General features: G+C 58.3%; 59 protein-coding genes and 1 pseudogene (1 of these 60 cut by a window edge). 24 read left to right on the top strand and 36 right to left on the bottom strand.

Features of this window, described 5'->3' with window-relative positions; translation table 11 throughout:
• The 6 genes from NKI69_RS26925 to NKI69_RS26900 form a co-directional block, all read right to left on the bottom strand.
• Positions 1-1446, bottom strand: the 5' portion of a protein-coding gene (locus tag NKI69_RS26925; RefSeq protein WP_023809633.1) for a hybrid sensor histidine kinase/response regulator. It extends 828 nt beyond the left edge of the window; the window shows 1446 of its 2274 coding nt (coding positions 1-1446); it begins with the start codon at positions 1444-1446; the stop codon falls past the left edge of the window.
• Positions 1443-2147: a chemotaxis protein CheW gene (locus NKI69_RS26920; protein WP_127297588.1), complete on the bottom strand. Its 705-nt coding sequence runs from the start codon at positions 2145-2147 to the stop codon at positions 1443-1445. The genes NKI69_RS26925 and NKI69_RS26920 overlap by 4 nt, the downstream gene beginning before the upstream one ends.
• Positions 2147-3385, bottom strand: coding sequence for a CheR family methyltransferase (locus NKI69_RS26915; RefSeq protein ID WP_023809631.1), 1239 nt, complete (start codon positions 3383-3385; stop codon positions 2147-2149). Before NKI69_RS26915 ends, NKI69_RS26920 begins: the two co-directional genes overlap by 1 nt.
• Complete coding sequence (locus NKI69_RS26910) at positions 3382-3849, bottom strand: chemotaxis protein CheW (protein WP_023809630.1); 468 nt, start codon at positions 3847-3849, stop codon at positions 3382-3384. Before NKI69_RS26910 ends, NKI69_RS26915 begins: the two co-directional genes overlap by 4 nt.
• A gap of 23 nt (positions 3850-3872) precedes the next feature.
• Positions 3873-5510, bottom strand: a complete 1638-nt coding sequence (locus tag NKI69_RS26905; protein ID WP_352722852.1) for a methyl-accepting chemotaxis protein — start codon at positions 5508-5510, stop codon at positions 3873-3875.
• 914 nt (positions 5511-6424) lie between these two features.
• Entirely contained in the window at positions 6425-7594 is a 1170-nt protein-coding gene (locus NKI69_RS26900) for a fasciclin domain-containing protein (RefSeq protein WP_352443095.1), read from the bottom strand.
• A 551-nt stretch (positions 7595-8145) separates the two neighbouring features.
• On the opposite strand from NKI69_RS26900, the gene xth reads away from it, so the two are divergent.
• Entirely contained in the window at positions 8146-8943 is a 798-nt protein-coding gene (xth, locus tag NKI69_RS26895; RefSeq protein ID WP_023809627.1) for an exodeoxyribonuclease III, read from the top strand.
• A 50-nt stretch (positions 8944-8993) separates the two neighbouring features.
• Here xth and ligD read toward each other — a convergent pair whose 3' ends face one another.
• Together ligD and NKI69_RS26885 are read right to left on the bottom strand one after the other, a co-directional pair.
• Positions 8994-10766 (bottom strand): DNA ligase D, encoded by a 1773-nt coding sequence (gene ligD, locus NKI69_RS26890; protein ID WP_023809626.1) that lies wholly within the window; start codon positions 10764-10766, stop codon positions 8994-8996.
• A 424-nt stretch (positions 10767-11190) separates the two neighbouring features.
• On the bottom strand, positions 11191-11565 hold the full coding sequence (locus NKI69_RS26885; protein WP_031212655.1) for a hypothetical protein: 375 nt from the start codon (positions 11563-11565) through the stop codon (positions 11191-11193).
• Between the two features lie 192 nt (positions 11566-11757).
• Between NKI69_RS26885 and NKI69_RS26880 the strand changes: the two genes are divergently transcribed.
• Positions 11758-13200, top strand: a complete 1443-nt coding sequence (locus NKI69_RS26880; RefSeq protein WP_031212654.1) for a LuxR C-terminal-related transcriptional regulator — start codon at positions 11758-11760, stop codon at positions 13198-13200.
• A 561-nt stretch (positions 13201-13761) separates the two neighbouring features.
• Positions 13762-14484: a Crp/Fnr family transcriptional regulator gene (locus NKI69_RS26875; RefSeq protein WP_352722851.1), complete on the top strand. Its 723-nt coding sequence runs from the start codon at positions 13762-13764 to the stop codon at positions 14482-14484.
• 322 nt (positions 14485-14806) lie between these two features.
• Here NKI69_RS26875 and NKI69_RS26870 read toward each other — a convergent pair whose 3' ends face one another.
• Positions 14807-15094 (bottom strand): hypothetical protein, encoded by a 288-nt coding sequence (locus tag NKI69_RS26870; protein ID WP_023809622.1) that lies wholly within the window; start codon positions 15092-15094, stop codon positions 14807-14809.
• Positions 15091-15276 carry a hypothetical protein gene (locus tag NKI69_RS26865; protein ID WP_245273113.1) on the bottom strand — a complete coding sequence of 62 codons (186 nt, stop codon included), beginning with the start codon at positions 15274-15276 and terminating at the stop codon, positions 15091-15093. Before NKI69_RS26865 ends, NKI69_RS26870 begins: the two co-directional genes overlap by 4 nt.
• Before the next feature lie 167 nt (positions 15277-15443).
• On the opposite strand from NKI69_RS26865, the gene NKI69_RS26860 reads away from it, so the two are divergent.
• The gene (locus tag NKI69_RS26860; RefSeq protein WP_023809620.1) at positions 15444-15632 is read left to right on the top strand and encodes a hypothetical protein; all 189 of its coding nucleotides are present in this window, start codon (positions 15444-15446) and stop codon (positions 15630-15632) included.
• On the opposite strand, the gene NKI69_RS26855 is transcribed toward NKI69_RS26860, so the two are convergent.
• On the bottom strand, positions 15629-16348 hold the full coding sequence (locus NKI69_RS26855; RefSeq protein ID WP_127291943.1) for an SOS response-associated peptidase: 720 nt from the start codon (positions 16346-16348) through the stop codon (positions 15629-15631). The two genes, NKI69_RS26860 and NKI69_RS26855, sit on opposite strands and share 4 nt — an antisense overlap.
• A gap of 80 nt (positions 16349-16428) precedes the next feature.
• Between NKI69_RS26855 and NKI69_RS26850 the strand changes: the two genes are divergently transcribed.
• Complete coding sequence (locus NKI69_RS26850) at positions 16429-16662, top strand: hypothetical protein (protein WP_023809618.1); 234 nt, start codon at positions 16429-16431, stop codon at positions 16660-16662.
• Positions 16663-16673: 11 nt separating this feature from the next.
• The gene (locus NKI69_RS26845; RefSeq protein WP_023809617.1) at positions 16674-16919 is read left to right on the top strand and encodes a hypothetical protein; all 246 of its coding nucleotides are present in this window, start codon (positions 16674-16676) and stop codon (positions 16917-16919) included.
• Here NKI69_RS26845 and NKI69_RS26840 read toward each other — a convergent pair.
• Entirely contained in the window at positions 16916-17143 is a 228-nt protein-coding gene (locus NKI69_RS26840) for a hypothetical protein (RefSeq protein WP_023809616.1), read from the bottom strand. The two genes, NKI69_RS26845 and NKI69_RS26840, sit on opposite strands and share 4 nt — an antisense overlap.
• Complete coding sequence (locus NKI69_RS26835) at positions 17143-18006, bottom strand: ATP-dependent DNA ligase (protein ID WP_352722850.1); 864 nt, start codon at positions 18004-18006, stop codon at positions 17143-17145. Before NKI69_RS26835 ends, NKI69_RS26840 begins: the two co-directional genes overlap by 1 nt.
• Positions 18007-18117: 111 nt before the next feature.
• Between NKI69_RS26835 and NKI69_RS26830 the strand changes: the two genes are divergently transcribed.
• Positions 18118-18306, top strand: a complete 189-nt coding sequence (locus tag NKI69_RS26830) for a DUF3606 domain-containing protein (protein ID WP_023809615.1) — start codon at positions 18118-18120, stop codon at positions 18304-18306.
• Positions 18307-18795: 489 nt separating this feature from the next.
• Here NKI69_RS26830 and NKI69_RS26825 read toward each other — a convergent pair whose 3' ends face one another.
• Both NKI69_RS26825 and NKI69_RS26820 read right to left on the bottom strand, forming a co-directional pair.
• Positions 18796-18969: a hypothetical protein gene (locus NKI69_RS26825; RefSeq protein ID WP_023809614.1), complete on the bottom strand. Its 174-nt coding sequence runs from the start codon at positions 18967-18969 to the stop codon at positions 18796-18798.
• A 407-nt stretch (positions 18970-19376) separates the two neighbouring features.
• Positions 19377-19676, bottom strand: coding sequence for a hypothetical protein (locus NKI69_RS26820; protein WP_127291957.1), 300 nt, complete (start codon positions 19674-19676; stop codon positions 19377-19379).
• 1457 nt (positions 19677-21133) lie between these two features.
• Here NKI69_RS26820 and NKI69_RS26815 point away from each other — a divergent pair.
• Entirely contained in the window at positions 21134-21364 is a 231-nt protein-coding gene (locus tag NKI69_RS26815) for a hypothetical protein (protein ID WP_023809610.1), read from the top strand.
• The gene (locus NKI69_RS26810) at positions 21364-21606 is read left to right on the top strand and encodes a DUF982 domain-containing protein (RefSeq protein ID WP_023809609.1); all 243 of its coding nucleotides are present in this window, start codon (positions 21364-21366) and stop codon (positions 21604-21606) included. Before NKI69_RS26815 ends, NKI69_RS26810 begins: the two co-directional genes overlap by 1 nt.
• A gap of 460 nt (positions 21607-22066) precedes the next feature.
• Here NKI69_RS26810 and NKI69_RS26805 read toward each other — a convergent pair whose 3' ends face one another.
• Entirely contained in the window at positions 22067-22813 is a 747-nt protein-coding gene (locus NKI69_RS26805; protein WP_023809607.1) for a Crp/Fnr family transcriptional regulator, read from the bottom strand.
• A 488-nt stretch (positions 22814-23301) separates the two neighbouring features.
• On the opposite strand from NKI69_RS26805, the gene NKI69_RS26800 reads away from it, so the two are divergent.
• Positions 23302-23652: a response regulator gene (locus NKI69_RS26800; protein ID WP_245273111.1), complete on the top strand. Its 351-nt coding sequence runs from the start codon at positions 23302-23304 to the stop codon at positions 23650-23652.
• 95 nt (positions 23653-23747) lie between these two features.
• Here NKI69_RS26800 and NKI69_RS26795 read toward each other — a convergent pair whose 3' ends face one another.
• The 6 genes from NKI69_RS26795 to NKI69_RS26770 all read right to left on the bottom strand — a co-directional run bounded on the left by NKI69_RS26795 (position 23748) and on the right by NKI69_RS26770 (position 29372).
• Entirely contained in the window at positions 23748-24047 is a 300-nt protein-coding gene (locus NKI69_RS26795; RefSeq protein ID WP_127291960.1) for a hypothetical protein, read from the bottom strand.
• Positions 24048-24499: 452 nt separating this feature from the next.
• Complete coding sequence (terL, locus tag NKI69_RS26790) at positions 24500-25954, bottom strand: phage terminase large subunit (protein ID WP_127291963.1); 1455 nt, start codon at positions 25952-25954, stop codon at positions 24500-24502.
• A complete protein-coding gene (locus NKI69_RS26785; RefSeq protein ID WP_352722849.1) occupies positions 25951-26397 on the bottom strand; it encodes a DUF5681 domain-containing protein in 447 nt (148 codons plus the stop codon). Before NKI69_RS26785 ends, terL begins: the two co-directional genes overlap by 4 nt.
• Positions 26394-27773 (bottom strand): site-specific DNA-methyltransferase, encoded by a 1380-nt coding sequence (locus tag NKI69_RS26780; protein ID WP_352442492.1) that lies wholly within the window; start codon positions 27771-27773, stop codon positions 26394-26396. Before NKI69_RS26780 ends, NKI69_RS26785 begins: the two co-directional genes overlap by 4 nt.
• Positions 27774-28074: 301 nt before the next feature.
• Entirely contained in the window at positions 28075-28452 is a 378-nt protein-coding gene (locus NKI69_RS26775) for a hypothetical protein (RefSeq protein ID WP_127291969.1), read from the bottom strand.
• On the bottom strand, positions 28449-29372 hold the full coding sequence (locus tag NKI69_RS26770) for a hypothetical protein (RefSeq protein ID WP_127291972.1): 924 nt from the start codon (positions 29370-29372) through the stop codon (positions 28449-28451). The genes NKI69_RS26775 and NKI69_RS26770 overlap by 4 nt, the downstream gene beginning before the upstream one ends.
• Before the next feature lie 438 nt (positions 29373-29810).
• Between NKI69_RS26770 and NKI69_RS26765 the strand changes: the two genes are divergently transcribed.
• Entirely contained in the window at positions 29811-30158 is a 348-nt protein-coding gene (locus NKI69_RS26765; RefSeq protein WP_352722848.1) for a helix-turn-helix domain-containing protein, read from the top strand.
• 550 nt (positions 30159-30708) lie between these two features.
• Here the strand turns inward: NKI69_RS26765 and NKI69_RS26760 are convergent.
• The 8 genes from NKI69_RS26760 to NKI69_RS26725 all read right to left on the bottom strand — a co-directional run bounded on the left by NKI69_RS26760 (position 30709) and on the right by NKI69_RS26725 (position 37327).
• Positions 30709-31401: an amino acid ABC transporter permease gene (locus tag NKI69_RS26760; protein ID WP_023809599.1), complete on the bottom strand. Its 693-nt coding sequence runs from the start codon at positions 31399-31401 to the stop codon at positions 30709-30711.
• A 17-nt stretch (positions 31402-31418) separates the two neighbouring features.
• Complete coding sequence (locus NKI69_RS26755) at positions 31419-32135, bottom strand: amino acid ABC transporter permease (protein ID WP_023809598.1); 717 nt, start codon at positions 32133-32135, stop codon at positions 31419-31421.
• Between the two features lie 66 nt (positions 32136-32201).
• Positions 32202-33029 carry a transporter substrate-binding domain-containing protein gene (locus tag NKI69_RS26750; RefSeq protein WP_352722847.1) on the bottom strand — a complete coding sequence of 276 codons (828 nt, stop codon included), beginning with the start codon at positions 33027-33029 and terminating at the stop codon, positions 32202-32204.
• A gap of 24 nt (positions 33030-33053) precedes the next feature.
• The gene (locus NKI69_RS26745; protein ID WP_023809596.1) at positions 33054-33794 is read right to left on the bottom strand and encodes an amino acid ABC transporter ATP-binding protein; all 741 of its coding nucleotides are present in this window, start codon (positions 33792-33794) and stop codon (positions 33054-33056) included.
• Positions 33795-33850: 56 nt separating this feature from the next.
• On the bottom strand, positions 33851-34414 hold the full coding sequence (locus tag NKI69_RS26740; RefSeq protein ID WP_023809595.1) for a peroxidase-related enzyme: 564 nt from the start codon (positions 34412-34414) through the stop codon (positions 33851-33853).
• On the bottom strand, positions 34411-34881 hold the full coding sequence (locus NKI69_RS26735; protein WP_206535270.1) for a CMD domain-containing protein: 471 nt from the start codon (positions 34879-34881) through the stop codon (positions 34411-34413). The genes NKI69_RS26740 and NKI69_RS26735 overlap by 4 nt, the downstream gene beginning before the upstream one ends.
• A gap of 8 nt (positions 34882-34889) precedes the next feature.
• Complete coding sequence (locus NKI69_RS26730) at positions 34890-36359, bottom strand: NAD(P)-binding domain-containing protein (RefSeq protein WP_352722846.1); 1470 nt, start codon at positions 36357-36359, stop codon at positions 34890-34892.
• Positions 36356-37327 (bottom strand): LysR family transcriptional regulator, encoded by a 972-nt coding sequence (locus NKI69_RS26725; protein WP_127291977.1) that lies wholly within the window; start codon positions 37325-37327, stop codon positions 36356-36358. The genes NKI69_RS26730 and NKI69_RS26725 overlap by 4 nt, the downstream gene beginning before the upstream one ends.
• Positions 37328-37559: 232 nt before the next feature.
• Here NKI69_RS26725 and NKI69_RS26720 point away from each other — a divergent pair, with 232 nt between their 5' ends.
• Positions 37560-38630 (top strand): NAD/NADP octopine/nopaline dehydrogenase family protein, encoded by a 1071-nt coding sequence (locus NKI69_RS26720; protein ID WP_352722845.1) that lies wholly within the window; start codon positions 37560-37562, stop codon positions 38628-38630.
• 138 nt (positions 38631-38768) lie between these two features.
• Here the strand turns inward: NKI69_RS26720 and NKI69_RS26715 are convergent, their stop codons facing one another.
• Together NKI69_RS26715 and NKI69_RS26710 are read right to left on the bottom strand one after the other, a co-directional pair.
• Positions 38769-39461: a flavin reductase family protein gene (locus NKI69_RS26715; protein ID WP_127291983.1), complete on the bottom strand. Its 693-nt coding sequence runs from the start codon at positions 39459-39461 to the stop codon at positions 38769-38771.
• A 39-nt stretch (positions 39462-39500) separates the two neighbouring features.
• Entirely contained in the window at positions 39501-40181 is a 681-nt protein-coding gene (locus NKI69_RS26710; RefSeq protein ID WP_352442495.1) for a GntR family transcriptional regulator, read from the bottom strand.
• Between the two features lie 172 nt (positions 40182-40353).
• Between NKI69_RS26710 and NKI69_RS26705 the strand changes: the two genes are divergently transcribed.
• The 6 genes from NKI69_RS26705 to NKI69_RS26680 all read left to right on the top strand — a co-directional run bounded on the left by NKI69_RS26705 (position 40354) and on the right by NKI69_RS26680 (position 47122).
• Positions 40354-41574, top strand: coding sequence for an amidohydrolase family protein (locus NKI69_RS26705; RefSeq protein WP_023809588.1), 1221 nt, complete (start codon positions 40354-40356; stop codon positions 41572-41574).
• 122 nt (positions 41575-41696) lie between these two features.
• Positions 41697-43274: a nickel ABC transporter substrate-binding protein gene (locus NKI69_RS26700; RefSeq protein ID WP_352679033.1), complete on the top strand. Its 1578-nt coding sequence runs from the start codon at positions 41697-41699 to the stop codon at positions 43272-43274.
• Positions 43275-43286: 12 nt separating this feature from the next.
• A complete protein-coding gene (locus NKI69_RS26695; RefSeq protein ID WP_352722844.1) occupies positions 43287-44222 on the top strand; it encodes an ABC transporter permease in 936 nt (311 codons plus the stop codon).
• Positions 44213-45121 carry an ABC transporter permease gene (locus tag NKI69_RS26690; RefSeq protein WP_352722843.1) on the top strand — a complete coding sequence of 303 codons (909 nt, stop codon included), beginning with the start codon at positions 44213-44215 and terminating at the stop codon, positions 45119-45121. The genes NKI69_RS26695 and NKI69_RS26690 overlap by 10 nt, the downstream gene beginning before the upstream one ends.
• The gene (locus NKI69_RS26685; protein WP_352445366.1) at positions 45114-46109 is read left to right on the top strand and encodes an ABC transporter ATP-binding protein; all 996 of its coding nucleotides are present in this window, start codon (positions 45114-45116) and stop codon (positions 46107-46109) included. Before NKI69_RS26690 ends, NKI69_RS26685 begins: the two co-directional genes overlap by 8 nt.
• Positions 46106-47122 carry an ABC transporter ATP-binding protein gene (locus NKI69_RS26680; protein WP_352722842.1) on the top strand — a complete coding sequence of 339 codons (1017 nt, stop codon included), beginning with the start codon at positions 46106-46108 and terminating at the stop codon, positions 47120-47122. Before NKI69_RS26685 ends, NKI69_RS26680 begins: the two co-directional genes overlap by 4 nt.
• A gap of 157 nt (positions 47123-47279) precedes the next feature.
• Here NKI69_RS26680 and NKI69_RS26675 read toward each other — a convergent pair whose 3' ends face one another.
• From NKI69_RS26675 to NKI69_RS26665, 3 genes are read right to left on the bottom strand one after another with little or no spacing between them, the layout of a single operon-like run.
• A complete protein-coding gene (locus tag NKI69_RS26675) occupies positions 47280-47927 on the bottom strand; it encodes a hypothetical protein (protein ID WP_023708301.1) in 648 nt (215 codons plus the stop codon).
• A 37-nt stretch (positions 47928-47964) separates the two neighbouring features.
• Positions 47965-48699 carry a HupE/UreJ family protein gene (locus tag NKI69_RS26670; protein WP_352679045.1) on the bottom strand — a complete coding sequence of 245 codons (735 nt, stop codon included), beginning with the start codon at positions 48697-48699 and terminating at the stop codon, positions 47965-47967.
• A 48-nt stretch (positions 48700-48747) separates the two neighbouring features.
• The gene (locus tag NKI69_RS26665; RefSeq protein ID WP_352679048.1) at positions 48748-49137 is read right to left on the bottom strand and encodes a hypothetical protein; all 390 of its coding nucleotides are present in this window, start codon (positions 49135-49137) and stop codon (positions 48748-48750) included.
• 103 nt (positions 49138-49240) lie between these two features.
• On the opposite strand from NKI69_RS26665, the gene NKI69_RS26660 reads away from it, so the two are divergent.
• The 6 genes and pseudogenes from NKI69_RS26660 to NKI69_RS26635 all read left to right on the top strand — a co-directional run.
• Positions 49241-49522 carry a metal-sensing transcriptional repressor gene (locus NKI69_RS26660; protein WP_023669876.1) on the top strand — a complete coding sequence of 94 codons (282 nt, stop codon included), beginning with the start codon at positions 49241-49243 and terminating at the stop codon, positions 49520-49522.
• Between the two features lie 11 nt (positions 49523-49533).
• Positions 49534-50871 (top strand): cation diffusion facilitator family transporter, encoded by a 1338-nt coding sequence (locus tag NKI69_RS26655; RefSeq protein WP_502900201.1) that lies wholly within the window; start codon positions 49534-49536, stop codon positions 50869-50871.
• 23 nt (positions 50872-50894) lie between these two features.
• Complete coding sequence (locus NKI69_RS26650; RefSeq protein WP_127292005.1) at positions 50895-51329, top strand: YqaA family protein; 435 nt, start codon at positions 50895-50897, stop codon at positions 51327-51329.
• 93 nt (positions 51330-51422) lie between these two features.
• Complete coding sequence (locus NKI69_RS26645; RefSeq protein WP_502895378.1) at positions 51423-52067, top strand: DUF1007 family protein; 645 nt, start codon at positions 51423-51425, stop codon at positions 52065-52067.
• Between the two features lie 21 nt (positions 52068-52088).
• Positions 52089-52802: a HoxN/HupN/NixA family nickel/cobalt transporter gene (locus NKI69_RS26640; protein ID WP_023809575.1), complete on the top strand. Its 714-nt coding sequence runs from the start codon at positions 52089-52091 to the stop codon at positions 52800-52802.
• 129 nt (positions 52803-52931) lie between these two features.
• A pseudogene (locus NKI69_RS26635) lies at positions 52932-53667 on the top strand (hemolysin family protein); the annotation flags it as partial.
• Positions 53668-54499: 832 nt separating this feature from the next.
• Here NKI69_RS26635 and NKI69_RS26630 read toward each other — a convergent pair.
• A complete protein-coding gene (locus NKI69_RS26630; protein ID WP_352722841.1) occupies positions 54500-54979 on the bottom strand; it encodes a tyrosine-type recombinase/integrase in 480 nt (159 codons plus the stop codon).
• Positions 54980-55032: the final 53 nt, after the last annotated feature.

Below are 55032 nucleotides of genomic sequence, written 5' to 3'. Positions count from 1 at the left end.
GACGAGCAGCGTGCGCAGGACCGACAACGTCAGCGGCAATTGCAGTTGAAATCGGGTTCCGTGCCCAAATTCTGAGGAGACGCTTGCGACTCCCCGGACTTCCTTCGTCATGGCTTGCACTGCATCAAGCCCCACACCGCGACCGGAGACGTCGGTAAGGCCCGCTTTCATCGAAAAGCCTGGCAGAAACAGGAATGCGAGCAATTCGGTTTCGCTGAGTGTGTCAGCACTTTCCCTGGTTGCAAGTTGCCGGGCGACGACGGTCTCGCGCAGCTTCGAGAGCTCGACCCCCCTGCCGTCGTCCACCACGGCTATCTGCAGCAGCCCGGCATTATGCCTCGCTTCGAGCCTGATGAGCCCCTCTTCGGGTTTCCCCATCGCGATGCGCTCCTCAGGCGGTTCAAGCCCATGGTCTACAGCGTTGCGCAGGAGATGCCCCAAAGGGGCATCAAGCTGCTCGAGAATATCGCGGTCGATGCCGGTCGAGCCGCCTACAATCTCCAGTCGCACCCGCTTGCCAAGGGTACGACCGAGGTCGCGGATCGTTCTCGCATAGTGTCGCACGCCGTCCTCAAAAGGCCGCATCCGGCTCGCCAACGTTTCGTCGTACAACCTGTTGGCAAGATCGGTCGCTTTCCGATCAACTGAATCCAATTCATCGAGACGCTCCGCCAGGAACGCTTGGTTTAACCGAAGCTTTCGCTGCGCCTCAGCCAGCGCCTCCATCACCGCCGCATGGTTTAAAACCGGCGGCAGCACTGCATGAAGATTGTCGAACGCACTTGCGAGGTCCGATTGAAGTCGCTTCAGCCGTAGCAGCCCATCAGCGAATGGCCTGAGCCGCCGAGCTTCCATCAGCGACTCGCCAGCCAACCCGAGCAATCGGTTCAGGCTGTCTGCCGTCACCCGGACCATTCTATCAGAGCCGATGCTGCCGTGCGCTTGCGGTACCGCCGCAACTAGGACGTTCGCTGAAGAGGTCGTCGCCAGTTGCTCCTGGGCATGGTCTGGAGTTGCGAAATCAGCTGCAGAATCTTGGGTCCCGGGCTTTGCCTCGGGGAGGGACAATTCCTCGAACTTCGCGAGAAAGCTTTCTACTTCTGAGTTGGCACTCTCGCTCGATGATCCCGATGCGATCAATTTCAAAAGGTCAGAGCCCTGCAGAAGCGCATCTATATGCTCCCGTCGCACCCTCAGATGCCCACGTTGCGCTGCGACCAGACAGTCTTCCATCGCATTTGCAACTTTGACCGCAGGCATCAAGTCGATGATGCGGGCAGCTCCTTTCAGGGAATGCGCGGCACGCATGCATGCTTCCAGGGCGTCGGGGGCGATAGGATCGCGTTCGAGTGCCAGAAGCCCAGAGGTTAGAGCCTGTGACTGCGTCTCCAGTTCGGCCTGGAAGAGGGTGAGCATCGAAACCTGGCTGAAGTCTCCATCTGTCATGCGATGCTCCGGTCAAGCATCGTGAGCAGTTGTCGTGGATCGAGACAGCCAACGGCTCGTCCCTGCCACGGCAGCACGGCAACTGTAGCGGCCGACACTGCCTTGCCAATCGTGGCCGGAACATCGAGAGTGTCGCGTTCTTGGTACCGATGTAAGCCGTGGATCTCGTCAACCGTAAAAGCAACCCGCTTGTCGTGCTCGCCTACCACGACTAGGCGGCGAAATACCTTGGTGCGTGTGCCTTGTTCCCCCTCCTTGCGCTCGTCTATCCCGAGCAATTCGGCCAGGGACAGGCAAATGAGCAATTCACCACGGACATTCGCAATACCGAGCAGTGCACTGTTCCTGCGGTGTGGAAGTGAATGAACGCGACGAGATTCAGCCACTTCATGAAAAATACCGACCGGCAGTGCAAGCCATTCGTCCCCCAAACGGAAGAGAACGGCCGTCTGCAGCGCGTCGCTGTCTGTTGAATGGATCCCTGCACGATCAGCGTTATCATGCCATTCGTCGCGGTATGCCGAGGGCGCTGCACGGTCAAGAAGGCGTCGTGCAATCTTCTTGTAGGTCGGGCAATTCCGGCAGTGGAGATGCTGCTCCAGTAGCGGACATGACTTGTCGCCCCGTACGCCTATTTGCCGCCAGCAGTCGTCGATTGCAATCTCCTCCACCGGCTGAGCGATCTTTGTCGAAGCCGCCATCAGCCGCCGCTCCTTTTCTGGACCCGACCCAGCCGGCCGGCCAGCGCCTCGGCGCCGTTATGGTCGCCTTGCTTGCTAAGCAGCAAGGCCAGATGGACGAGAGCTTCTCGATGATTTGGTGCGAGATAGAGCGCCTTGCGATAACTTCGCGCGGCTTCGGGTGCAGAACCATCCGCATCTTGGACGAGGCCCAGCAGGTAGAAGATTTCCGCGGAAGGACCGAATTCCTTGAGATGCGCCAGGGCGACCTCCTGTGCCTCCTTTACCCGTCCTGCATTGGCGATCCGTTCAACCGCGATGAGGCTTTCCGAGGCCTGTGCAAGCGGCTTGGTCGGAGCCTGCCTACGGCCTTCATTGCCAATTGTCGGTCGGAACGGAAGAAGAGGCTCGCTCTTGTTGACCTTCGGGCTTGGCGCCCGCACCGGGACGGCGGCCGGAACTTTCGGCGCCGTGGTCTTGACGGCCTCCGATTTCAGAAAGGCAAAGGCCAATGGCCATTCAGCGGAAATAAAGCCATGCAACCTTGGAAGAGCTGCTTCCGCCGGACCGACCAGAAGAAGTCCGTCCTTGGCCAGCAGGTCCTTCAGGCAGCTCAATGCGCGATCCTGCAGCTCTCGATTGAAGTAGATCAGCAAATTGCGGCAAAGCAGGATGTCATACACCTCTTGCCCGAAAGCGCGAGAGCCGAACAGGTTTCCTACCCTGAACCGAACCTGTTTCAGCACCCCAGCAATAGGCCGCAACCCGCCCTCAGCCGCTTCGAAATAGCGATCTTTAAATTCGAGATGGCTCCCGCGAAACGAATTGCGCCCATAGATGGCGCGTTCAGCCGTGGCGATATTGCGACTGCTGACGTCCACGCCATCGATCTTGAACTCGTGCGCCTCAAAGCCGGCATCGAACATCGCCATGGCGACCGAATAAGCCTCTTCGCCGGTTGAACATGGCAGGCTCAGGACTCTTATCGGCTGAGCAGGCTTGTGCACGCGCGCATGCCGCGCCAGCATCGTGAACGCTTCTCGGTCGCGAAAGAACCAGGTCTCTGGGATCACCACCGCATTGATCAGCTCCTGCAGCTCCTGCGAGGAAACGGTCAAGTGTTCCCTATAGGCCTGAGGGTTGGTTATCCGGCATGCTTCCATCCGGTCTCTGACCGCCTGACGAACCACTGTCGGACCAACACTGGCACTGTCCAGTCCGATGGTTTCCATCAGGAGCTTTTCTATTGCGCCGGTCATTGATCACCTATTGCGGCCTGGCGGAGCAAAGCGGTACGAATCTCTTCCGAAAGCAGCGCTTCCACTTTGACCGACTGAATGATCTCCGAACCATCGGAAGCCACCGGCCCAAGATAGGGCGGGGTTCCTTGTTCAAGTCCGAACGGCGCGAAATCGGCAGGGTGTCGCTCGAGCGTATCCGTCACCCGTTCCGCGATCAGCCCCAGCAGGCGTTGCTCGCCATCATGCGCCGGATAGCGCGTCACAACGATCCGGGTGCTCAATAGGCGCTCCGATGGCCGGCCAAGCGCAAGATGGGTAACATCGATCAGAGGGATGGGTATTCCGTTATAGCTGACCAAACCCACCACACCAGTTGGCGCACCCGGAAGAACTTTCACATCGAAATAGGGCAGCACCTCTTCAATTTGGTGGACATCGATCAAGTAGCGATCCGGACCCATGCTGAAGGCGAGGAATAGCATTGTCACCTCCTACTGCCGACTCGCTATGCTCGCAGCTTGAACCTCGAAATGCTACTTCGCATGCCGCCTGAGACTTGATTGAGCTCGTCGATCGCGAGCGTCGATTGCTGAAGGGATTCGACTGTTTGCTGAGCTGCCTCGCTTAGCTGGGTTAGCGTGTCGCTGATCTGCCCCGCGCCGGTCGCCTGTGCTTGCATGCCTTCATTGGCGACTTCGAAACGTGGCACCAGCCCCTGAACCTGCTGAATGATATCGAAGAGTTGCCCGCCGACCTGCTGGATTTCCTGCATACCCCGGCGGACCTGCTCGGAAAACTTGTCCATGCCCATCACCCCGGCCGCGACTGCCGACTGGATGTCCTTGACCATCTGCTCAATATCGTAGGTGGAGACAGCCGTCTGGTCCGCGAGCCTTCGGATTTCCGTCGCTACAACTGCAAAACCCCGGCCATATTGGCCTGCCTTCTCAGCCTCGATGGAAGCGTTGAGCGACAACAGATTCGTCTGATCGGCGACTTTTGTGATGGTCGTCACCACCTGATTGATGCTGCCGGCTTTCTCACTCAAGATCGCGAGTTTGGAATTGATCGCGCCGGCCGCTTCCATGACTTGCTGCATGGTTTCTTCCATGCGGGTCAGCCCGGCTTGACCTCCGCCGGCGACGGCAGCCGTTTGTTCGGCAACTGTGGAGACCTCGTTCATCGTGCGGACCAGCTCGTTTGATGTGGCGGAGATTTCCTTGGCTGTCGCGCGGATTTCTGTTGTGGTCGCTGCGATTTCAGTCGCAGTTGCCTGCTGTTGCTTGGAGGTGGCGGCGATCTCAGTTATCGACGTGCCGACCTGTATGCTGGACCTTTGAACCTGACCAATGAGGGTTGTGAGATCGTCCGCCATTGCGTTGAAGCCGTCGGCAAGCACACTGAATTCGTCTCGGCGCATCAGATCGAGGCGTTCGCTGAAGTCGCCTTGCCGCATCAATTGAACCGCGTTGACCAAACGGGTGAGCGGACCTGTAATGGCGCGAAACAGCTGGTAACCCAAAAGAAGGGCTAGCCCGAGGGCTACCAACAAGCCAACACTCAAACCGACTTCGGCCGTTCTAACGATCGAGCTGATCCGCTGGGTCGCACTGTTTGCCTCGCCTCTATGATCCTCAACCATGGCCTGCAGAGCGGACTGCAATTTTACAAAAATCGGCTCTACGGTGTTCTTGAGGGCCGGGCTTTCATTGGGAGTTTCACCTTTCGACAAGGCAGCCCGGCTTGTGTCCAGCACAGCAGTTTCAGCCAGACGGAATTGGTTGGCGAGTTCTTTGACGAGTGCATAATTCTGCTTGTCGAGGTCGGAGACGATTGTTGCCTCATAGTCGTCCATCGATCGCTGCACTTGGTCGCGATTGGTCGTGATCGCGCTTTCAAGCGTGCTTCTGTCCGACGGGTTTTCCTGAAGGGCAAATTCCTGAAGCAGACTATGGGCCGCCATCTGGCCCGTCATGATCTCGGTGCTGTGATAAAGGTCCGGTAGGATGCCCTTCTCGACCTCAGTCGCCTCCTGGCCCGCCTGAAGAAACCAGGCGTACGCCATGACGGCTATCACGGACATGACCACCAGAACGGCAGCGAAACTGACGAGGATGCGGTGGCGTATTGTCAGACTCTTCATGGAACCGGTTCACCAATGGGGGCATCGTGGGCTGCGCGACAAGCGCTCGTTCCGACGTATTCGAAAAGGTGCGTCGAAAAGCGGCAGTCTGATGCTGAATGGTTTCTTTTCCGTTCCATCGCAAATGATGGAGAGGCGGCTCGCCAATCGGCGGCGCCAGAAGCGGTGGTCAAGGACGTCCTGCCGTCCACGCACATCAGCCCGACATCGGCTAGGGTGGCACGCCGCGTCAAGAGGAGCGTGTATGAGCTACTTGTGGCCATGAGTTGAATGACTGCTTAGGTCAGCTCGATGCCCGAAAGCCGACCTCCCGCTTGCGGCCCAGAGTCGCCAGTCTGCAATGCGCCTCATTTCGGCCAGAAGGTCGACATTTGCCGCGTCCAAAAGCGTACATCGTGATGATCGGCGTTCTGACGGTCTGTCTGCGCCAGCGACCGTCAGAACGCTGCTTGAGAAGAGGTACAGAATCACATCAAATATCCGTGCCTTCAGTCCGATCTCCCGGCTCTGCTGGATCAGCAAATGCCCTGCAGATCGCTCTGGGCGGCCTCGAATATTCCCGCGCTTTGCCTCCAGACAGGCCGCCGGAGGTAATGATCCTCGGCCCCGCGCTTTTGGCTAGTATTTGATAACGAAAAACCCGCTTCGGCGGCTTTTTTATTCAATATCTTTTTTTTAGTCCAGCGCGTTTCGTGTACTCAGCAAATTTCACTGTTTCGTTTCGGGTGGCGTCTTAGCTGGTCTAAATGAGCGGTAAATCGCGCCGAAAATAATCCCCACTGCTATCCCAACAAAAATGATTAGCAACGCTCCACCAGTGGTGTTTGGCGCAATGATCGTCATCGCAATGAGCCCAAGCACCAATCCCACCACTCCGGACACACCGAACCCGGCTATGAAATCTAGGAAGGGCGTCACTTTACACCGACGACTGAAAAGATCAGGGACCCGTAGTGATCCGCCCACTCGCGAGCTGTTGCGATCAAGCTTCTATCGAACGTTCCCGATCTCCAAAGCTCGGGCCTGTTTTCAATTTCCACTACCCACCGGTGCATGATGTCACTTGCCATCTTGTATTCGGTCACTGTTGAAAGGTCGGCTTTAAGAACCACAGCACCAGGCTTTCCGATTTGCGTCGGCGGTGCCCACGCAATCAGAAAAGGCCCGTCGCCGTCGACAGCAACGCCGCTTGCAACTGCATCGCGGACTGCCTTTTGCGAAACAGCCAGTCCATAATCCTGAAGGGCTTCGTCGCAGGTCCTGGTTATGTTCGCCTTGGTTGCGGCCTTTGCATGCTCGGCGCTGTCCATCGGCCATACCGTTACCATTTGGGCCGCTGTAGGGACGACGAGCGACGACGACGGCAGGACGGCATTCACAAACGCCTCGCACAGCATCTTTTGCCGTTCCTGGTCGTAGATGGTAACTTTCGATTTGAATGCCAGAATCCCATAAGCCGCGAAATTAGTGGGTGGATATTCGTTCGGTCCGGCAAAGATCCTAGAGGCGTGAATTTCGTGAGAGGTGTCTGGAGCGCCGGGCGAAAGTACTTTGTCGACCGCGTAGACCAAGCCGTTCGTCTGTTTCACGTCGCTGGCAACGAGACTGGCAATGTCGCCAAATTGGTCCGTTACAGAAATATTGCTTCCTGCCGCCCGAAAAGTGAGAGAGCATCCCCCGATTGTGTCGACCGAGTAGGCTCCGTTGTTCGCGGCTATCTCAGCGAGGATCGCGTCGGTACTCAGATCTCCGGAAATCACATGACACTTTAGGATTTTGGAGAGTTCGTTTTTAGCTTCGGGCGCAAGAAGAACCTGCACTGCACCTTGCTGCAATCTTGCAAATGCGGCGTCTGTCGGCGCGAGAACAGTGAACGGGCCTTTACCCTCCAACGTCTCAACCAGCCCGGCCGCTTTCACAGCTGCTATAAGGGTGGTGTAGTCCTTGGAAAGAGCGGCATTCTGGATGATATTGTTGTCGGAAGTCGTCTGGGCGCGTGCTACCGCCGTCTCAACCGTCTGGGCGTTTCCGACCGCCACCTGACTTATCAGGATGCACACTGCAAAAATCAGTCGACGCTTCATGCCAAACTCCGCCCAGAGAGAGCGAATTTATCATAACCATCAGTTTTGATAAGTGACCTTGGCTATTTGCCCAAGGCGCAGTTCTTTGGACGTTTGGCCTTACGATTGCGCCACCAATGAAACTGCGGGAGGCGGTGACATCACTACTGCAATGGCGCGCCAAGGATTTTCAACGCGAGTTTAGGGGCCGCGAACGGCCCCGTCTGAGGATCATCATACCGTAAGCTGCCTGTTCGCTCTCTGCCAGACAGGACGTTCGGCACGCCGACTCTTGATGTCGGCTTCGAGGCGCATTTCAGACATTCAGTCAGTCGAGGGCCGCATCGCACCTGCCTGAGAGTTTCGCTCGAGTTCGGCCGGACTCATCCTATCGCTGTCATCTTGAACTTTCCCCACGCTCGGCGGTTAAAAGGAGCCGAGAGGATCAACGATGTCGAAATCTGATGGCAGAGGGTCCGACGGCATGCGGTCTTCCTGTGCAGCGTAGTGAGGGATCAACTGCTGAGCCATTCACCTTGATACCGCGTGAAGAGTTTTGGAGAGAGCTCCTGATGACCCGCATCGCAACATTCAACGTCAACGGTGTGAACGGCCGCCTGCCTGTGCTCATCAAGTGGCTGGGTCAGACCGACTATGACGTCGTGTGCCTTCAGGAATTGAAGACCTCGGATGAGAAATTCCCCGCCGAAGCCATCAGGGACGCCGGCTACGGCGCAATCTGGCACGGGCAAAAGTCCTACAACGGCGTAGCCATACTCGCTCGTGGAAAAGAGCCGTTGGAGCGCCGTCGTGGGCTCCCGGGCGATCCTGACGACACGCACAGCCGATATATTGAGGCTGAGGTGGATGGGATCGTCGTCGGCTGCCTCTACCTGCCCAACGGCAATCCCGCTCCTGGCCCGAAATTCGAGTATAAGCTGCGCTGGTTCGACCGCCTGATCAGCTACGGCAAGCTGCTGCTCAGGGAAGGCGTCCCAAGCATTCTCTGCGGCGACTACAATGTCGTGCCCACCCCGATCGATGCCGTGGTGCCGCAACGTTGGTTAGGCGATGCAGTCTACTTTCCGGAGAGCCGGCAAGCCTATGCCGAAATGCTTGATGGCGGCTGGACCGATGGCGTCCGCCGCATCCACCCGGAGAAAGGCGTCTACACCTATTGGAACTTCTCCTACCAGGGTCGCTATGATCGAAGTTCCGGCCTGAGGATGGATCATCTTCTGGTCAGCCCATCCCTTTCGGACAGGTTGTGTGACGCCGGCGTTGACGCTGACGTGCGCGGTTGGGAAAAGCCGAGTGATCATGCGCCAGCCTGGATAGAACTCGGCCGGTCCGGCAAAGACACGACGTGATCTCATTCGGGATGTCTCCGGCGAGCACTCTTCATTTCCGGCGTTTGCGCTCACGCAGCTTTTCTGAGGGCCGCCCTGAACGGACGGTCGATCGTGAAGGCATCTGGACGGATGGCTGCCTCAACCTGGCTCCAGGTCACCGGATGGGCGATTGGAAAACCGCGGCGCGCCCGTGGCGAGAAGGCGCCCACCGCAGTGCTGCCCCGACCATTGCGGAGGTAATCAATGAAGATGCGGCCTGTTCGAGCCGACGGCGAGGCCGAAAGTAGATAGCGGTCCGGATGCGCTTCAGCGAGCCGATTGGCGAAGGACCTGGCCAAGAGGCGGCCGCTGTCGTGCGTGATCTTGCTCTCCAGCGGGACCATCAGGTGAATGCCTTTGCCGCCAGTAACCTTCGGCCAGCTCTCCAGCCCTTCCGCTTCCAGGATGTCGCGGAGCGCCAGTGCGGCCTCGATGACTTGCTCCCACTCCACGCCCTCGCCGGGGTCAAGGTCCAGAACAATACGGTCGGCATGTTCGATATCGTCGACGGTGGCGTTCCAGGGATGCAGCTCTACCGCATCCATCTCGACCAGTCCCAGCAAACCGGCAAGGTCGTCCACCCACACGCGCACACCTTCGCCACCCTCGCGCTTCTGCAGCCGCAATTGATGCACTGCCGCCGGGATCTGCGGCAGTGCGCCTTTGTGATAGAAGGTCGCGCCATGAGCATGGCGGACCAGCTTCAGCGGTCTGTGGCCGAGATGAACCAGGGCATGATCCGCAACCCTCTCCCAGTAACGCGCAAGCTCATCCTTGGAGGGCGAGACAGCGTCTGGCAGCAGTTGCAGGATGTTTTCACTGGGAACGCCATGTTTCCGGGTTGGCCCGCGTCGCTTTGATGGCGCTTGAGGCTTGGCCGGGATTGGCACGAGGTCTTCGCGCAAACCCTTAAACACTGCCTCGCGCAGCACCCCGCGATCGGTGACGCCGCTGAACTGGACCTCGGCCAGCACGTGTGGTTTCACCCAAGTCGCTTTCGGCTTCACAATCGGCTCTGACAAAGGCGACTTGCTGATGATCAGCGGGTCAAGCCGCTCTCGCACAAGTTTCGCAGCGCTCAAGGTGTACCCGCTGCGAGCCTTCCCGGCATAGAGCAGTCGGTTGCCCTCGCGGCGCCCGATATAAAGCGATGCAATGCGGCGCGGGTGAGCACCGAGTTTCTCTACGAAAGCCACGATAGGGAAGGTGTCGCTCTTGATGCACTTTACCTTCAACCAACTGGTCTGAACCCCCGAGCCGTAGGTCGCATCGACGCGCTTGGATACGATCCCCTCCAACCCCATCCGGCAGGCATGTTGAAACACATCCTTGCCGCTTACCTCCAGATGTTCGGCATAGGTCAGTGTCGGCGCGGTGTTCTCCAGTAGCCTCTCCAGGGCTGCCTTGCGCTTCACCAATGGCAGTTGCCGAAGATCGCGCCCGTTAAGGTGCAGCAGGTCGAACGCATAAAAGATGAGTCTCGCGGAATCTGGATTGCCCAACTCTCTTTCCAGGGCTTGGTAATCCGGAAGGCCGGTGTCGCCGAGAACGACAGCCTCCCCATCGATGATCGCGGTCCTCACCGGCAAGCCCGCCGCTGCTTCAACTATCCGGCGGTATCGATGCGACCAGTCGTAGCCACGGCGCGTGAAGGCCCGTGCTTTGCCACGCTGCATGATCAGCTCAGTGCGGTAGCCATCGTACTTGATCTCGTGAATCCATTCGCTGCCCTCGGGCGCCGTTGCGACCAGAGTCGGCGACTGAAACTCGACGAAAGAGAGCCCGTTTGCTGCCTTACTCATGCACCCTCCGAACCGCGACTCAAGGCTCAGTGCACCAATAGGTTCCAGGTTTTAGCGAAATAGTATGTTCGACTGCTTGCACCGGCAATCCTGGGCCAGCCGGCTGCAAGGGAGATCAACGACAGGAGAAATCGCACTTTCTTCGTCGGTCAGCGGGCCTAGCGGGTCTTCGTTGCAGGAAAATTGGGCTATCACTCGCCTACTAAGGGCCAACTGAGGCTAGCTCGGCTTTTGGGCCGGGAGCGGATCGGCAGCTTGCGGAGCCACGCAGCCGAAGAGCGGTCATTCCATGAAGTTGTTTACAGCCCCAGGAGGAGTGTCACTCCTCCCGGAATAACAACCTGCCATTCGTCAACGCCATCCTTCCAACCTGGGGAGAACCGCCGGAAATCAGGCTATCAGATTGCACACCGTCGCGTTGGAGTCATTCATCGCGCCAGTATGGGTGGGAACAGCTGAATTGGCGCGAGCCAACCAGACGGCGTTTGGTCCTCGATATCGTTCTTTGGACCTGCGGATCATTCGCGGTCATGTCGGGTACGACAGTGTAACCCTGATCGACAAGCTGCAGTTTCAGCTCCGCCAGGTGGCGCCTGAATCCGTTTTCAATGTAGCTGCGCGGATACCGCCATCCGTTCCTGCATGCTCGCACGAGAATGTCGGAATACAGTTCAGCGCTGGCAGCTTTCACCGTTTCTTCCGAAGTCAGTTTGCTGTCGGTTTGGGTACCTTCGGACAAGCATGGCCCCGCCGACACCAAAAGCACCAGTAGTACGGTCAAGACAGGCAACTTTGTCATGGAGCCCTCCGTGTTCTAAATCGACCAGGCCTGCCAAGCAACCTAACCTGCCCACCTGCAGAGACTAGGATGCTGACCCGTCGCATGGAATCGTGCAAATGCAGTGTTTTCGATATCGCATCTGTAGTATTTTCATCCTGATGTAAGGCCATCGGGTTCTGGCCACAGGTCGGCAGCAAGGAAAATGGAACGATGCTTCGCCCCGTAGGCAATCCTCTCGCCGGCTTATCGGATCGGGAGTTGATGGTCGCGGCAAAGTTTGCGGAGGGAATGACTTATCGCGAAATTGGCGAAACACTCTTCATAGCGCCTACCACCGTTCGGACCCATCTTTCGGCCATTTATCGGAAGCTCGATGTTCGCAGTAAAGTGGCGCTTGCTGGGTTACTTGCCGATCACCGCCAGCAGGACCGCAGCCATGCACCACCCGGAAGTCTTTCGACCGACGAGCCGGGTCCGCCGGTCCTCGCAGTTCTCCCGTTCGACAATCTAAGCGGAGAAGAACGCTGGACTCGTATCGCTGATGGTTTGTCGGCGGACCTCATAGTTGATCTCTCTCGCTACCGGGACCTTGCGGTGATCGCCCGCCAAACAATGCTTTCCTACAAGGGACGGCGTGTTGACGTGCGAGCTCTCGGACGAGAGTTGAATGCCGACTATGTGATCGAGGGAAGTTTTCAAGTGGACGGGCAGCGGGTGCGCATCCGCGTCCAACTCGTCGACGCCCACACAGGGGTCGATGTCTGGACGATGCGTTACGATCGTTCCGCGAACAACCTGTTTGCGATGCTGGACAGCGTGACCGAAAACGTCATCAATGTCCTTGCAACTTGCCACGGTCAGCTCGCCAATCTGCGACGCGATGCTGCTCGTCGGAAGGCTCCAGCAAGTTTGCAGGCCTATGACTGCTATCTGCTTGGGCTTGAGCAGAAGCACCTTTTCACCCGTGAGTCGAACAAGGAGGCGATACGGCTACTGGCGCGTGCGATCGAACTCGACCCGGGTCTAGCAAGAGCTTGGACCGCGCTGGCACTTGCGCATGCTGTGGAAGCCATCAACGGGTTTACCGACAACCTTTCCGGCTCGATCGAGAGCTGGAGCAAATGTGTCAAGCAAGCGCTGGCGCTCGATCCGGCCGACATTTACGCCCGCATAATGCTTGCCGATCTTCGGGCATTGCAGGGCGATGTCGAAGCTGCTGTCGAAGAACATGACCGAGTGTCGGTGGCTGCTCCAAATGACGCGGACTCACTTGCCTTTCTTGCGGGTAGCCTTGCTCTTGTTGGTAGCGACCCGAAGCGTGGCTACGAACTGGCCAAGCGAGCGGTCCGGCTAAATCCTTATGTTCCTTGGTATTATGGAATGCTTGCGCGATGCAGCTACGTTCTAGGCTTTTACCGTGAATCCCTGGTCGCGCTACGTCAATCTGCGCCAGATTCGCCCGCCACACTTCTGTTTGTGGCAATGGCTCATGCGATGCTCAATGAAACGCCTCAGGTCGCCAGGATCAATTCGCGACTGAAGGACGAGTTCCCGAATTTCACGGCTGAGGTGTTCATCAGAACCTATCCGGTTACCAATCCTGTCGCCACTGCTGCAATCAGAGAAGGCGCCCGTCGTGCGGGTTTGGCATAGCTTCTTCACTCCTGGTCACCTCAGAGGCGCATTGCTCCTCGGCAGCATTGGGGCCGGAAGCTGAATGGCAGCTTCAGCTCTGCAACTCCAAACAGCCGACGCTCAACGATGATCTACATCAGCTTGTAAGAGCCAAGCAACTCACCACTTGACGCGCAAGCCGAGCGAGCCGGTCAGTACATGACTGTCACCGAAGTCTTTGAGGCCCGTCCGGGCGATGGCTTCGCCGAAAGCCGAGAACCTGTCGTCGGCCCAGTTGATCGTGCCGCCAAAACCGAGGCCGCCCCAGAGTTGCTTCCTTCCCGGTGCACATCAAGCCGGCTCGTTGGCCGCTATCGCAAATTGTTGGATTCGTACGAAGCAGAGTTCTGTACGATTCCAACCCTTTAAATTTGTACACCCTGTTTTGTAATTCCGCGGCTGAGGGGACGCCGTGCATCAGTTTGCATTTCACTGTCAATCGCGCGCCAGAGGGCGTAAGTTCGCCAAATCGTCTGCACGTGTTTACGGGCGCGGACGGCAAGGAGATTGGAAAGCTCTTGCCCCAAGTGGGATTGAGCTATGACCAATCCACAGAACGATTCCTATAAAAACGAAGTGCTGCGTCGGCTTAACCCTGGTGACCTGGCGCTTTTGCAGCCACATCTTGAGCCGTGTGCCCTCAAGCTGAAGATGACCTTAGAGAAAGCCGATTCAGAGATCGAGACGGTTTACTTCCTGGAGGACGGCATCGCTTCTGTGGTCGCGACGGCTTCAGGCAAGGAGGCCGAGGTTGGACTTGTCGGTTTTGAGGGAATGACCGGTGCCGCGCTCGTGATGGGCGCTGACTATGCCCCGCATGAATGTTACGTTCAGTCGCCCGGTAGCGCTTTCCGGATCGGAACCGAGCCCTTCAAGGATGCTCTTGCGAACAGCCCAACATTGCGCCTGTTCCTGTTACGCTATGTCCACTACTTCCACATTCAGACCAGCTATACGGCCCTGATCAACGCCAAATCAAACCTTGAAGAGCGTTTGGCGCGTTGGCTTCTGATGTGTGACGATCGGATCCACGGCGAACGCCTTGCGATCACCCATGAGTTTCTCGCCGTCATGCTTGGAGCAAGACGGCCAGGAGTTACCGTTGGGCTTCAAATGCTGGAAGGACGCGGGCTCATCTATTCTCGGCGGGGCGAAGTGCGTATTAGGGACCGCAGCGGCCTTGCGGCCTGCTCAAATGGCACCTACGGCAAGCCAGAGGCCGAATACGTACTGCTCGTTAAGACCATCGCATGCCGGACGTAAACCACTAAATAGCCCTGACGAAGCTATCCGACCAGCACAGCGGCTAGCCTGCCGACGAGTCGCCGTAACACGCCTTATCCTCGAAGCCTCACGTAAGCTCTTGGAGAAAATTGCCAAGCACAATGACTCTACCCAACCGTAGGGAATGGCCGACGGACGCACACACAGGCCTTGGCTTCCGGGACCACACCTTAACTGCGCCTGGAAGAATGGCCATGTGTGTGTTAGGCGGCGGACCTGATGTCTGCTTGGCCAGCGCCGCACAGCCCAACAACTCCACATGCTGCCGGTACGCTCCCATGCCCTGCCGCGCGGCTACCTGTTACTCACCATCGAAAGTCGGCTCCCATTCGCGATTGCGCTTCCGTTGCTGACCCTCGTAATCGGGAATACATGTGAAGAACACCGGTCGATGGTCGCGACCCGCAGCCTTGCAATCCGAGCAGCCAAAAAGCCCGACCAGGTCCCAGTGCATCGATCCGTGATCTGGCCCGAGGCGATCTATCAGCGCATGGATGTCCAGCTTGATGGACTTGCAGCACATAGCATGCCCGCAATTTACATAGAGGCATTCGCGCGCGGCCAACGTATCGGCGAGGGTCTTCGTCATCCTTTGAAGCGCTCGGTATGCCAGGTGATCTTGCCGTCGATCTTCATCGGTTTGTGGATCAGCAGACGCTTCGGCAAGTGCTCTGGATGCACCTCCAGCAGCGTGATCTTGATCTGAGGTTGGCACCGGCTGCAATTGAACTTCAGCGTCTGCGGATCGACGCCGCCGCCGTAGACCATCATCAGGTCGGCCGATCGGCAGTAGCGGACATTGCCGCAGCTGCATTCCGCTTTCACAAGCATGTTGTGCCGGGTCGCTTTGCCCAGCGTGTCGATCGGTTCGTGTGCCATGAGAACAGAAAAGGAACATTTTCCTTGCCCGTCAAGTCTGACTGTGGAATCTTTCTGCCATGAGCGACGAACCAGCGAGACTAGCCGAAGGCATGACGCCGGCACAGCGCGACCACGTGAAGGTGCTTGGCCACACATGTGAGCGTAACGGTTGTGGCAAGGTCGCCGGCTGGGGCTTTGCCCGGCCGCGCAGGGAGTCACATTGGTTCTGCTATGAGCACCGCGGCGACGGCGATCAGTATCTCTAGACGTCGAACAAATCGGTCGGCCCCAAACCGATCTCGTCGATGATGTCGGGCGTGTTGTTGCTTGGTTTCCCGACCTTGCTGTCGATCGGCCACATCTTCATGAGGTCGGATGGATAGGGCTTCATGAGGTCGCGAGGATCTGTTTCCGGCCCGAGCCAGCGCATGTAATCGGCCGGCGCCAGAATAACCGGCATGCGATCATGGATCGTCGCCATCAACGTATTTGGCTCGCAGGTGGCGACAGCGAAGGTCCGGATCAACTCGCCGGTCGCCTTGTCGGCATATTCTTCCCAGATTCCAGCCATGGCAAAAGGATCGTCATCCTTCATGGCGATAGCGTAAGCCTGTTTTTTCTTGCCCGAAGGGTCGAGCTTTTGCCATTCGAAATAGCCGTCGACAGGCACCAGGCAGCGGCGCGCGGCATATGCCTTTCGGAACATGCCATTGCTGGCAATGGTCTCGTAGCGCGCATTGACAGGCGGCGGACGGCCGCCGCCATCGCGCGCCCAGCCGGGAACAAGTCCCCACTTCGCAGAAACGAAACCGGCCATGCTCGTGGAAAGCTCTTCGCGGATAATGATTGGATAGGTCAGGCTGGGCGCACCGTTCCAGATCGGGAACCCGTTGCCCAAGCGCTCGATGTCGCCGGGGTGCGCGAACTCGAAGCGCCGCACCATGTCCGGGATTGTCGATTTTACGAAAACGCGTCCACACATTTTAGGGTCGTCTCATTGACAAGGATCGAGGCCTGCCCAAAATGGGAACAGAGTGAGAACGAGTCAAGGCTGTCGTAGTGATGCCTAAGAAGCAAAAGGACGTGATGCTGCCAGGGGTATCGGGCGTCACAATCGATATCGACGACCGCGACAATCCCAAGGTCTGCCTGGTCGGGCTGTTGACTGATGAGGGGAAGCGATCCTTCACATTAAACGAAAACGGTGCGCGGATGATGGTGAAGGCGATGCACTCGTTTCTCGATCTTCTCGACGGAACTACGTCCGAGACGATGCCCAAAGGCCCCGCCAACTGAGAATGCAGCGCATGATCAATCCACCCAGGAGACAGGACGAATATCAGGACCGGGCAATTGACTGCCAGGAGGCAATGGAGCCCGGATTTCAGGCGATTGTCGATTGCATGATAGAGGCGGGATGGACGCGGGGCGAGATATTGCGGGCATTGAAACGGCTCATCGCCGCCGACAACATGACGCAGAAAGAGAACGCCAGGACGGAAACGCAGCTCGCGATTGCGCGGGCCATGATGCGCGCCGGCAAGCCGCTCTAATGCTCGCTGACGCCGGCCTCATCGACTTCCGCTTCCATCTGCTCACTGACAGGCTTGACCTTGCCGGCGTCGGCCAAAGGATGGTCATCAAAACCCTGCAGCCAAGCGTCGGCCTGTTCTTCCCAATACTCCGGCACTGAGCGCTCCTTACCGTCCTTGCGCGCTTGGGAGCCATACATCCAGGCATAGGTGATGCGCTCCTGATCTTTCTTGGCGACCGCCATTATTCCTCCTCCCGGTAATCGAGCAGCTTCGCGTGGCGTAGTTGCTCCTCACCTTTCAGGAACTTCACGCGGCCGACAAGACCCGGCTTCAGCCATTCCGCCTTGTCTCTCTTCAGGCCTTTCGGCACAGGGCCGCCCACCTTGCCCTGCACGCGGTCCCAGAGGCGCTTGCGTTTGTCGAATTTGAAATTGACGTTGGCGGTGCCGAGAGAGCGGCCGTTGTCAGCCATAAGAACCCTTGCCGCCTGGCCCGGATCACGCTGAACGCCGATGATGTCCATCTCCTTTTCATCGTAGCACTTGATTTTGCGCCAGTTCATCGTCGGGCCGCTGCGATAGAGACTGTCCCGGCGCTTCGAGACGATGCCTTCTTGTCCAGTCTGGTCGGCAAGGTAGTAAACCGCGTCGCCCGTGCCGGGCATCGCCTCGCTGAATTGGATGCGGCCGCCGGCCTCGATCATTCCCTGCAGGATCTCGCGCCGATCCTCGAGCGGCATGCTGCGGAGGTCGTGGCCGTTCAAGTGCAGTAGATCGAACGCAACGAGATAATAATCCTGCGATGGCTCGCTGCTGCTGACGGCCGACTGCAGCGCATGGAAATCGGAGCGTCCAGCCTCATCAACCACGATGGCTTCACCCTCAATGATGAAGTCGTCGGCTTCAATCGCGGCGGCTTGGTCGGCAAGGATCTGGTAGCGTGCAGTCCAGTCGTACCCTCTCCTCGTCAGCACTCGGATGCCGTCTTCGTCCTTGATGATCTGCGTGCGATAGCCGTCGAACTTTATCTCGTGAATCCAGTCGTCACCCTCTGGCGGGTTATCGACAAGCTCCGGCTCCATCGGCTTGATGAACTTCAAACGCATCAACTGACCCACACCCGCGATTCAATCAGCTTTAGCTAAAATAGTTCCAAGAAGGATGAACAATGCGACCCGGTGCGCGTTGCGGATCAACAACCTCTAGGAGCAACACCAATGGCCGACGACAAAAGCAAGCGTGATTTCCGCGACCGCGACCGGGTATCAGGCGACGAAGAATATGAGGTCGGTTATCTCGCCAGCAAGTTTCAGCTTACGATCCCCGAGGTGCGTGAACTTATCAAAAAGCACGGCAACGACCGTGAGACGCTAGAACGAGAAGCAAAAGCGCTGGGCAGTAGATGACCAAGCTATCCGACCTTGGACCACCCATCCCCGGCAGGCAGCACGGCGGCGAGCCAGCCGACGAGCGGGAGAATTTCTACACCTGCCCCACGTGCGGCCAGCAGGTCGACATGCGCGACCTACGCCAAGTCGCTTGGCATGAATTGCCAGGGCACCAGCCCTTGGAACCGGCTCTTTCCACCGGCAGTAGCAGACGTCGGCAGTAGTCGGCACGATCAAGCAGCCGAAGGATCGAGTGAGTGACCGTGCCGACCATGCTGGGCACGAGGGTGGGCCTAATGACCAGGCCCCATATGATACTAGACAATGGCGTCGCTACAATTACGCCTGATGGCCTATGCCGGATAAAGCGGAAGTCGCATGCTCTTGCCGCTGTGCAATTACATGGAACTGGCCTCCAAGTGGCACATTAACCCTACGAGCGGTCGATTCCCAAGGATGTAGCCGCTTAACAGGTCCGCCGCCGGCGCCCCAATAGGCGGCGGACTTCTAATGACGCTCCTTCAAGAATCGGGCTTCACGAAGCAGCGAATTCCAGTCCGTGCCGATAAGCTTGATCAGAGCGCGCGCCTCAGGTTCTGAAATGCCGACTTCTTCAGACAAACGACGGGCAAGCAGTTGCTGATTGCCTTTGTCTACACGCCCATCGCCTTCCTTTTTCATCGGCTCCTCCTTTGGGAAGCCAACTCACGGCATGACCGTTCGTTTCATCGAATAAGAAAAAAGCCCGCCGCCCCATTCACGGCAGCGGCAGGCCGTCCCAGGGATAACGGGACTCGCTGGGGTGTTGGTTTTCCCCTGCTGTCGCGGGCGATGCAAAACAGGTGCCACTAGGGTGAACCAACATGGCACAGATTGCAGGCGGCGATAACATATATGTCGACTAACTAATGTAATGGAACGGCCGTTGGACAAGCAGAGAACCAACTGGCACAGCTTGGACCTTCGCTGCGAAATGCAAGACTATAGTCCTGCTATCAACCCGCCGTGCCGGCCTAGCACGACGGGTTTTTCCAATGCGGCGACATCCTGAGAATCGACCGCTATGCATCAACCTGGGACAGGTCAGGTCAGCAGCCTTCCGTGGTCTTCTTCACCTGGCCAGGAGCAGCCGAGTTAGCATCGGTATCCTGTTGACCTGGCGCGGCCTGCTTGGCGCTACCAGTTTGTTGACCCGGAGCGCAGTCCTTGGCGGAGTTCGAGTTCGTTCCACTCGTGGTGGTCGAATCCGTCCCCTGATCGGTCGTAGTGCTCGGCATTGTCTTGGTTGTCGAGCTCGACGATCCGCCTGTGGTCGTGGTGGTCGATTGCGCAAAGGCGAGGCCAGTTGACAGTGCCATAATGGCTGAAGCGAAAAGAACCTGTTTCATGATCAACTCCATCTCGGAACGTCCCTTCGGTACCGAACTTCGCTGCGAAACGACGGTTCCCAGAAAAATGACTAATCAAGGCGCCCGCCCCGCTTGCGGAGCGATGAGGGGAGGCCAAGCGCGTCGCTGTCATAGAACGAGCGTCCTGAACATCGTCGAGTGAATGGGCTAAACAGCGCGGATCCACACAATTGCGCCGCTGCTATCGGTCTTTCGGGGGAGAGTTCACAGTGCACTGCCTGCGGATTATGGTGGATCTCTCACGCGAAGAAGCGAAGCTTGCCTAAAATTTTAAGCTCGGAGGCACCTCGCGTGTCCTGAATAGCCCGTACCTCGGTGCCGTAGTGGCGCTATGCCCGATGCGTTTTGGTGGGCAGCTCAAATTTCTGCAGAGTCGAGTAAACGACTATCATAGTTAATTGTGGCTGCCGGTGACCCTATGTAATCAGAAGCTCAATGTAGCTTTCCCAGGGAGGACGGTATGTTATATCCAGGTCGGTTTTTGGAGCCGAGCGATATTATGGTGCTTGCCCATGTTTGTCGGACGGTCTGCAAAGAGCGCGGTGTACGTGTTGCTTCGCAGGACGGTGAGCGCATAGCTGCACACGTACTCAGACTGTTTATGAACGGCTTGACTGGTGAGAATGAACTCCTCGATGTTGAGCGGAATTGGGCTCGACGGAGTGGCCTGTCTTTCCAGGAGTTTCCCGTCAACGACGCAGAAATGAGAGATGCCGCCTGATTCAGTTGATTGTTGCAGCCGAAGGCGCCCCACCTGCGATAGGTCGGGTGATCGGGAGCAAACCTTGCCTTTGAGAGTTGGTAGAGCCGTTTCAACGGGCGACTAATCGAATGCTTCTTTCCGCGAATAATGCGATCTCGACGGCCGTTTTGGCTGGCAGAGGCGTCAATGCGGAAGTGTTTGGTGTGGTCGACCTCTCCACTAAAACTGAGGCCAAAATCGGTCCCATCACCTTGGGTATGGCCATTCAGTTGGTGGCCAACGCTTCGGTGCTTGGATACGATGTTCGCGGAGCCATGATCTTCTATGGCGAACCGGGCACCCCGAGTCTAGGGCAAGAGAGTGCGAACGCTTGTGGGCGCAGTTTGGCGGCGCGCTTTGCGACCGTAACCCGACGATCTTTCGGATTACACATCTCGAAGGGGAGCATTCTCCGTCCGGGTAAATGTTTGGCAGATCACCGGCACGACCCTCAATCCGACCAGTGGCCCAGGCTCTCACAGGGCCGAACAAACCGCTAGGAGATACGAAATGCCGACCCTCCGCACGTGTGCTGGCACGATCAAGAGCGCCCAGCAATGCCCTCAAGCGCAAGGCGCAGATCTAAGGGATTGGCGCCCTTCAGAACCTGCTTTGTACGTTTCCGGCCCTTGCCTTTTTCGGAAAGTGCACCACAGAATGGGTCATTGAGGTTCTGTCTCTCTGGGAGGATGGGATGGACATTCAAGCACCTGTTTGGCCTGCGCAGCTAGCGGCCAAGGAGCTGGTTCGCGAGGCCCTGTTGGGCTATCTACCGGGCGACATAATTTCCGTGAAGGCGACCATTGCATTGGTGCGCGAGCGCGGCCGTGACCTTCGTGAAACCGACTGCCAACTAGTCGAAATGATCGTCAATACAGCCTCCATTTGGCAGCTATTCGTCGCGTTCGACGTGCGCGAACCCTGATGCCCCATCGTTGGTTCAACCCGCCTGTCTACGTCAAAACCGACCGACCGGGATTCCGCCTTGGGATCAGCCGTATCGGCACTGCCGCCGAGGAACTATTGAAGTGGTCCAACCGTGGCCCAAAGTGGCGGTCGGCGGCGGAGGCATGTCTGTCTGCGATGGATGGCAAAATGCCGATTGGTGACTTCCGGCTACTGTTCGAGGCTGCGGCCGACCAAGAGGAGATGCTGCTGCCGGATTAACAACGTTATGCGGGTCTGGTAGCTATGGCGGCGGCGAATTGACCAGCGCCTTTAAGGCTTCGGGTTCGCCCTTAGCACGGCCCGCTCAGCCTCTCCACCATGTCAGGTGGCGCCCGCAGAACGGTGACTTTGCGGAATTTCGACGCTATCAGGCGCTCCTAGGCAGTCGTACTTAGAGGTTACCTGGGGCGGCCCTTCGCTTCAGGTCGACAAGATTCAGAACGCTGACGAGATCGCGGGAATACTCCTCGTCAAGATACTCCGCCGGAGCGCCCCACGCGTCTGCTGGCTGCCCAGTGAACACGTCAAACACCGTCCAGGTTTCGTCGGGCTCCTTCCTGAGGTCGTATCTTTGAGAAGTCATGCCGTCGCTATTTTATGTCTGCGGTCGGGTTCGTCAAGCTGTGACCGGCGGATCGCGAAGGGCTTGGCTGAACGGATTATGAGCGAGCCAGCAGGCTCAGAAATCGGCACCTGTTTGCGCAGCCCTTTGGTGCAGATAGGTAGAGTCAAAATCTGCAGCGCGGACGAGCCCTGCCCAGTCGGTCGCATGAAAACGCGAGCCAACGGTGGATATCAGACCGTCGCGTCTAAGTTCCTGAAGCACCCGGTTCACGTGCACGGTGGAAAGCCCAAGTGCGTCGCCAAGTGCAGCCTGCGTGATCGGAAGGTGGGCCACACGATCCTCAATGCGGCCCACGGAGTGCAGGCGGACTATCAGTTCGCAAAGAAGGTGAGCCATACGAGCATAGGCGTCGCGTCTCCCGACGTTGGTGACCCACTCTCGATAAATCGCCGCATCGATCACCGTCGAGCGCCAAAACACTCTCGTTATCGAAGGGTGCTGGTCGCAAATATCGTGAAGAGCGTCATGCCGCATGAAGCCCACCCGCGTCGGCATGAAAGGTGTGAAAGTGGAATCCATGACCGACAAATGCAAACCATGCAGGTCGGGAATGTCGCCCGGAACAAAAAAGGAGGAAATCTGACGCTTGCCGTCGCCGGTTAGTTTGGTCGAGCCTATCAAGCCGTCCAGAACGACGAAGGAAAGGGTCGGTTTGTCGCCCTCGCGCAGAATGTCTTCGTTGGCATGATATTCCTTCTCCTGAATCGAGATGTTCCCCAAGAGCGCAATATCTGACGGTGCGAGTTCCGAGATGGTCTGGAGCTTGCGGATTAAAATGTTCGAAGAGGGAGCCTGTGCCATCAAGAACCTGTTTGGGGTTGGCCCTAACTTGCTGGGGGCGCTAATGTTCTCGAGGGCGGCATGGTTGGTGACCTTAGATTGTGCTTGATGCCTTTGGCCTCCCGCATCAGGGAGGACCAATTCGCTCCTAGAAGCGATATCAACTCCAGGGCTTGCGCCTCTGTGATGTCTCTCTCCGATAAGCCTTGGGACAAGGCGACGCTCGAGTCAGACCTCAAATCGTGCTCCCCTATGACCTACCACTCAGAACCCTCCAAACTATAACATATGTTTATAAGTTCCTATCTAAATGACTGTTTTGCGTGAGGCTCCTCCCTTTCGGCTGCGCCCTCCGAGTCCCAGCCCGCTTTCGCCGCATTAACATATGTTATTGTCTAAGGAGCATTTTCGGGCCTGCGGCCGTTGAATTGCCGAGGAATACTCAGGGAGGCATACCTTTCAATGCCGTCGGTTTCCGTACTGGTTGTGGAGATGAAAGCATCATTCTCTTGGACATCGAAAGCTCCCTCCGGGAGGCCGGGTTTGAGGTGATTCCCGTCTCAAAGGGCCTTGAAGCCATTGCAATTTTTGATCGTGAGCCGGAGCGAGTTGCGGCTCTGCTCACAGATATCAGGCTTGGAGACGGCCGAACCGGGTGGGATGTGGCCAGACACCTCCGAACCGTCAATCCCACTATGCCAGTGATATACATGAGCGGCGATGGCGCGGACGACTGGCCGTCGCTTGGAGTGCCCAACAGCCTGATGATCACCAAGCCGTTTGTTATGCCGCAGATCATTATCGGGCTGGCAACTCTCCTCAATCAAGAGAGCGTGAAGCAGCTACCTGCCTCAGAATAGCTGCGAGGTGGTAGCTGGTTAGTCATAGGGTCTTCGCGCAGCCGCGTCGGTCAGGCGTATCGGTACGGCCGTAGCTTTCATGGCCAACTCGAAGTCTATGCCAGGCTGTTCAGCAAATCCGAGCCAGGTCGGGCGCCCTGATAGTAGGCCAGCCGACCGACACTGCGATGCATTGCCAAGGCCTCCCGAAATGTGCGGCACATTCGAACGGCAAGCCAAAGATCGCCTTCGTCCATGTGGCCTTCTTGAAAGTGACGGATCACCGCCGGAGCGATGTGCTCTGCTTCTTCGCTCGTATGGTCGAAATTTCGCTCGGAACAAAGCCGCTCGAAGACCCGTTTGCAGGTCTGCAAATCATCGGGGGAAAGGTTTGGGTGATCGAGTCGGTTCAACATCAAGCGCCTCAAAACGCAACGTGCAAGAACGTTCCCTCAGAACCGATTTAGAGATTGCAAGGGGCGCGAGTCAATGAATGGTTAAGGACGTACATTTCGGGTTTTGTCTCGGTTTGAAATACAGAAAATCGACGGCGGCGTTGCGGGCGTCTCAAAACCCCGAACGCTTCGAAGGTCGTAACTGATGGTGTGGGCGCCCGAAAACAATGGCAACGAACCCTCCGGGTGCAGATCGCGGCGGCTGTCCTGACCGTAGCCTTTCGCGCTCTGCTACAAGCTGCGATCATTGAGCCGACAACCTCAGTATCTCGGATCGTCTAGCGGCATCGGCGTGCTACATCGTCCGTTCGCTTTAATGTCCGCTCCTCGGATGCGGCCGGGTTCTGCTCAACGTCGTTATGTGGGCGCAAAGCTGACATTTCGCGAAAGCGCCCAGATTTTGGAGCAGGACTTCAAAATTTGCCGATATAGAACCTTCCCGTAGGCTTGTCGTCTTTCATCCAGATCAGCGCCTGCGTCATGGAATCGACTTGGTCGTCGTGCCTGCCATGCGGAAATGCGAGCACCTCAAGCAGGAAGTCATCTCTCCAATGTGCGTCTTTCGGAAGATTGACGTTGCCGTTTTCGATCATCGCGGCAACGCGTGACAGCCGACTTTCCTTGTCGGTTCTGGCTTTTACCGGCGTCGTGCTGATGTCTTGGCTTTCCAAGTCGGCGATGAGGCTTGAGCCAGAGCCGGCATCTTCAATGAGGATGATGTCAGGGTCGTGCTCCAAAAGGGAGTTTTTGACGGACTTGATGAGGTCTGGATAAGCTGCCCTGACGCGCACGAGATCAAGGAGATAATAGTTGTTGTCATCCTTGGCCCATGTCGTTCCGACGGAGTAATCGCTGGAGGGGTCGCCCTTAAGGGCGGTGTCCCAGCTTTGAACGATGGTCATCGACCGACGGTCGAACTGATGCGGATCGTAGTCGCGAAACCACACCCTCTTGACCATGTTGCCGTCCGGTGGGGCAGGGGATTGTTGGTACTGCGCGGAAAAGTTGAGCGATCCTAATAGGCGCTTTAGACCGTCCAGTTCCGCGTGTCCCAGACGCGCGGGGTGGAGCAAGTCGCCAAACTTGCGATCGTGCCAGCGATTTACACTTGTCTGGACGCGTTCGTCCTGCTCGGCAATCGCCGACAGGTTCAAATGCTCCCAGCCGCCAGTCTCCAGAAGCACGCCTGCCAGGTCGTCGACATGCAATCTTTGCATGACAAGGACGACGGCACCGGCAGCGGGATTGTCGAAGCGCGACATCAATGTCGTGCGAACCCAGTCGGCGCACCTATTGCGAGCCGATTCCGAATGCGCTTCATCTGCCTTCAAGGGGTCATCGATAATGATGATGTCGCCACCGCGGCCGGTTAGCTGACCACCGGTCGAGGTCGCCAGGCGCCCACCGCCGAGCGTGGTCTGCAGCTCATTTTCAGTGTTCTTGCGCGGGCTAACCTTGAAGGTCGGAAACATCGACCGGTACCAGGCGGTGTTGACGACTGTTCGAAAGTCGTTGGCGTGCTTGACCGCAAGAGGTTGAGCATAAGAGACGCAGATCATTTTCTTCGACGGATCGCGGCCAAGAATCCATGCCGGGAACGCGACCGAGCTGGTGACCGACTTCAACGATCGCGGTGGCATCGTAATGATCAAGCGCTTGCACTTGCCCGCTGAGACGCGCTCGAGCTGATGCGCAATCGCTCGGATGTGCCAGTTGGGCAAATACTTGGCACCTGGATCGACAGCGGAGAAAGCCAGCGCCACGAAGGTCGCCAAGTCATCGCGGGCCGCGCCCAACAGCAGCTGAAGGGCAGTCGGTGCAACGGGCGAGGAGGATGGTCGGCCCGGTAGGGGGAGTGGAGCGTTCATTCCTCGTCTCCCTCGTCGCCGGTCTTGGAACGGGTCTCGGTATCATTCTCTGGCGAGTCCTTGTGGTCGAGATAATCCCGCATCATGTCGACCATTGTTTGCGGATCGAACACGTCGACCTCTGCATCGGGTTGCCGGCTTTCCTCAAGTTCGGCACAACGGGATGCGAGCTGAAGAGCATGGGCCGCCGACCGGAAATCGCCTGAAAGCGCATTGTTGCGCATTTTGAGGAGGATGGCCTCGAGTGCCGTCACCGTCGTCGTCCTGCTATTCTGCTGGATTTGGATCGGCCCAAAGAGCGTCTCACGTACAATAGTGTTCATGTTTTTTTTGCCTTTCGGTCGCCCTTTCGGATTGCCTGACATTCCTTTCTGGAACCGGGTTTCAGTTGGAGGCTTGCCGTAGCCTATCGAGTAGTCGGCAGGTTTCTTTCTCCGTGTCACAGCAGGCCTCCCACAGTTTCAGGCGCCGGGGTCGCGGACGCTGTTTTGGCGCGTGCGTCGGAAGATTCGAGGCTTCCACGCTGCTCGCACAGTTCCTCGAACGTCTCGCCCGTGGTGGCGAGCGTTGCCTGCTTGCCCGTATGCCTTTCGAAGCGGCGGATGATCAGATCGCAATAGTGAGGATCGATCTCGATAAGGCGTGCATGGCGCCCTGTCTTGTGCGACGCGAGTAGCGTGGTCCCCGAGCCGCCAAATGGGTCCAGCACGACGTCGCCGCGGCGGCTGACGTCCAGCAGTGCGTCGGCAACCAGAGCGACAGGTTTGACGGTCGGATGGGCTTCGAGCTCTTCCATCCGCGTCGTGCCAAAGCTGTTGGCGCCGCGGTAGGTCCAGACATTGCTGCGGTGACGTCCGTGTTTGCCGAGTTCGACGTTGTTGCGATGCGGCTCTTTCCCGTTTTTGAACACCAGCACCAGCTCGTGCTGAGAGCGGTAGAGGCTGCCCATGCCGGCATTAGTCTTATTCCAGACGCACAGATTGAGCAGATCGCCGAACGTCTGTTTACCCGCCAATGTGGTCTCTGCGATATGACGCCAATCCATGCACACGAAGGCGATAGCGCCCGGCTTGCTCGACCCAGCAATCAGTGAGAACGACTGTTCCAGGAACCTTGCGAACTCATCGTCGGACATCTCGCCGGATGCCATTGCAAATTCCCGGTGGCTTGTCTTGCCAAGACCACTGACGTGTCCGCCGATCGGAACATTGTAGGGCGGGTCTGTAAAACAGACGGATGCCTTCTCGCCCTGCATCAGCATATCGAAATGCTCTGCCGAAAGCGCGTTGCCGCAAAGCAGTCGATGATCGCCAAGTAGGAATAGATCGCCAGGCCGTGTTACTGCTGGCCCCGCCGATTGCTCCAGATGTTCCGCTTCGTCCCCTTCGGCTTCATCATCCTGATTGTCCGGCGAGAACTCGCTGATGATCAGATCGACCTCTGGGATGTCGAAGCCGGTGAGGCTCACATCGAAGTCGAGATCGACCAGCGCCTGCAACTCGATGGCCAGGATCTGCTTGTCCCAGCCGGCCTTCTCGGCGATCCGATTATCGGCGAGGATGTAAGCGCGCTTCTGCGCCTCACTGAGATGGTTGATCGAGAGGGTTGGAACGTTCTTCCATCCCAGCAGGCGCGCTGCTGAGAGTCGGCCATGGCCGGCAAGGACGTTGTTCTTCTCGTCGACCAGGACCGGATTGGTGAAGCCGAATTTTTCGATGCTGTCGGCAATTTGTCGGATTTGTTTCTTGGAATGGGTGCGAGCGTTGTTGCGGTAAGGGGTGAGTGCGTGGATCGAAACTGTGGTGATGTTGGTGGCCATGAGATCCTCTGAATGCCAGCCCAGGAACGACCGACATCGGTATGTTCCTGAGAATTACCCAGAGAATAGCGACCATTGACTTGGCGCAAAATACCAAATCTTCGGATCCATCGAACGAAACTTGAACTAAATGCATTTTTCTTTGTGTTATCACGACTTGAGATTGCAACAAAATATTTTGTCGCTCGGCAAAAGTGATGCCGAAGGCCGACAAAATATTTTGTTGGCCTATATCTAGGCCGAGCCAATACATGCTTTTTCAGCGACCTCAGCGTCGCAAGCTGATTCGCAAAATGCTGAGCTAAAGGGCCTCCTGTTTGAGCCGCAGAGCCAATGCCTTGGCCTCTTCCGGCGTCAGTTGATTGAGAGCCACACGAAGCGCTTCACACAGTTCGTCGAGAATTGGGTCATTGTCTTCTGATCCGGTATGGCGATGGGCGCGTTGCTGGAAGAACAGGCTGAGCCAAAGGTCGAGCGCGCTGCCTTGCCATTTGCCCGTCTTGCGAGCTTGCCCCGACATTGCGATGGCAAGGCCGGCTAGAGCGTCCATTCCTCCGGCGACCTCGTACCCGTTGAGGAAATGGGCGAAGCGGCCGGATTGATCCCACTTAAGGGGCGCGGGCATGGTTGAGAAGTCGCCCTCCAGGGCCAGCCGTTCCCATTTGAGCAGCCTTGTCATTCGGCAGCCTCCGCCATCAGGCTGAGCCTTGGGCGGATCAACGAAACAAAGCGATTAGCCGCATGGCAGAGCCAGTCGAGCTGCTGGCCTTCGTCTGCGAAGTCTGACCTTGGCCTAAACACGCCCAACTCCGCATGAAATGGCCTGTCCGATTTCAGCCGCGCGACCAAATCAAGGCCGGTTTCTCCGCGCAATTCTGCAATGTCGTTGTGGAATTCATCAAAGAGAGCCTGACCATCCTCTTCGCGGAAGGTCAGGAACAGGCCGACTTCGGCTCTGCTGCCAGTCGACCGAAAGGCAGTCAGCCATCCTAGCGGGTCGGGCAGGGGAACTCTCACCCAATTGTCGCCGCCGTGGCGTGGTGCCAGTTGGTCTGCGTGGTCGAACTGTACCTCATCAATGAACCGCTGCCAGAATGCACGGTTGATGCCCCGCCGGTTTACTCGGTCGGGATCGACAACATTCTCCATGGTGTCAGCGGGCGGGGCGCTGATAGGTTCTGGCGTTTCCAAATAGAGCGGCATACCGGCGAGGTCGACCAAAACTCTCTGCTGCAGGACTTCGGTCCGCAGCGGCACCGTAGGCATAACGATAATATTTCCAGAAGTCGTTTGCCAAATCTGGATTTCAAGTAGCGCGAGTTGGGCTAGTCCGCCGCCCTGCGCGTTGAGGTGCTCGGCAATCGCGTGAGTGTCCGATCGGATGCCGTCACCGGCAATGATGAGCTGAAAATCTCCGAGTCTTAGCGATCGTGTTACCGCATCGACGAACGGAGCTTCTTCCAGGTCTGGCCACCGAAGCTTCGCCGCGGCGAAGATCGGGTTGGGATCAACCAAGGTCAGCTTGCGCCTCAAGGTCGAGGATAGATCGCCAAAACTCCAGTGTCGTAGCAAAGCGGCATATTCGAGGATCTGCGCCAACACTTCTCGTCGTGCTTGGGGATTTCGCCAAAGCTTGCACTCGATGACGACCAGCCGGCCACTTCTGCTAACGCCCAGGAGGTCCGCAAATACTGTCCCGCCCGCGCGAGGCAGAGGGAGTTCGCAGCATAGGGGAACGATATCTCCAAGGCCGTGATCGCGGTCGGCGACGATGAGTTCGGGATGTCGAAATAGAAGATCGCGAAGCCAGCGCTCGTCATAAGCCGGCGCTGAGACGCTGGTGGGAGACTCTCCGACGCTCGGTGCATTGCGCACCAGAGGGTGTCGACGCAGCGGCGTGGCAATGTCTTGCAGGGATGATAGGAGCAATGCACTCATTCGGGTATGACGCTCTTTCTGAAAGGATGTGCCGGCTTCACACTGGACGCGGTCACCGCTGGTTCGGTGATGTTTCTGACGTGACTTGAAGTAAACTTCATGATGATGACCAATGCTGAAGCTGACTTCGTTGTCAACGAGAAATGCCGAAGTCACGCTTCAAGTATGAGCGACTCTTTAAAGCAGGCTATAGGTGCGCGAGTTCAGGCTGCGCGGCGCGGGGCGAAGCTGAGCCAGGAAGTGTTGGCTGACCGTGTTGGGCGCACCCCTGAGAGCATTTCCAATATCGAACGCGGCAAACAGCTACCCAGCATTGAGACGCTTGCCGAGTTAGCGCGCATCCTCAAGATGCCATTGATGGACTTTTTTGATGGTCTGGAAAAGACACGCCCGCTTTCGCGCGAGCGGGCGGAACTTGAGGCCGAGCTCCTCGAGACGGCGCGCTAACTGACACCTCGGCTTATCAAAGTTGCGGTGGAGCAGGTCAAGGCGCTGAGGCAGTTGGGCTGACGTTGACAACGGGCCTGGTGCCAGCGCCCGATGTTCTACACGGGATTTTGGGTAGCAAGGGTTGGGGGAATCTTTGGCGCGTGGCTGCGGTTGGCGTTGACACCCAATTTATCGGCGCTGTCGATGTCATTAGCGTCACGCGCAAGATCGTAAGGGCGACGCTGATCGCAATCATACTTTAGACTGCGGGCGGGCTCGTTGTCGTCCAAAGCCCGGCGCCCGCTAAGGGGAAGCCCTCCAGACGGGGGAGAACCCACCTCAACAAATATGTGTCATCTGCAGCTGCCGATAGAGAATGCAAGTCGGCATGCAAGCTCAGTCTATTTGCCCACGCTCCAGGCGGCATGGGGTCGACCGGCAGGCACTCAAAATCATCGATACATACATCGGCTACTTGGGCTTCTCCTCGGGCTTTTCATGGCCAACAGAATTGCCTCCAAGGTACGGCTCGATATCCGAAGCTTGACGATTCTATCCCACATCCACCTCATGTCCGCACCCTCAGCGCCTGCTCCAGCCTGTCGGCAATCTGTGTGACGATATAGGCAATCACCATATAGATCACGACGGCAATCACGAAGGCTTCGAGGTAGTAGTAGTTCAGCGCGGCGGTCAACTGGGACTGGGCGAAGATATCGACAACCTCGATGGCGAATCCGAGAGAAAGGGCCTTCATGATGACCATCATCGAAGTCGTCAGGTCAGGAATTGCCGTGAGGGCCACCTGGGGAAATAGGATACGTCGGAACAGTTGGCCGCCCGTATAGCCCAGCGAATGGGCTGCGTCCGACTGACCGGTGTCGAATGCATTCAGGGCTCCCTTGATAATCTCCGATTGGAACGCGGCGACACAGCCGGTAATCGCAACTACAAGGATGACCCAATTGGGGGTTTCGTGGGCGTTGAAGTTGATACCAAGCAATGAGAATAGGAACTGGAATGCGGGCGGCAGACCGAAATAGGCGAGGAAAATAACGATGACCATCGGAACGCCCTTGAAGACGATCTTGTAAGTCATGATGAGCTCTCGCAGCACCGGTACCCGTCTGTATTCGATAAGTGCGAATATGCTGCCGACTATCGTCGACAGGACGAAAATCATGAGCGCCATTCCAATCGTCACGGGTACGGCACTCAGAATTTCCTGCGTGTCCTGGAGCAAAATATCGGTATCAAACATGGTTGAATACCCTTACGTCAGACGCTCGCGAGGAGCTGGTTCTTGATCGGGGTTGTTGGCGTCGCCTCAGGCGCTTGCATCGGTGATCGAAGCTCGAAGAAGCGCACGATGAGCCATGCGACCAGGCACATCAGCGAATAGATGACCGCCAGGACGAGATAGGTTTCGAACTGGAATTGGTTGTAGTCTCGCTCCATGATCAGATGCGCAGTCGCCATGACGTCGGCCGCCCCGATGTACATGACCAGCGCAACGTTATGGATCAGGTAGATGACGGAGTTCCCATAGCCCGGCAAAGCGAAGTGCACCGCTTGCGGGCCGACGACGCGAGTAATTTTCTGTCGGAACGTATATCCAAGGCTGTCGGCCGCATCGTGCTGGCCGCGATCGACGGCCAGGTATGCAGGCCGCATGACTTCCGACAGATAGCCGCCGTGGTAGAGGCTCAACCCCACCATGGCAGCCATCGTCGCCGAAATAAAATCTTTGGCGCCGAACAGGATCACCAACAGCGGAAGCCCATAAAACGCGACGAACAACTGCAGTACGACAGGAACGCTCCGGGCATAGGACACGTAGAGGTCCACCAGGTGACTGATGACTGGCACCCTGCGGACCCGGAGGGTTGTCGCGATGAGAGCCAGGCAGAACCCGGAAATGAGGGCTGTAAACGTGATGGCGAGCGTCAGCGGCAGTGCCGAGAGCAACTCGGGAATCATAGCAGATACATCCACTTTGAACGCTCCTTCTTGCAATTCAGCCTTGCCGCTGACTAGCGAATATGGTCGCCGACGGCCGTGCTATTTCATGTACTGGACGATGCCCTCGCCGAACCACTTCTGCGAGAGCTTTTCGATCGTGCCGTCGTCTTTCAATTCCTTGAGAACCTTGTTCACATCGTCGGCCAGAACCTTGTTCTCGTCAGATCGGTGGATCAGCATGTAGGTGTTGTTGCTGAACACTGGCTCGGACGCCACGATATCGAGTTTCTTTTGCTCGATGACGGTCTGCTCACCGAGATTCGACGGCAGGACGAGAGCGTCGAACTTGCCGTTCTGAACTTCGTCCAGCCGGTTCGGGTAGGGGATACCGGCACTCGATGCCGTGACATCGAGCTTGTATTCCGGGTTTTCTTTCTGCCAATTCATGATGAACTTGTAGGTTCCACCGCCGGCCGTGGTCGGAACGATCCTCTTGCCGACCAGGTCTTTCATTTCCTTAATGCCGCTGTCTTTCTTGCTGTAAATCTTCATCAGGCTGGCGCCCATGGGATTTTCCGGAATGAGGAACTGCTTGGAGCGTTCGGGCGACTTGTAGTAGCCACCGACCGCGACGTCGTACTTGCCCGTGGCGAGGCCGGTTTCCTGGGCAATGTCGGAGACGCCTTCCATTTCGAACTTATACTGCGGCAGCTTTGCGTTGATCGCCTTCAGAAGATCGGGCTCATAGCCTTGCGGCTCGACGCCGATCGCGCCCCATGCCAGCGGCTTGGATTCGGCAGAGGTGGCGATCTTGATCGTCCGAACGGTCTGGCCATGGCTGATCCCCGCTGTTGCAAGGGCAATTGCGATGCCGCCAGCGATGGCCAGGGCATAGCGGCGAGAAAAACTGGATGTGATTGCAGACATTTCTTAGGTTCCCTTCTTGTTGAGCTATTGAAAAGCGAGTTCCGACTGCAGGAATTGGGCAAGTCGCGGGCTGGAAGGTGCATCGAAGATTTCAGCCGGGCTGCCATCGGCGGCAACCACGCCACGATCCATGAAGACAATCCGGTTGGAGATGTTCTTTGCGAATTGCATCTCGTGGGTCACAAGCAGCGAAGTGATCCCTGACGAGGTGACATCCTTGATCACCTTTAGAACTTCACCGACGAGCTCGGGATCCAGCGATGACGTAGGCTCATCGAAGAGTATCACGTCGGGGCGAACCGCCAGGGCGCGCGCGATGCCGGTGCGCTGGAGCTGGCCGCCCGACAGTTGGGAGGGATAGCTATCTCGCTTCGGGGTGAGGCCGACCCGCTCGAGCTCCCGCAAGGCGATCTCCCGCGCCTCATCTGCGGACTTGCGCTGCACGATCACCAGGGGATCCATCACGTTCTGCAGGACCGTCATGTTCTTGAAGACGTTGAATTGCTGAAAGACCATCGCCGTTCGCAACCGGATCGCCTGGACAGCGGTCTTGTCGGCACGCTGGTAATCCATCCGAATCTGATCGAACGCGATGGTTCCTGAGGACGGCTTGGCAAGGTAGTTGATGCATTTCAGCAACGTGGTCTTGCCGGTGCCGCTGGGGCCGATGATCGACACCACGTCACCCCGCTTTACCGAGAGATTGACGCCGTTCAGAACCTGCGTGCTTCCGTAGGACAGCTTTATATCTTTGAGTTCAAGCATTCTGGTTGGTGCCCTTCACAGTGTGGGACGGAGTGCCTTGACCGCATGCGACATCATCACCCGCTCTCCGCATGGCCGAGAACGTGCATCAGCCGGTTTGCCCAGCCGAAGATCGATATGGCGTGGATCAGATCGATGATCTCGCGGTCATCCATGCCAACTGATCGAAGCGCGGCGATGTCGTCTGCCGTCGCTTCCGACGGCGCCGCCGACAGGCGGCGGGCAAAGCTGTAGATTGCCGCATCGCGTTGGCCGAGCGCTTCAGGTTTGTCGAGATAAAGTGCGGTGACCACTTGGTCGCTCTTGGTCAACTCCGCATGCCGGCGGGCGTGGACAACGGCACAGAATTTGCAGCCATTGACGATCGAGGCCCCCAATGCGCCAAGTTCGCGGTCGGGACGGGCGAGCCCGCCTTCGACATACATGATTGCGTTGAACAGAACCGTGCGGGCAAGATAGCTCTCTGGGTCATGCGCAAGGGTGCGCACATATTCCGAAACTTTCTTGGCCGAAGGCGTAACCTTCATCGCTTCAAGCTGTTCCGGCGTGGCTTCGGATAGCTTGACCGGCGCGATGTATGGCTGCCAGTTCAGCGGCTTCAGGCGCACCGAGGAAATCATGCCGACCTCATCAATCGCAAGCCGGTCGCTACCCGCGTCTGGAAGTTGACGAAGGCAATCAGTTCGGAGAGCGCGACGATCTGAGGATTGCTCAATCCGGCCTGGGCGAGCAGGGCGATGTCGCTCGCCTCGGCCTTTTTTGGCGTCACCGTGACCAGGTCGGCGTGCCGGGCGATAGTCGCCAATGGTTCTTCCAGAGCCGTCTCGCCCTGGGCTACAGCCAGAAGCTGCTCTGTAGGATCAAGCTGATCCAGCTGAACATCATATTCGGCCACCAGGACCGGATCGGCATTCAGGGCGGCCATGCGACGGGCAAGAGCAACACGCAAATTCGGCGCCAGCCCCTGATCGTTTGCCGGGTGCAGCACCGAGAGGCGACATTCCTCGGCCCCTCGCACGAATTCGGGCCGAAACCGCCGTGCAGCGAAAAGGGCATCGTCCGGTGAAAGACCCGCTGCCTTGTCCATTGCGTCAATCACAGCGCGGCCTCCTTGTGCAACAAGGGTGTTGAATCGACCCACTCGTCGCCCAGAAGTTCGGGCGTGTCGTAGGCGATCAGATTGGCGAAGTGGGTTTCGACATCCTCGGCAAACAGCGATGCGGCAATGCCGCGCACAAGACGGTCGGCACCGGCGCTGACGGCCGGGATGTCGCCGGAGACCTTGCCGTGCGTCAGCATGGCGGCGTCGTTGAAGCAGTGGATATGTGCAAGCATCGGGCAGGAGCCGGGGACGCGTTCGCGAAACTCGAAGGCAGGACCGAGATCCGGCGCGTCCGACATGCCTGCACGACCCGGCCCCATATCCGGCCTATATCGGCCATCCGACCAGGTGCGGATATGTGGGGCGATCGCCGCGAATTCCGGGCGGCCGTTGAAGTCATTTGAAAAACCGGTTGCCGCGATCAGGAAGTCGTAGCGCATCAGCCCTTGTGTGGTTTCGATCAGCAGGCCCTCCGGATCTTCCCTTACCGCAACGATGCCGCAGTCGAGAAAGAACCGGGCATTCGCGTGGCGAGACACGCGAAGCGTGGATGAACGCGGCGGCGGCGTCTGGGTGGAGGCGGTGTAGTCGAAGAACTTCCACTTCCAGGCATCGGGCAATTCATGCATGCCGAGTACGACACCCGGGCTGCCGATGCCGGTCAGCTTGTTGATGCGCGGCATCTCCTTGCGCCGGATCAACATGTCGACAGAACCGGCGCCCGCCTCGAGTGCGGTCGCAGCATTGTCCATGGAAGAGGCACCGGCGCCGATAACTGCCACACGCTTGCCTTTCAGCGCATCGAAATCGATGTCGTCGGCAGAATGGGCCCAATAGGCGCGATCGATCCCGTTGAGGAAATCGGGTACGGCAATACCGCCCAGACCGGAGCGACCGGTGGCCAGAACCAGACGACGGGTGAGAACCCGGCCGGATTCCGCGCCTTCGATATCGATCGCAATCAGATCACCAACGGGTTCGACGGCGGTCATGCGCACGCTGTTGCGCAATGGCAGAGCCAGGACCTTGCGGTACCAGACCAGGTAATCCATCCACTGGCCCTTGGGGATTTTGTCCAGCGACCGCCAGGCCTCAACGCCCCATTGCGCCGTGAACCAGGCGCGGAACGTCAATTGCGGCAGGCCGAGCGACGGACCGTGCAGGGTTTTCGGCGACCGGAGCGTTTGCATGCGGGCAAACGTTACCCACGGCCCTTCGAGCCCTGCCGGAGCCGCGTCATAGGCGACGACATTGGTTATCCCCGTCAGCACCAGCTTTGCCGTGGCAGCAAGTCCACACATGCCGGCGCCGATCACCACGACGTCACGGACAGGGACACCATCGCGCGAACGTGCCGGGACCCATGGCCTGGCAGGCAGTTCGAGGAAGTCGAGATCCTGCGCCAGCTGTGCCTCGAGCGCGGCAAGACTTGTCAAAATTGGCGCGGTGGGGGAATGCTTCATATCCCCGTTCCGTGATTTGTGGCGGATGCAGGATCGGTCACCAGTTGGCCGGCCAAGGCCGGATCGAGTTTCTTGAAGCCGACTATCGATCGTTCAGCCACCGCTTCGACCGCCTCCATCAACGCCTGTGCGACTGGACGAAGGGGACGTTTTTCGGCAGCCACAACCCCCCAATAAAAGAGAACGGTCGCGTCAATCGGGCGGATGGCGACCCCTGGCAAGGCCACGCCATAGGCGGTGAGGGGATCAATGACAGCGGCAACGCCGGTCCGGCGCACAAGCTGCAACGCGCCATAGGCAGTATTCGTCCGGATCACTGGCCCGGTGTCGATACCCCTGGCGGCCAATGCCTTGGAGACGTGCAGTTGGAAACGCAGCGGGTTGAGCAAGGTAGCGACGCGACGGCCGGCAAAGGCCGAAAGCGGTATGACGTCGAGTTCTGCCAGCGGATCGTCCTCCCGCACAGCAGCAACATCGGGCGCCGAATAGAGCCGCAGGACATCCAGGCCGGGTGTATCGAGCGGCAGGCTTGAAAAGCCGATCTCGGCACGACCGCTGCGCACTTCCTGGGCCACGATGGAGGGAAGAAACTGTCCGAGATGTGTCTCGTGCGGAAGCTCGATACCCTTGAGCTCGGCCATGGCCGTCGGGATCAGGCCAGTGCCGATCGCGGAGGTTGTGACAATCTGCAGGATCCGACCCCGGCCGGCGGCGATCATCTTGGCCCGCGCCGCGAGTTCGGTGAAGGACATCAGCAGTCGCCGCGCTTCTTCTTCAAATGCGACACCCTCTTCAGATAGCTGCACCCGTCGACCGACCCGGTGCAGCAATTCGAAGCCAAGTTCGCCCTCAAGATCCTGAATGGTGCGTGTCACCGCAGGTTGGGAACGCCCGAGCATGTCAGCCGCCTTGGTAATGCTGCCGCTGGCAGCCACCGCAAGGAAGGTCTGAAGGTCCCGAGTTTCCATATTCTCCCTACATGTGAAATACGTATGATTGACATCGTCTCATTCATTTTTGATATATGTCAAGCGGAAACTAATGTTCTCAGCGGCGCTTGCCGGCTCAGAGCCGGAGCCCTTGATCGAAACGGCTGGGGGCAACCGAGGTGACTCCAATTCGAAACCTCGTGATGAAAAAACTTGCAGGCGGGGACGGCAAGGATTCTCGAACCATAAAGCCTGCAACAGGAGGAATGTTATGCGCGTAAGTATTCTGGGCGCCGGAGCAATTGCCTATGGCCTTGCGGTCTATTTGGCACAATCGGGACACTCGCCAACACTTTGGTCACCGTCGGGACACCGCACCAGAACGTTGGCTGCTGGCGAATTATTGAAGGCGACGGGTGATATCGAGGCGACGGTGCCGGTGCGCATTGCCAAGGATTGTAGAGATGCTATCGACCAGGCGGACGTGGTGGTGATAGCGCTTCCGGCTTACGGCCACAAGATGGTGATGGAAGCCGCCGTCCCTCATCTGGCAGATGGAATTCCGGTCATCATCAGTTCGCATAGTTCGTTCGGGGCGCTGTATCTTCGGAAGCGGTTGACCGAGCGCAAGGTCAGGTTGCCGATCGTCGTTTGGGGCACAACACTACTGACTGGGCGCCAGCTCGGACCAACCGAAGTCAATGTCACTTCCATTCGCCAGAAGCTTGACGTCGCGACGCTGCCTTTCGATGCGCTCGACCAAGGGTACCAGCTTTGCACGGCCTTGTTCGGCGATCGTTTCGTCAAGCGGGATGGTCTGCTGGCGATTGCGCTCAGCAACCTTAATCCGCAGAACCATCTGGGAATTGCCCTTCTCAATCTCACACGCATGGAGAAGGCCGAGCAGTGGAGCCAGGGGGGAAATGTCACTCCTGCCGTTGGTCGCTTGATCGAGGCTCTGGATGCCGAACGGTTGGCCATCGCTGCCCATTTCGGTATCGCGGTTCGTACCGTCCAGGAACATTTTTCATTGTCGTTCCACGTCCCCATGGGCACTGTTTCGGAAATGAACCAGGAGATGGATCGTCTAGGCCGCGGCGGGTTTGGCCCGACAACCATCCAGAGCCGCTATATTCTCGAGGATGTTCCGTTCGGCCTGCTACCGACTGCCGTTCTGGGGAAGATCAGCGGAAATCCGGCGACACTCCATGAATCCGGAATTTCCATCTTGTCGGCGGCTTATGGCCGGGATCTCAAGGGAGATAATGATATTCTTCCTGCGCTCGGCATCGAGGAAATGACAAAGGCGGATCTTGAAACCCTTTGCCGCAAGGGGTTTTAACAGCTTCCAGTGCGCTGTAGCCCAGCTGCAGTGAATATTCTCCCAGCCCGGCATCGGCAGGGTCCTTGGCCGCAGGCAGCGTCTCTGCCCGATCAGGAAGGATGATTGAAGCGACGAGCGCGTTGCGCGATCAGGGCGCTATCCATCGGTGTTGGGTGGCATAGGCCTCATTGCCAACCATTGCTCATGCGACATCGTTGGCAGGTCAAACTGGTGGCGGGTGGTCGAATAACCGTGTCCACCCATTCTGCCGACGGCGTCTAGCGCGAGTTGATCGATATAGAAACGCTCCTGGTCAACAAGATCCTCACGAATGTGCATCCGCATAACTTGACCAAGGACAATCTCGCGCGACTTACCCAGGCCAAGCGTCAAATGTCGGCGGCATTCGAAGGCTATAGGCGCTTCGAAAATGTAGGGGCATTGGACCGTCTCACCGGGCACAGGCGTCAGTCCGGCCTCGGCCAGTTCGTCAATGTGGGAAGGAAATGGGACGGCACAGACGTTCATGGCGTCAACCAGCGCATGGTCCACGATGTTGACTGTGAATTCCTCAGTCAGTCGGATGTTGAGCGTCGTATCTTTGAAGGACATGTCATTATGGTTCTCCACACCCAGGGCTAGGATTGGAGGATCGGCCGAGAGGCAATTGAAGAAGCTGTAGGGCGCAGCATTGACAGTCCCGTCGGGGTGTCGTGTGGTCACCAGAGCGATTGGCCGAGGCACCACTGCCCCGATCAGCAGCTTGTAGCGTTCGCGTGCCGAGATGCGGGCGAAGTCGATGCTCACGCGGCTCCGCTGCCCCACCGGCTCGGGCTGGGGGTTGAGCATTATATCCTCCTGAATTTTGCCAAGCTGCTTGAGAGTTGGTCACCCTGCCTGAGCGTATGTACTCAGGATGGAGCGAACGTCGGGCTCAGTTTGATCGCTGATTTGCGCCCGAGCCTCGAGTGCCTCGAGATGGTGTTCCATCGCATGCATGGCGCGCTCGGGATTGTGTTGGCGCAGCGCCTGAATGATTTCGACGTGTTCGTCGACGCCGCACTGATCGGAGTGCGGACGGCTGTACAAGGCTAGGATCAGCGAACAGCGCGATACAATCTCGCTGACATAACGGGTCAGCGGCTTCGATCCCGTGAGTTCGGCCAGCAGAATGTGGAATTCGCCCGCCAGCCGTATCGATAATGGTCCGCTCGTGTTTACTGCGTCCCTTTCAAGTTTGACGTGGCCCTCAAGTGCCGCAAATTGAGCGGGTGTGATCTTTCGCGAAAGCCGGTCCACTACCTCGCGCTCCAGGCAGCGTCGTAGGGAAAATATATCTAACGCTTCCTCGAGCGTCGGTTCGGCGACGCAGGCTCCGCGATTATTCCTCACCTCCACCAGGCCTTCGGCACTCAGTCGGACAAGCGCGTTTCGTACGCTGGTCCGGCTAACGCCGAACTGCTCGCCGATGGCGTCTTCGGGCAATTTCATACCGGGGCGAAGCGCCTGCTCAATGATGGCGCGACGCAGCGACAAGTAGACGTTTTCGGCTCGACTCGATTTGGTCATCGCATCCCCCTAAGCTCCCGCAACTTATCGATCAAGATATATTTTTGTCAATATGGGATACGATTTATCTTGAAATAGGTATACAATTATGCGGTAGTTACGTACACGGACCTGCAGGCGCGGCCGTCGCCGTGCCGCAGACGATAGGCTGCCTCTGGGAGGAGCGCACCGCATGACAACCAATTTGTTGATTAGAAATGTGCGCCCGATGGCTGGCGCCAATGTGGATATTCTTATTGAGAATGGCCGCATTACCCGCGTCGAGCCGGAGCTTTCACCTTTGGGCGGGCTGGTGGAGGACGGCGGAGGTCGCATCGTCGTTCCGGGCTTGGTCGAAGCGCACACCCACCTCGATAAATCGATGATCGGAATGGCGTGGTATCGCAATGAAGTCGGCCCTCGCTTGATAGACAAGATCGAGACCGAGCGTGAAGCCAAGATCCGCTTGGGTATCGATCCGGTCCGCCAGTCGCGTCGACAGGCGCTTGCCTCAGTGGCGCAAGGCACCACCCATATCCGTAGCCACGTCGATATCGACACCGTGCACGGCCTTGCCGGTGTAGAGGGCGTCATGCGCACTCGTGACGAGCTACGAGACCTCGTCGATATTGAGATCGTCGCCTTTCCTCAAGGCGGTATGATGATCCGGCCTGGCACTGTCGAACTTATGCGACGGGCGTTGGAAATGGGCGCCGAGGTGGTCGGCGGGCTGGACCCTGCTGGGGTTGATCGCGATCCCAAAGGGCACCTCGATGCAATTTTCGACCTCGCTCAACGTTTTGGCCGGCCCATAGATATACATTTGCACGAAGCGGGAGAGCTTGGCGCCTTTTCGCTCGAACTCATCATCGAACGCACCCGTGCACTCGGCATGCAGGGAAGGGTGGCAGTCAGCCATGCCTTCTGTCTCGGCATGCACGATGCCGATTATGTCGGCCGACTAATCGACGAGTTGGCGGAGCTTTCGATCCATATTCTTACCACCGGGCCGGCATCGCAGCCGTCGCCTCCGGTCGCCAAATTGCGATCTGCTGGAGTGGTCGTCGGCGCCGGAAATGACGGCATCCGTGACATCTGGGGACCTTACGGCAGTGGTGACATGCTGGAACGCGCGATGTTTGTCGGCTTGCGCAACAATTTTCGCCGCGACGATGAACTCGAATGGGCCCTCGACGTCTGCACGCGCGGCGGTGCCGGAGTTCTTGCGCTGGAAAGGTACGGCCTGATGCCCGGCTGCTGGGGGGACATGGTTTTGGTGGAAGGCGAGACACTCGCCGATGCCGTCGTGTCCCACCGGCCGCGCGCGTTGGTCGTCAAGCGCGGCAAGGTCGTCGCGCGAGGCGGGGTTGCGGTGCAGACCTCACCTGCGCAAATGAGCACAAAAACTTATTAGAAGGGATACGATGTCTAAATTAGATTGTATACGATAATGTAATATGTCTATACAAAAAAGGCCCCGTGCCTTTCGAGGCAACCTAGGCCCCAGGGAACAATAAGCAACGAGAGGAGCAACCAATGTCATTCAACAGGCGTACATTTCTGCAGATCGGGTCAGGCGCGTTAGGGCTCGCCATAACCGATGCTACCTTCACCAAGTTTGCCTTTGCCGAAGGGGCGGCGGGCACATTGCGAGTGGCTATCGCCAAGCCTGCGGGCAATCTCGATCCGCAGAGCCACTACGCGATCTGGGCCATTCAGGACCTGATGTTCGATCCGCTGGTGCGGTACGGCAAGGGCGGCCAGATCGAGCCTTGCCTTGCGACCGACTGGAAGATCGAAGACGGCGGCAAGACACTGCACCTTACATTGCGCAAGGGGGTCACTTTCCAGGACGGCACAGCGTTCGATGCAGCCAGCTGCAAGTGGAATCTTGAGCGCTGGCTGGGACTCGATCAGTTCAGCTGGATGAACTGCTCCAAGTATTTTCAATCACTGGAGGTGGTCGATGACCACCAAGTGGCCCTTCATTTCAAGGAGCCGCCGCTGGCGCTCATGCAGGAGCTTTCATACACGCGGCCGCCGAGGTTCCTTAGCCCCAAATCGGTCGATGCGAATGGCAAATTTGTCGAACCCGTCGGCACCGGGCCTTGGCGTCAAATTAGCGCTGACGATACACAAAGTGTTTTCGAGCGCTACGACGGCTACTGGGGCGACAAGCCGACTTATCAACGTCTCGAAGCCAAGGTCATCCCTGATCCGCGCGCGCGGGTTGCAGCCCTGCGCGCTGGCGAGATCGATCTCGTCGGCGGGTTTTGGATCGCGCCGCTGACCCCCGTTGAGGCAAAGCAACTCGAGGCCGCAGGGCTCAACGTGGTCATCGATCCCGGCAACGTCACACTGGTGATGGCTTTCAATCCCGATCGCACCGAAGCGCTTAAGGATCCGCAAGTGCGCAAGGCCATCAGCATAGGGATCGATCGCGCGGCGATTTCCCAGGCGCTCTACCAAGGCTTTGCCCGACCGGCGGGCAACCTGTTCTCCGATGCATTGCCATTTGCTGGCACCCAGCATGATGCCCCAGTTCGCGACGTTGCGGCCGCATCAGCGCTCCTGGAGAAGGCGGGTTGGACGGGTGGGCCCGTGCGTTCCAAGAACGGCACGCCACTGACGCTTGAGATTGTCGTCAGTCCCGACGCCGTTCCCGGCTCTCGCGTCGTGGCCGAAGTCATACAATCCGAGATGAAGGAAATCGGCATCGATTTGATCGTCCGCTCTGTCGACCACGCTTCCAAGCACACCGACATGCTCGAAAGGAAATACGATCTCGGCTTCTTCTTGACCTATGGGGCTCCTTACGATCCGTTCGGCACGGTGGTGGCCTTGTGCCTCTCGACCTTCAACAACGATGTCGAAGGCAAGCTGTTCACCGATCCGGCCAACCTGGACCCGCTGATCAACGCGGCGACGGCAGCAACTGGTGATCAGATAGAGCCATCGATCCAAAAGGTTTACGACTGGCTGCGTGACAACGACGCGATAGCGCCGTTGGTTTACGTTCCCAGCATCTGGGCGCACTCCAAGCGGGTCCAGGGCTTCACCAGCCCGGTCACCGAATACGACATGCCATACGAAAATATCGTGCTGGCCGAGTAGAGGGAGGGCGCTTTGATCCACTTCATCAGCAAGAGGCTGAAGCACTCCCTCGTACTGCTGTTCATGGCGTCTCTGGTTTGCTTTACCCTGGTTGTTTCGGCTCCGGGAAATGTCGCTGTTCTCATCGCTGAACTCAGAGGAGCAGTCGCAACACCGGGTTATGTCGAAAAGGTTGCCGAAGAGATCGGACTGCATAAGCCGCTGCTGATGCGCTACGCGGGTTGGCTTGGCGATGCAGTCCGAGGAGATTTTGGCATCTCCTACAGAACGGGCCAGGAAGTCAGTGCGGACTTGCCAAAGCGCATGTTGGTCACCGGTACCCTTATCGGTGGCAGCGGCGTGGTTGCGACCCTGCTCGGCCTGGCTCTCGGATTCCTGGGTGCCTTCTGGCCCTACGCACTGCCGGACCGCGTTTCGCGCGGTTTGGCTCTTCTCGGCGCATCGACACCGACATTCTTCGTCGGTGCGCTGATGATCTATGGATTCTCCGTCACCTTTCAGCTCTTTCCATCCTTCGGCTTCGGCGGTCCGGAAAGTTGGGTGCTGCCATGGGTCACTGTCGCGGTGCTGCCCGCCGCCGTGCTCAGCCGTGTCGTTCGTGTGGGACTGGAAGAGGCTATGGCCAGCCCCTTCGTGTTGACGGCCAAAAGCAAAGGTCTGGGACGGACCGCCATCCTGTTCCGGGACGCGCTGCCAAACATCATACCTGTGTTCATCAATGCACTGGGAACCCAGGTCGGCCTGATGACCGCAACGGCTATCATCGTTGAACCGCTGTTCGCCTGGCAGGGCGTGGGCGACTACTTTCTCCAAGGCGTGAAGTTCCGGGACTTCATGGTCGTGCAGGCCTGCCTGTTGATCTTCCTCGCCTTCTTCATCGTGGTGAATCTGATCGTAGATCTCGCAGTTCTGATGACCGATCCCCGTATCCGGCGCCAATGGAGCTGACCATGAATAGATTCAAGCCTGCACTTGCCCGGTTGAACAAGATGCCCCGCGTGGCCTTGATCGTGATCGGCCTTTTCGTCGCCCTGGGCAGCTTCGCGCCATGGCTCGCCCCACAAGATCCCAGCGCACAGAACTTGCTGGAGACCGGCCAGGGACCAACTGCCGCACATTGGCTCGGCACCGACCATCTTGGGCGCGACACGCTCAGCCGCCTGATCATCGCTGCGAATACGTCATTGGTCAGCGTTGGCTCGGTCCTCATCATTGCAATGACGGTCGGTGTCGCCATGGGGACCATCGCGGGTTATCACCGCGGTTGGGTAGACGACCTGCTGATGCGCATCGTCGATGTCGGCCTGTCCATCCCAAGCCTGATCACTGCCCTTGCCGTGATCGGGATCGTCGGGCCGGGCTACTGGACCATGGTACTGGCTCTGTCACTGGCATGGTGGCCGATGAGCGGTCGTATCAGCCGGGCCGTGGCCGTCAGCATCATGAGCAAGCCGCATATCGAGGCCCTGCGTGTGCTGGGCGCCAGCCCATGTCGCATTTACTTCGGCCATTTGCTGCCCGGCACCATCGGCGCGGTGATGGTCTATGCGACGGCGGATGCCGGGACAGCCGCTTTGGCTGTCGCAACGCTCAGCTTCCTTGGTCTGGGCATTCAGCCGCCCACGCCAGAATGGGGACAGATGCTTGTTGATGCTTTACCGTATCTCGAGTCCGATCCGCGCCAGGTTATCCTGCCCGGCGTAGCCCTGACTGCTGCGGTGATCGGTTTCAACATCCTCGGCGAATCCATAGCACTTAATCGCATTCCCAAGCCGCTTTCGAGGCGGACGCTCGCCTTGCGCAGAATTGAGATCGCCGGCTGGGCCAAGGAGAATTCCGATGCATGACGAACTCCTTTTGAAAGTCAGCAATCTGACGGTCGATCTCCTCACCGCCAAGGCCGCGGTACGTCCCGTCGATGGCGTCAGCTACACCGTCCGGCAGGGAGAATGCCTTGCCATCGTCGGCGAAAGCGGTAGCGGCAAGACTGTAATGAACTTCGCGCCGCTCGGGCTAATGCCGACCGGCGTGACGACGAACTTGTCGGGATCGGTGCGCTTCGACGGGCGTGAATTGATCGGCTTGCCGGAATCCGAGATCCGTAAGATACGAGGCAAGTCGATCGGATTCATTTTCCAGGATCCGATGAGCGCGCTGAACCCCGTCCGCCGTGTTGGAAGGCAGATCGCCGAGATGGCGGAACTCCATCTCAAGATGACCCCGCGCGCCGCGGAGGAGCGGGCGTTGGAACTCATCAAGCTGGTCGGCATCTCGGATCCAGCAGCGCGACTTCGTCAATTCCCCCACGAACTGTCGGGTGGTCTCAGGCAACGCATCGTAATTGCCATTGCGCTGGCCGGCGAGCCGAAACTTCTGATCGCGGACGAGCCTACGACCGCTCTCGATGTGACGGTCCAGGCTCAAATCCTGCGACTGCTCAAGGACCTGCAGCGGCGGCTCAACATGGCCATGGTGCTGATTACTCACGATATGGGGGTAGTCGCCGGAGCGGCCGACAACATCGTTGTCATGTATGCGGCTCGGGCCGCCGAACGAGGTCCCGTGGACAAGGTCCTCGTGACCCCACGCCATCCGTACACGAGAGGGCTGATCAACGCGATCCCGCGGCGAGAAGACCCGATCGGTTCGGAGTTTCGCGGTCTTCCCGGGATACCGCCAACGCTGGGCGCGCCATTCAAAGGCTGTGCCTTTGCCCCGCGCTGCGAGCTCGCAATTCCCGCATGCACCGCAAGCCGCCCTCCACTTGCGCGGTCGGCCGACAGCGCTGTTGTCGTGGCCTGCGCGGTTGTCAACCAAAGGAAGGCAGCAGCATGACGCACGGTCCTGTTCTGAAAGTCGAAAATCTGCAGACGCGCTTCAAAAGCGTTCAGCGAGGCAAGTTCATCCATGCCGTCGACGACGTCTCGATCGAGCTCTATCCGGGCGAGATCGTCGGTCTGGTAGGCGAGTCCGGTTGCGGAAAGTCGACGCTCGGCCGCACCATTGTGGGTCTCGAAAAGGCAAGTGCGGGACGAGTCCTGCTTGATGGAGTGGACCTCACCACACTCTCCGGTGCAGCACTGCGCGAAAGCCGCAGGGCGCTTCAATACGTGTTTCAGGATCCATATTCGTCCCTGAACGACAGACAGACGGTCGGTGAGACGATCGATGAAGCGTTGCTGATCAGCGGGTTGAAATCACAATCCGACCGCAGCCATCGTACCAAGGCGCTCCTGGATCAGGTCGGACTGGCGGAGGCTTTGAAGGATCGGCACACGCGGGAACTGTCCGGAGGGCAGCGCCAGCGCGTTGCGATTGCCCGATCCCTTGCCGTGAATCCAAGAGTGCTGATCTGCGATGAACCAGTTAGCGCACTCGATCTGTCCATCCGAGCCCAGGTGATGAACCTTTTCCTGCACCTGCAGAAAGATTTGGGGGTGGCGTGCCTGTTCATTGCCCACGACCTTGCGTTGGTCAGGCAGGCTGCATCGCGCGTCTACGTGATGTACCTCGGCAAGATCGTGGAGCACGGGCCATCGCAGGAACTCTACGATCACCCTGGCCATCCCTATTCGCAGATGTTGCTGGCCTCGACACCGGAGGTGGATCCGATCGCTGAAAAGCAGCGCAGGGTTCCGGTCATGATCGGGGAGGTGCCGAGCCCTACGAATCCACCATCCGGCTGCAGGTTCCGGACTCGCTGCCCCTTGGTGGTCGAAGAATGCAAACAACAGATGCCACCGGCCTTGAAGCTATCTCCTGGGCACAGTTCGGCTTGCGTGTTTGCCAAGGATCTCCATCGCGGCAAACGTTCGGCGCTGATTTCGCCAACAGCCAATGCGGCATGATCACGTTGAGACAGCCTAGCGGCGCACCAATTCACCACGCCGCCGCCCACCCGACACGAATGCTCACGGGACGGTGGTGCGCCAAACAGTGAGGTCGTGGCAATGAACAGCGCGCCACTCCGGCGCCAAACGGCGCCGGATAAGATTGACGTATCGTTCACATCATCCGTTTGATGTCGGTGTAGGCACCGTTCGTCTTCAGCGTCACGGTGACGTCGGCATCGGTGCGGTTACGCCAGAACCAACCGTGATTACCGTCAAACGCTGCCTCAAGTACGCCCTCGTCCTCTGCAGCCCCGCGTCCCTTCTCGTATGAAATGTTTTCGCCGCCGCCGTCACCATGGGTGTCGAAGTTCACCGCCGCGCCATTGGCCGTCCAAGAGTATTTTGCCTGTGCGCCCTTGGCCATGACGAGCTTGATCTCAGCTCCTTCGCCGGGCTTCAGGGTGACCGACATTTCGTCCGTCCGGAGTTCCTGGGCAGAGGCTGAACCAATCACCAGTTCAGCGAAGACGCGCTCCAGAAGACTCGACTGCTGATCTCGGGCTGGCACTGCGGTTGGAGTGCCGTTTTGCAGTTCGCGAAGGCGGTCCTGCTCGGCCTCTTCGGCCAGTTGTGTCTTGATCTCGCCCATCTCGGTGAGCTCGAGCGCTCGCCCAACGCCGGTGGGGTCGATGGCGTATTCGGCCGGCAGCACGATGGTCACAAGGATGGCAGCTGCCGCGAGAATTGCGATGACGGTAGAGCGAAGGAGCTGCATGGATGTCGGCAGTTCGGCGCGGGTCGGGATGTCGGTATTATACATAGGAGAATTCCTTTTTTGTGGATCTTTACTTGGAGGTTCAGGAGACGACCCAGCCGGTGAGCTGATAGCCGATCAGCACAAACCCGGCGGTCATCGTGATGGTGTTGGCGGTGTATGCGTGGCGCCAGAAACTATCGGTCCGGCGCCAGTAGCCCATGACAATAAGGATGGCAGCGAGCGCCAGAAGCTGGCCAATCTCAACGCCGACGTTGAAGGCAAGAAGATTGGGCACTAGCCCGTCGGGCGAGATGTTGTATTCGATGATCTTCGTCGACAGACCAAAGCCGTGGAAAAAGCCGAAGATCAGCGTCGCGATCTTGGTGTTCGGCTGGAAACCGAGCCACCTCTGGAAAGCGCCCATATTGTCGAGCGCCTTGTAGACGACCGACAGGCCGATGATTGCGTCGATGATGTAGCTGTTGATGCCAACGTTGAAATAGACGCCAAGCAGCATGGTCGTGGAATGGCCGAGCGCGAACAGGCTCACATAGATGCCAATGTGCTTCATCCGGTAGAGGAAGAAGATCACGCCGAACAGAAACAGGATGTGGTCGTATCCCGTCACCATGTGCTTGGCGCCGAGATAGATGAAGGGCAGCAGATTGATGCCCGTGATCTCCTGGATATAGCCCTTGTCGCCTTCGGCAACGGCATGGGCGAGGGCAGCTCCCCCAAACAATGGGAGGGTCAGGAGAGCGAGCAACACAGGTAGGGCGGGTCGCCAGCGCGCGCAAGGCGAGCATGGCAGGCCCTGATAGCAGGATCCTTGCATGAGAATTCCAATCTTCGTCGTTGAGGGTGGCCGCGCAAGCGGCCGCGATCATGCGGTGAGGATCGGTCTCGGAGGGCGATCGAGCCGGGAACTTGCTTCCGGGTCGGACAAGGACGGCGGATAAATCACCCAGGTCCGCCCGGCCGCAGGAACGGCCGGGGAAAAGTCCGGAAGCGTGCTCGCCGTCTCGTGCGAGTGGTCGGCGGGATTGTGGCCGTGAGAATGGCCGGATCCCTGCTCCTCGGTTGCACCGTCATCGTGGACGTGCCCGTGGGCTTCGATCTGTCCCGCCAGTTCGGCGTGACGGTCGGCCTCGGCGGCAGCGAGCGCGATGGGATCGTGCGAGACCGAACCGCCCATAGGCGACAGCAGCATGCCGAGCGCCATCGCGAAAGCGATGACGAGGCGAAAGGCTGCGCTATTGATCCAATTCGGCATGCTTAACGATTATTCTCTAAAATCCTAACGAATGGTTGCGTGCACCAGAATCGAGGCCACTTTGAGGCTTGGAATATCCTCTCTGGGGGGATAGCATCAAGGTATGAATGAGCGTCCCCACGTCCACGAAACCCATCCTGCCATCATCAAGCGGCTGAAGCGCGCCGACGGCCATCTGCGCGGGATCGTCGAGATGATCGAGGCCGGCCGACCGTGCCTCGACATCGCCCAGCAACTTCATGCCGTGGAGAAGGCCATCGCCCAGGCGAAGAAGACGCTGATCCAAGACCACCTCAACCACTGCCTTGAGGACGTCGTCGGACCGCTGGCGCTCGAGCAGCGTCGCTCGATCGACGAGTTCAAAGATATCACCAAGTACCTGTGAGAAGCGCCATAATGGACAAAGTTCGCGATTGGTTCGGATTCGGCCCGATGACGCATGGCATGGGCGGCCACGGACATGATCACGGCGAGGGCGGCCATGGTCACACCCATGGCGTCATCGACCCGACGATCGCCACGACGACGCGCGGCATCTGGGCGATCAAATGGTCATTCGTGGTTCTGGCCATCACGGCGGCGCTTCAGGTCGTGGTCGTGTTCCTCTCCGGCAGCGTGGCACTGCTGGCCGACACGATCCACAATGTCGGCGACGCGGTCACCGCCATCCCATTGTGGGTCGCCTTCATGCTGGCCCGTCGCCAACCGAGCAAGACGTTCACCTACGGGCTGGGCCGCGTCGAGGATCTGGCCGGAATTCTGATTGTCCTAATCATCCTGTTCAGCGCCATCGTTGCCGGCTACGAGGCGATCGACCGGTTGATCAATCCGAAGCCAATCACATTTCTTGGCTGGGTCGCCATAGCCGGTTTGATCGGCTTCATCGGCAACGAGGCCGTCGCCGTGTTCCGTATCCGGGTCGGCCGCGAGATCAACAGCGCGGCGCTGATCGCGGACGGTTACCATGCCCGCACCGACGGCTTTACCAGTCTGGCGGTCGTGCTGGGCGCTATCGGCGTATGGCTGGGTTTTCCGCTTGCCGATCCGATCGTCGGACTGTTGATCACGCTGGCGATCTTCGCCATCGTCTGGCAATCTTCGAAAGCCGTGTTGACCCGCATGCTCGACGGCGTCGAGCCCGGCATCGTCGATGAAATCCATCATGCCGCCGAGCATGTGTCCGGGATCGAGCGCGTCCAAAGCGTGCAGGCGCGATGGGTCGGCCATCGTCTGCATGCCGATGTCGCCATCAGCGTTCCGGACATGCTGACGGCCAAGGACGTGCTGGGTGTAACCGAAGCCCTCAAAGAGGAGCTGTTCGCCCACTTGCCGGCGTTGGCGGAAGCCAATGTGCGTCTGGAAAGCCCGGCCGGATCTGCCGAAAAGGGCACGGAACCCTCTCACGCTCATGGTCATCATGCGCCGGAGCCGTTCAAGGTCGACTGCGATCTGGCTGCGGGGACACTGGAGATCGTCGACACGCCGGCCGGCGAGCGGATGCGGCTGACTATCGATCGGCATGCCGATGATCTGACGGCGACGGTGATCATCGACCGGCCAGAGGGGCCGGAGACGTTGCACCTCGATCCTGTCGCCGACAACCATCATCGCCTTGAGAGCACGTTGGCCCCTGCCGAGCCGCATGAATTCGAGGCAAGACTGGTCCTGAAGGCCAAGGATCGCGAACAGGTGCTGCCGTTCAAGATGGTCGAACCCGAAGGTCACCATCATTAGGTCGACAGACAGGATACTGTTCAATGACCGATCTCGCAGCCTACGCTGGTCTTTTCCTGGCAGCCTTCATCGCCGCGACGATCTTGCCGATGCAATCGGAAGCGGTGCTGATCGGGCTCTTGCTTGCGGATTATTCGCCCTGGTTGCTAGTCGGAGTCGCGAGCGTCGGCAACGTGCTTGGGTCGGTGATTAACTGGTTGCTCGGCCGAGGCATTGAGCGCTTTCGGGACCGGCGGTGGTTTCCGGCGAACCAAACGCAACTAAACCGCGCACAAGTGTGGTATCGCCGTTACGGGAAGTGGTCGCTTCTGCTGAGTTGGCTGCCAATTGTCGGTGATCCGCTGACCGTCGTCGCGGGCGTCCTGCGCGAGCCTTTTCGGGTTTTCCTCTTGCTGGTCACTGCGGCCAAGGTCGGCCGTTATCTTGTTCTTGCCGCCATGACGCTGAGCGTGATTTGATCTTGAGGGCCCACCTTAACCGCATGTCCCATTTCGGCCTGCTTGCAATGCCAGACGTGCTGCCTGACCGGAAACGATGAAGTGCGAGTGAAAATGCGACTGACGGGCATGGTATCAGGCGTCGCGCTGTTGCTCGCTTCCGCCGCGGCGGCGAGTGCCCATCCCCATGTCTTTGCCGAAGCGAAGCTGGACATGACCGTCGGTCAAGACCGCACGGTCAAATCACTTCGGCATCTCTGGCGTTTCGACGACCTCTTTTCCAGCACTGTGCTGATGGAATTCGACAAGAATTCCGACCTTGTCCTTGATACAAAAGAACTCGATGAGGTTGCTCTCACCGTCCATGCGTCGCTGGCCGGGTACAACTACTTTCAGATGGTGACCTTGAACGGCAAGGACGTGACGATGGCGCCGCCACCGAAGTTCAGCGTCAGCTTTGAGAATGATCAGCTCGTTGTCCAGTTCGAAACGCAGCCGAAGGACCCGTTGGCTCTTGCTGGAAAAGTCAGCATCGGCGTCTATGACCCGACCTTCTACACGGCGATCGATTTTACCGACGACGACAAGATTGCTGTGGCTGGCCTGCCTGTAGGCTGCTCACGCGCGGTCGTCCGTCCAGATCCGGACACGGCCATCGCACAGAACCAGAAAAGCCTGACAGACGCGTTCTTCAGTGACCCAACAGGGACCGATCTCGGCAAGATTTTCGCGACACGCCTCGAATTGACCTGCGGCTGACCCGGAGCCGGTTCGATGGCCATGTTCCAGACGCTGGTCGACTTCCAACGCACGATCTACCTGGCGCTGGCCGAGCAGATCAAACTGCTTTCGGCCGGCGGCGATTGGCTGGCCTTCACGGCCTTTCTGCCGATGGGCGTGTTATTCGGTGCAGCGCATGCGCTGACGCCGGGTCACAGCAAAGCCCTACTGGCCACGTATTTGGCAGGTTCGGACGCAAAGGTTTCGCGCGGTCTTCGGGTATCACTGACACTTTCCTTCACGCATGTGACGATTGCCGTGCTGATCGCGGCGCTCTCGCTACCGTTGGTGTCTATTGCCCTGGGCAGTGTTGGCCGCGCGCCGCTACTAGAAGACGTCAGTCGCGGGCTGCTTGGACTCATAGGCGTCTGGATGCTCTGGCGCGCATTGAGCCACGGCCATCACCACAAGCATGAGGGCGAGGCCGTCGGCGTCATGGCCGGCTTGATCCCATGCCCGCTGACGCTTTTCGTGATGACCTTCGCAATATCCAGAGGCGTTCCGCTCGCCGGTATCCTGTTTGCAATCACCATGATGGCCGGCGTGGCGCTGACGCTGTCTTGCGTTGCGGTGTTGTCGATCCTGTTTCGGGAGCGCCTAGTGCATTTCTTCGACAGCCGGCCACGCCTGTTCGATGCCATTTCGCGGACGATCGAAGGCGCTGCCGGAATTGTTCTAGCCGGCGTAGCGGTCTGGCAAATCACTTCTTCCTAACGCTGTCCAAAGCCAGAGCCCCCGCGTCGGGGCAGCAGCTCCGCGTGATAATTCTGAGCCCAATGCGGTTGCGCAATAGCGCCAAATACGCTTCACAGATCCCGCCAGTCAGATCCAGCAGAGGATATCATGCCGGCGGACGATGGTAGTCTACGCGACATTCTTGGAATTCTGTTGGTTCTAGTACTCGTTGGCGCAAATGGCTTCTTTGTCGCTGCGGAATTTGCGTTGGTGGCGGTCAGGCGGAGCCGAGTCGACGAACTTGCTACCGCTGGACGCTTGAATGCCGGGCTGCTTCAAAGAGCCTTGGCGAATCTCGATGCCAATCTTGCCGCGACCCAGCTGGGTATCACCATTTCGTCGCTGGCGCTTGGCTGGGTTGGCGAACCTGCACTCGCCCATCTGATCGAGCCACTGCTGGTCGGAGCGATGGGGTCTCTTGCCACCGCCGGATCCCATATAATCGCCGTAGCAATTGCTTTTATTATCATCACTGCTCTCCACATCGTTCTGGGCGAGTTGGCGCCGAAAAGCCTGGCGCTTCAGCGTAGCGAGGGCACGGCACTCTGGGTGGTGCGGCCGCTAGGCCTGTTCCTGTTCCTGCTCAGGCCGGCGATCCTCGCTTTGAACGGTCTTGGCAATCTGGTGTTGCGTCTCTGAGGATTGCGGCCAGGGACGGGCGAGGAGTCCCTGCATTCGCCTAGAGCTGAAGCTGCTTGTCGCGGCGAGCCAGGAGGCAGGGCTGCTTCACCAGACCCAGCAGGAGCTCGTCGAGCGCGTCTTCAACATTGGCGATCGGCGCATCGCCGATATCATGACGCCGCGGCGCGATATCGACTGGATCGGCGTGTCGTCCGCAAACAGCCCGGAAGGTAAAGACCTGTTTCGCAAGGCACAGCTCACCTCGAACCTGCAACTCAATTGGGCCGACGGGATGCAGGGCGCTGGCCCACCGTCTGAGCAGGTCGTTTGCAATGCGTTGCTAGCCCCACAGGGTCTTTGGCGGTGGCGGATCACCCTCAGGATTATCCAAATCGTCTGGGTCGGGAAAGAGATTTTGCTCGCGCAGGTTCGAAGTCAGCACATCAAGTTGGTTCTGCGCTTCGATGTGAGCCAGCCGCTGTTTGGCCCATTCGATCAATAGCCGCGGCCGGGAACGGGTATCTGATAGCGAGCACAAGTCTTCGCCAGCCCTCGTCCGATATGTCGAACCGCTCAGCGAGCGTGACGATAGGGGTCGACCAAACGAGGTCATACAATTCTTGGCGGGTGAAGGTGTGCGGCATTTTTGGCTTGGGGACGGATTCGGTGGGTGAGACAACCCAGTCGCTAGGCCGCTCAAAGTCAAGCAAGCGATGCGCATTTCCCGCGCCTGACGCACGTGGCGTTTCCCTGTTGGACTACTTTCATTTCCCTGTTAGGGCGAATAGGGAATTCCTGGACAACGCGTTGAAACTACTGTGAGATTTCAGGCCGGAATTGGCTCGGCCGCTCAAAATCGCCAGAAATTCGCTGTTTTTCGGGCTCTAATAGGGAAAATCAGACAGAGACTGGTTCGCCAATGACTGCCTGCACCACCATAACCATTGAGTCTATTGATCAAAATATGCGTCGGTCCAAAACGTTTTGGACCCATTGTGGGCCCCAAAAAAAGGGCCGCTGATATGGCCACGCTGCGCATGGTCGGTTGATTTCACTTACTTGACGACGCGCAGGGCCGCTCGCTGCTTCATCGCATCGCGTTTGGCCTCGCGCTCATTGATGGCGCGGGCTATGTCGACAGCCATTCGCTTCTTGTTGGCCTCTCGGACATATTCGTCCGTCACCGTCATGGAAGAATGCCCCATCGCCTCCATGATAGCACGCGCTTGGATGTTGCATTCGGCGAGATACGTGCCGAAGGTACGGCGTAGCCCGTGCAGAGTGTAGCCCTCCGGAATGCCGGCCTGCTTGTGCCAATGTGCCATCATGCCGGTGAGGCTCTTTTCCGCGAATGGGTGCCCATAGGCATTCTTCAGCACCGTGCCGCCTTTCGAACGATCAAGCGGCGCCAATAAACATCTCGCGCCCGCCGTGATGGTTGCGGTTTTCTTCTGCCGGAAATCGAAGGCCTCGATCACCTCTAGAGCCCCGTCGAACAGTTCGATCTCCTCGAAAACCAAATCGTCCCATTCCAACGAGGCGATATCGCCTCGACGGTTGCCGAGCCAGAACGCGAGCGCGTAGCAGG

The sequence above is a fragment of the Mesorhizobium sp. M0491 genome (genome assembly GCF_040321265.1).
Classification (GTDB): domain Bacteria; phylum Pseudomonadota; class Alphaproteobacteria; order Rhizobiales; family Rhizobiaceae; genus Mesorhizobium.
This window is presented reverse-complemented; position numbering and strand designations above follow the sequence as displayed.

Excerpts from the sequence above, each read along its gene's own strand:
- NKI69_RS26900 (WP_352443095.1), bottom strand. The coding sequence starts at position 7,594 with ATGAAGCGTCGACTGATTTTTGCAGTGTGCATCCTGATAAGTCAGGTG.
- NKI69_RS26875 (WP_352722851.1), top strand. The coding sequence starts at position 13,762 with ATGACCAATCCACAGAACGATTCCTATAAAAACGAAGTGCTGCGTCGG.
- NKI69_RS26780 (WP_352442492.1), bottom strand. The coding sequence starts at position 27,773 with ATGGCCACCAACATCACCACAGTTTCGATCCACGCACTCACCCCTTAC.
- NKI69_RS26660 (WP_023669876.1), top strand. The coding sequence starts at position 49,241 with ATGAATGAGCGTCCCCACGTCCACGAAACCCATCCTGCCATCATCAAG.
- NKI69_RS26865 (WP_245273113.1), bottom strand. The coding sequence starts at position 15,276 with ATGATGGTCTACGGCGGCGGCGTCGATCCGCAGACGCTGAAGTTCAAT.
- NKI69_RS26815 (WP_023809610.1), top strand. The coding sequence starts at position 21,134 with ATGGACATTCAAGCACCTGTTTGGCCTGCGCAGCTAGCGGCCAAGGAG.
- NKI69_RS26825 (WP_023809614.1), bottom strand. The coding sequence starts at position 18,969 with ATGAAAAAGGAAGGCGATGGGCGTGTAGACAAAGGCAATCAGCAACTG.
- NKI69_RS26910 (WP_023809630.1), bottom strand. The coding sequence starts at position 3,849 with ATGCTATTCCTCGCCTTCAGCATGGGTCCGGATCGCTACTTGATCGAT.
- NKI69_RS26640 (WP_023809575.1), top strand. The coding sequence starts at position 52,089 with ATGTTCCAGACGCTGGTCGACTTCCAACGCACGATCTACCTGGCGCTG.
- NKI69_RS26860 (WP_023809620.1), top strand. The coding sequence starts at position 15,444 with ATGAGCGACGAACCAGCGAGACTAGCCGAAGGCATGACGCCGGCACAG.
- NKI69_RS26725 (WP_127291977.1), bottom strand. The coding sequence starts at position 37,327 with ATGGAAACTCGGGACCTTCAGACCTTCCTTGCGGTGGCTGCCAGCGGC.
- NKI69_RS26680 (WP_352722842.1), top strand. The coding sequence starts at position 46,106 with ATGACGCACGGTCCTGTTCTGAAAGTCGAAAATCTGCAGACGCGCTTC.
- NKI69_RS26665 (WP_352679048.1), bottom strand. The coding sequence starts at position 49,137 with ATGCCGAATTGGATCAATAGCGCAGCCTTTCGCCTCGTCATCGCTTTC.
- NKI69_RS26905 (WP_352722852.1), bottom strand. The coding sequence starts at position 5,510 with ATGAAGAGTCTGACAATACGCCACCGCATCCTCGTCAGTTTCGCTGCC.
- terL (WP_127291963.1), bottom strand. The coding sequence starts at position 25,954 with ATGAACGCTCCACTCCCCCTACCGGGCCGACCATCCTCCTCGCCCGTT.
- NKI69_RS26700 (WP_352679033.1), top strand. The coding sequence starts at position 41,697 with ATGTCATTCAACAGGCGTACATTTCTGCAGATCGGGTCAGGCGCGTTA.
- NKI69_RS26685 (WP_352445366.1), top strand. The coding sequence starts at position 45,114 with ATGCATGACGAACTCCTTTTGAAAGTCAGCAATCTGACGGTCGATCTC.
- NKI69_RS26840 (WP_023809616.1), bottom strand. The coding sequence starts at position 17,143 with ATGGCGGTCGCCAAGAAAGATCAGGAGCGCATCACCTATGCCTGGATG.
- NKI69_RS26775 (WP_127291969.1), bottom strand. The coding sequence starts at position 28,452 with ATGACAAGGCTGCTCAAATGGGAACGGCTGGCCCTGGAGGGCGACTTC.
- NKI69_RS26690 (WP_352722843.1), top strand. The coding sequence starts at position 44,213 with ATGGAGCTGACCATGAATAGATTCAAGCCTGCACTTGCCCGGTTGAAC.
- NKI69_RS26740 (WP_023809595.1), bottom strand. The coding sequence starts at position 34,414 with ATGATTTCCTCGGTGCGCCTGAAGCCGCTGAACTGGCAGCCATACATC.
- NKI69_RS26655 (WP_502900201.1), top strand. The coding sequence starts at position 49,534 with ATGGACAAAGTTCGCGATTGGTTCGGATTCGGCCCGATGACGCATGGC.
- NKI69_RS26920 (WP_127297588.1), bottom strand. The coding sequence starts at position 2,147 with ATGGCGGCTTCGACAAAGATCGCTCAGCCGGTGGAGGAGATTGCAATC.
- NKI69_RS26645 (WP_502895378.1), top strand. The coding sequence starts at position 51,423 with ATGCGACTGACGGGCATGGTATCAGGCGTCGCGCTGTTGCTCGCTTCC.
- NKI69_RS26650 (WP_127292005.1), top strand. The coding sequence starts at position 50,895 with ATGACCGATCTCGCAGCCTACGCTGGTCTTTTCCTGGCAGCCTTCATC.
- xth (WP_023809627.1), top strand. The coding sequence starts at position 8,146 with ATGACCCGCATCGCAACATTCAACGTCAACGGTGTGAACGGCCGCCTG.
- NKI69_RS26675 (WP_023708301.1), bottom strand. The coding sequence starts at position 47,927 with ATGTATAATACCGACATCCCGACCCGCGCCGAACTGCCGACATCCATG.
- NKI69_RS26730 (WP_352722846.1), bottom strand. The coding sequence starts at position 36,359 with ATGAAGCATTCCCCCACCGCGCCAATTTTGACAAGTCTTGCCGCGCTC.
- NKI69_RS26750 (WP_352722847.1), bottom strand. The coding sequence starts at position 33,029 with ATGTCTGCAATCACATCCAGTTTTTCTCGCCGCTATGCCCTGGCCATC.
- NKI69_RS26805 (WP_023809607.1), bottom strand. The coding sequence starts at position 22,813 with ATGGCACAGGCTCCCTCTTCGAACATTTTAATCCGCAAGCTCCAGACC.
- NKI69_RS26850 (WP_023809618.1), top strand. The coding sequence starts at position 16,429 with ATGCCTAAGAAGCAAAAGGACGTGATGCTGCCAGGGGTATCGGGCGTC.
- NKI69_RS26735 (WP_206535270.1), bottom strand. The coding sequence starts at position 34,881 with ATGGACAAGGCAGCGGGTCTTTCACCGGACGATGCCCTTTTCGCTGCA.
- NKI69_RS26765 (WP_352722848.1), top strand. The coding sequence starts at position 29,811 with ATGATGATGACCAATGCTGAAGCTGACTTCGTTGTCAACGAGAAATGC.
- NKI69_RS26795 (WP_127291960.1), bottom strand. The coding sequence starts at position 24,047 with ATGTTGAACCGACTCGATCACCCAAACCTTTCCCCCGATGATTTGCAG.
- NKI69_RS26705 (WP_023809588.1), top strand. The coding sequence starts at position 40,354 with ATGACAACCAATTTGTTGATTAGAAATGTGCGCCCGATGGCTGGCGCC.
- NKI69_RS26715 (WP_127291983.1), bottom strand. The coding sequence starts at position 39,461 with ATGCTCAACCCCCAGCCCGAGCCGGTGGGGCAGCGGAGCCGCGTGAGC.
- NKI69_RS26760 (WP_023809599.1), bottom strand. The coding sequence starts at position 31,401 with ATGTTTGATACCGATATTTTGCTCCAGGACACGCAGGAAATTCTGAGT.
- NKI69_RS26820 (WP_127291957.1), bottom strand. The coding sequence starts at position 19,676 with ATGAAACAGGTTCTTTTCGCTTCAGCCATTATGGCACTGTCAACTGGC.
- NKI69_RS26870 (WP_023809622.1), bottom strand. The coding sequence starts at position 15,094 with ATGACGAAGACCCTCGCCGATACGTTGGCCGCGCGCGAATGCCTCTAT.
- NKI69_RS26845 (WP_023809617.1), top strand. The coding sequence starts at position 16,674 with ATGATCAATCCACCCAGGAGACAGGACGAATATCAGGACCGGGCAATT.
- NKI69_RS26915 (WP_023809631.1), bottom strand. The coding sequence starts at position 3,385 with ATGACCGGCGCAATAGAAAAGCTCCTGATGGAAACCATCGGACTGGAC.
- ligD (WP_023809626.1), bottom strand. The coding sequence starts at position 10,766 with ATGAGTAAGGCAGCAAACGGGCTCTCTTTCGTCGAGTTTCAGTCGCCG.
- NKI69_RS26835 (WP_352722850.1), bottom strand. The coding sequence starts at position 18,006 with ATGCGTTTGAAGTTCATCAAGCCGATGGAGCCGGAGCTTGTCGATAAC.
- NKI69_RS26710 (WP_352442495.1), bottom strand. The coding sequence starts at position 40,181 with ATGACCAAATCGAGTCGAGCCGAAAACGTCTACTTGTCGCTGCGTCGC.
- NKI69_RS26670 (WP_352679045.1), bottom strand. The coding sequence starts at position 48,699 with ATGCAAGGATCCTGCTATCAGGGCCTGCCATGCTCGCCTTGCGCGCGC.
- NKI69_RS26880 (WP_031212654.1), top strand. The coding sequence starts at position 11,758 with ATGCTTCGCCCCGTAGGCAATCCTCTCGCCGGCTTATCGGATCGGGAG.
- NKI69_RS26720 (WP_352722845.1), top strand. The coding sequence starts at position 37,560 with ATGCGCGTAAGTATTCTGGGCGCCGGAGCAATTGCCTATGGCCTTGCG.
- NKI69_RS26885 (WP_031212655.1), bottom strand. The coding sequence starts at position 11,565 with ATGACAAAGTTGCCTGTCTTGACCGTACTACTGGTGCTTTTGGTGTCG.
- NKI69_RS26855 (WP_127291943.1), bottom strand. The coding sequence starts at position 16,348 with ATGTGTGGACGCGTTTTCGTAAAATCGACAATCCCGGACATGGTGCGG.
- NKI69_RS26745 (WP_023809596.1), bottom strand. The coding sequence starts at position 33,794 with ATGCTTGAACTCAAAGATATAAAGCTGTCCTACGGAAGCACGCAGGTT.
- NKI69_RS26810 (WP_023809609.1), top strand. The coding sequence starts at position 21,364 with ATGCCCCATCGTTGGTTCAACCCGCCTGTCTACGTCAAAACCGACCGA.
- NKI69_RS26830 (WP_023809615.1), top strand. The coding sequence starts at position 18,118 with ATGGCCGACGACAAAAGCAAGCGTGATTTCCGCGACCGCGACCGGGTA.